60 protein-coding genes and 4 pseudogenes (1 of these 64 cut by a window edge) are annotated in these 53,524 nt (G+C 72.8%); 36 read left to right on the forward strand and 28 right to left on the reverse strand.

Annotated elements, in window-relative coordinates:
• The first annotated feature begins 216 nt into the window (after positions 1-216).
• The 3 genes from ACZ4V6_RS26445 (at position 217) to folE (ending at position 1,938) form a co-directional block, all read left to right on the forward strand.
• The gene (locus tag ACZ4V6_RS26445) at positions 217-765 is read left to right on the forward strand and encodes a DUF2231 domain-containing protein (RefSeq protein ID WP_467832030.1); all 549 of its coding nucleotides are present in this window, start codon (positions 217-219) and stop codon (positions 763-765) included.
• A 71-nt stretch (positions 766-836) separates the two neighbouring features.
• Positions 837-1,280: a hypothetical protein gene (locus tag ACZ4V6_RS26450; RefSeq protein ID WP_467832032.1), complete on the forward strand. Its 444-nt coding sequence runs from the start codon at positions 837-839 to the stop codon at positions 1,278-1,280.
• 1 nt (position 1,281) lies between these two features.
• The gene (folE, locus tag ACZ4V6_RS26455; protein ID WP_467832034.1) at positions 1,282-1,938 is read left to right on the forward strand and encodes a GTP cyclohydrolase I FolE; all 657 of its coding nucleotides are present in this window, start codon (positions 1,282-1,284) and stop codon (positions 1,936-1,938) included.
• Between the two features lie 148 nt (positions 1,939-2,086).
• On the opposite strand, the gene ACZ4V6_RS26460 is transcribed toward folE, so the two are convergent.
• The gene (locus ACZ4V6_RS26460) at positions 2,087-2,752 is read right to left on the reverse strand and encodes an MSMEG_1061 family FMN-dependent PPOX-type flavoprotein (protein ID WP_467832036.1); all 666 of its coding nucleotides are present in this window, start codon (positions 2,750-2,752) and stop codon (positions 2,087-2,089) included.
• Between the two features lie 378 nt (positions 2,753-3,130).
• On the opposite strand from ACZ4V6_RS26460, the gene ACZ4V6_RS26465 reads away from it, so the two are divergent.
• Positions 3,131-3,511 carry an antibiotic biosynthesis monooxygenase family protein gene (locus ACZ4V6_RS26465; protein WP_467832038.1) on the forward strand — a complete coding sequence of 127 codons (381 nt, stop codon included), beginning with the start codon at positions 3,131-3,133 and terminating at the stop codon, positions 3,509-3,511.
• A gap of 495 nt (positions 3,512-4,006) precedes the next feature.
• On the opposite strand, the gene ACZ4V6_RS26470 is transcribed toward ACZ4V6_RS26465, so the two are convergent.
• Together ACZ4V6_RS26470 and ACZ4V6_RS26475 are read right to left on the reverse strand one after the other, a co-directional pair.
• On the reverse strand, positions 4,007-4,192 hold the full coding sequence (locus ACZ4V6_RS26470; protein ID WP_467832040.1) for a hypothetical protein: 186 nt from the start codon (positions 4,190-4,192) through the stop codon (positions 4,007-4,009).
• Complete coding sequence (locus tag ACZ4V6_RS26475; protein ID WP_467832043.1) at positions 4,189-4,488, reverse strand: hypothetical protein; 300 nt, start codon at positions 4,486-4,488, stop codon at positions 4,189-4,191. Before ACZ4V6_RS26475 ends, ACZ4V6_RS26470 begins: the two co-directional genes overlap by 4 nt.
• A gap of 86 nt (positions 4,489-4,574) precedes the next feature.
• Here ACZ4V6_RS26475 and ACZ4V6_RS26480 point away from each other — a divergent pair, with 86 nt between their 5' ends.
• Both ACZ4V6_RS26480 and ACZ4V6_RS26485 read left to right on the forward strand, forming a co-directional pair.
• Positions 4,575-4,979: an alpha/beta hydrolase family protein gene (locus tag ACZ4V6_RS26480; RefSeq protein ID WP_467832044.1), complete on the forward strand. Its 405-nt coding sequence runs from the start codon at positions 4,575-4,577 to the stop codon at positions 4,977-4,979.
• 199 nt (positions 4,980-5,178) lie between these two features.
• Entirely contained in the window at positions 5,179-5,634 is a 456-nt protein-coding gene (locus ACZ4V6_RS26485) for a tellurite resistance TerB family protein (protein ID WP_467832046.1), read from the forward strand.
• Positions 5,635-5,690: 56 nt separating this feature from the next.
• On the opposite strand, the gene ACZ4V6_RS26490 is transcribed toward ACZ4V6_RS26485, so the two are convergent.
• The 3 genes from ACZ4V6_RS26490 to ACZ4V6_RS26500 form a co-directional block, all read right to left on the reverse strand.
• Positions 5,691-6,623 carry a M56 family metallopeptidase gene (locus ACZ4V6_RS26490; RefSeq protein ID WP_467832048.1) on the reverse strand — a complete coding sequence of 311 codons (933 nt, stop codon included), beginning with the start codon at positions 6,621-6,623 and terminating at the stop codon, positions 5,691-5,693.
• Positions 6,624-6,629: 6 nt separating this feature from the next.
• The gene (locus ACZ4V6_RS26495) at positions 6,630-7,019 is read right to left on the reverse strand and encodes a BlaI/MecI/CopY family transcriptional regulator (protein ID WP_467832051.1); all 390 of its coding nucleotides are present in this window, start codon (positions 7,017-7,019) and stop codon (positions 6,630-6,632) included.
• 392 nt (positions 7,020-7,411) lie between these two features.
• Positions 7,412-7,633, reverse strand: coding sequence for a twin-arginine translocase TatA/TatE family subunit (locus ACZ4V6_RS26500; protein WP_467832054.1), 222 nt, complete (start codon positions 7,631-7,633; stop codon positions 7,412-7,414).
• A 163-nt stretch (positions 7,634-7,796) separates the two neighbouring features.
• Between ACZ4V6_RS26500 and ACZ4V6_RS26505 the strand changes: the two are divergent.
• Together ACZ4V6_RS26505 and ACZ4V6_RS26510 are read left to right on the forward strand one after the other, a co-directional pair.
• A pseudogene (locus ACZ4V6_RS26505) lies at positions 7,797-8,684 on the forward strand (ion transporter); the annotation flags it as partial.
• Positions 8,685-8,920: 236 nt separating this feature from the next.
• Positions 8,921-9,844: a ketopantoate reductase family protein gene (locus tag ACZ4V6_RS26510; protein WP_467832057.1), complete on the forward strand. Its 924-nt coding sequence runs from the start codon at positions 8,921-8,923 to the stop codon at positions 9,842-9,844.
• Positions 9,845-10,295: 451 nt separating this feature from the next.
• Here ACZ4V6_RS26510 and ACZ4V6_RS26515 read toward each other — a convergent pair whose 3' ends face one another.
• The 5 genes from ACZ4V6_RS26515 to ACZ4V6_RS26535 all read right to left on the reverse strand — a co-directional run bounded on the left by ACZ4V6_RS26515 (position 10,296) and on the right by ACZ4V6_RS26535 (position 13,813).
• The gene (locus ACZ4V6_RS26515; RefSeq protein WP_467832060.1) at positions 10,296-10,457 is read right to left on the reverse strand and encodes a hypothetical protein; all 162 of its coding nucleotides are present in this window, start codon (positions 10,455-10,457) and stop codon (positions 10,296-10,298) included.
• Positions 10,458-10,869: 412 nt separating this feature from the next.
• Entirely contained in the window at positions 10,870-12,000 is a 1,131-nt protein-coding gene (locus ACZ4V6_RS26520; RefSeq protein ID WP_467832062.1) for a winged helix DNA-binding domain-containing protein, read from the reverse strand.
• Positions 12,001-12,058: 58 nt separating this feature from the next.
• Entirely contained in the window at positions 12,059-12,553 is a 495-nt protein-coding gene (locus ACZ4V6_RS26525; protein ID WP_467832064.1) for a nucleoside deaminase, read from the reverse strand.
• 81 nt (positions 12,554-12,634) lie between these two features.
• Positions 12,635-13,105 (reverse strand): cyanase, encoded by a 471-nt coding sequence (gene cynS, locus ACZ4V6_RS26530; protein WP_467832066.1) that lies wholly within the window; start codon positions 13,103-13,105, stop codon positions 12,635-12,637.
• A 114-nt stretch (positions 13,106-13,219) separates the two neighbouring features.
• Positions 13,220-13,813, reverse strand: a complete 594-nt coding sequence (locus ACZ4V6_RS26535) for a carbonic anhydrase (RefSeq protein ID WP_467832069.1) — start codon at positions 13,811-13,813, stop codon at positions 13,220-13,222.
• Between the two features lie 128 nt (positions 13,814-13,941).
• Between ACZ4V6_RS26535 and cynR the strand changes: the two genes are divergently transcribed.
• From cynR to ACZ4V6_RS26550, 3 genes and pseudogenes are all read left to right on the forward strand, one after another.
• Entirely contained in the window at positions 13,942-14,847 is a 906-nt protein-coding gene (cynR, locus tag ACZ4V6_RS26540; RefSeq protein WP_467832070.1) for a transcriptional regulator CynR, read from the forward strand.
• Positions 14,848-14,987: 140 nt separating this feature from the next.
• Positions 14,988-15,161, forward strand: a pseudogene (locus ACZ4V6_RS26545) (DUF4232 domain-containing protein); the annotation flags it as partial.
• Positions 15,162-15,494: 333 nt separating this feature from the next.
• The gene (locus ACZ4V6_RS26550) at positions 15,495-16,001 is read left to right on the forward strand and encodes a GNAT family N-acetyltransferase (protein ID WP_467832463.1); all 507 of its coding nucleotides are present in this window, start codon (positions 15,495-15,497) and stop codon (positions 15,999-16,001) included.
• Positions 16,002-16,232: 231 nt separating this feature from the next.
• Here the strand turns inward: ACZ4V6_RS26550 and ACZ4V6_RS26555 are convergent, their stop codons facing one another.
• Both ACZ4V6_RS26555 and ACZ4V6_RS26560 read right to left on the reverse strand, forming a co-directional pair.
• Complete coding sequence (locus ACZ4V6_RS26555; RefSeq protein WP_467832073.1) at positions 16,233-16,862, reverse strand: hypothetical protein; 630 nt, start codon at positions 16,860-16,862, stop codon at positions 16,233-16,235.
• 563 nt (positions 16,863-17,425) lie between these two features.
• Positions 17,426-17,809, reverse strand: a complete 384-nt coding sequence (locus ACZ4V6_RS26560; RefSeq protein WP_467832075.1) for an STAS domain-containing protein — start codon at positions 17,807-17,809, stop codon at positions 17,426-17,428.
• Between the two features lie 105 nt (positions 17,810-17,914).
• Here ACZ4V6_RS26560 and ACZ4V6_RS26565 point away from each other — a divergent pair, with 105 nt between their 5' ends.
• Positions 17,915-18,277: a helix-turn-helix transcriptional regulator gene (locus ACZ4V6_RS26565; protein WP_467832077.1), complete on the forward strand. Its 363-nt coding sequence runs from the start codon at positions 17,915-17,917 to the stop codon at positions 18,275-18,277.
• Between the two features lie 137 nt (positions 18,278-18,414).
• Here ACZ4V6_RS26565 and ACZ4V6_RS26570 read toward each other — a convergent pair whose 3' ends face one another.
• Complete coding sequence (locus ACZ4V6_RS26570) at positions 18,415-19,662, reverse strand: PP2C family protein-serine/threonine phosphatase (protein ID WP_467832079.1); 1,248 nt, start codon at positions 19,660-19,662, stop codon at positions 18,415-18,417.
• 644 nt (positions 19,663-20,306) lie between these two features.
• On the reverse strand, positions 20,307-20,474 hold the full coding sequence (locus ACZ4V6_RS26575) for a DUF5670 family protein (protein ID WP_467832467.1): 168 nt from the start codon (positions 20,472-20,474) through the stop codon (positions 20,307-20,309).
• A gap of 210 nt (positions 20,475-20,684) precedes the next feature.
• Here ACZ4V6_RS26575 and ACZ4V6_RS26580 point away from each other — a divergent pair, with 210 nt between their 5' ends.
• The gene (locus ACZ4V6_RS26580) at positions 20,685-21,716 is read left to right on the forward strand and encodes a hypothetical protein (protein ID WP_467832080.1); all 1,032 of its coding nucleotides are present in this window, start codon (positions 20,685-20,687) and stop codon (positions 21,714-21,716) included.
• A 2-nt stretch (positions 21,717-21,718) separates the two neighbouring features.
• On the opposite strand, the gene ACZ4V6_RS26585 is transcribed toward ACZ4V6_RS26580, so the two are convergent.
• Entirely contained in the window at positions 21,719-22,699 is a 981-nt protein-coding gene (locus tag ACZ4V6_RS26585) for a helix-turn-helix domain-containing protein (protein ID WP_467832082.1), read from the reverse strand.
• Between the two features lie 90 nt (positions 22,700-22,789).
• Between ACZ4V6_RS26585 and ACZ4V6_RS26590 the strand changes: the two genes are divergently transcribed.
• The 4 genes from ACZ4V6_RS26590 (at position 22,790) to ACZ4V6_RS26605 (ending at position 25,956) form a co-directional block, all read left to right on the forward strand.
• Positions 22,790-23,824: a saccharopine dehydrogenase family protein gene (locus tag ACZ4V6_RS26590; RefSeq protein ID WP_467832084.1), complete on the forward strand. Its 1,035-nt coding sequence runs from the start codon at positions 22,790-22,792 to the stop codon at positions 23,822-23,824.
• 89 nt (positions 23,825-23,913) lie between these two features.
• The gene (locus tag ACZ4V6_RS26595; protein ID WP_467832086.1) at positions 23,914-24,585 is read left to right on the forward strand and encodes a HEAT repeat domain-containing protein; all 672 of its coding nucleotides are present in this window, start codon (positions 23,914-23,916) and stop codon (positions 24,583-24,585) included.
• Positions 24,586-24,588: 3 nt separating this feature from the next.
• Complete coding sequence (locus ACZ4V6_RS26600) at positions 24,589-25,587, forward strand: MerR family transcriptional regulator (RefSeq protein WP_467832087.1); 999 nt, start codon at positions 24,589-24,591, stop codon at positions 25,585-25,587.
• Between the two features lie 108 nt (positions 25,588-25,695).
• Positions 25,696-25,956, forward strand: a complete 261-nt coding sequence (locus ACZ4V6_RS26605; RefSeq protein WP_077800826.1) for a GlsB/YeaQ/YmgE family stress response membrane protein — start codon at positions 25,696-25,698, stop codon at positions 25,954-25,956.
• A gap of 83 nt (positions 25,957-26,039) precedes the next feature.
• Here the strand turns inward: ACZ4V6_RS26605 and ACZ4V6_RS26610 are convergent.
• Both ACZ4V6_RS26610 and ACZ4V6_RS26615 read right to left on the reverse strand, forming a co-directional pair.
• Positions 26,040-26,810, reverse strand: a pseudogene (locus ACZ4V6_RS26610) (class I SAM-dependent methyltransferase); the annotation flags it as partial.
• Between the two features lie 106 nt (positions 26,811-26,916).
• The gene (locus tag ACZ4V6_RS26615) at positions 26,917-28,014 is read right to left on the reverse strand and encodes a LacI family DNA-binding transcriptional regulator (protein ID WP_467832090.1); all 1,098 of its coding nucleotides are present in this window, start codon (positions 28,012-28,014) and stop codon (positions 26,917-26,919) included.
• A 232-nt stretch (positions 28,015-28,246) separates the two neighbouring features.
• Between ACZ4V6_RS26615 and ACZ4V6_RS26620 the strand changes: the two genes are divergently transcribed.
• From ACZ4V6_RS26620 to ACZ4V6_RS26650, 7 genes are all read left to right on the forward strand, one after another.
• Positions 28,247-29,419 (forward strand): ABC transporter ATP-binding protein, encoded by a 1,173-nt coding sequence (locus ACZ4V6_RS26620; RefSeq protein WP_467832093.1) that lies wholly within the window; start codon positions 28,247-28,249, stop codon positions 29,417-29,419.
• 16 nt (positions 29,420-29,435) lie between these two features.
• Entirely contained in the window at positions 29,436-30,692 is a 1,257-nt protein-coding gene (locus ACZ4V6_RS26625) for a polyamine ABC transporter substrate-binding protein (RefSeq protein ID WP_467832096.1), read from the forward strand.
• Positions 30,689-31,570 (forward strand): ABC transporter permease, encoded by an 882-nt coding sequence (locus ACZ4V6_RS26630; protein ID WP_467832098.1) that lies wholly within the window; start codon positions 30,689-30,691, stop codon positions 31,568-31,570. Before ACZ4V6_RS26625 ends, ACZ4V6_RS26630 begins: the two co-directional genes overlap by 4 nt.
• On the forward strand, positions 31,567-32,412 hold the full coding sequence (locus tag ACZ4V6_RS26635; RefSeq protein WP_467832101.1) for an ABC transporter permease: 846 nt from the start codon (positions 31,567-31,569) through the stop codon (positions 32,410-32,412). The genes ACZ4V6_RS26630 and ACZ4V6_RS26635 overlap by 4 nt, the downstream gene beginning before the upstream one ends.
• Positions 32,413-32,499: 87 nt before the next feature.
• A complete protein-coding gene (locus ACZ4V6_RS26640; RefSeq protein WP_467832103.1) occupies positions 32,500-33,501 on the forward strand; it encodes an SIS domain-containing protein in 1,002 nt (333 codons plus the stop codon).
• A gap of 114 nt (positions 33,502-33,615) precedes the next feature.
• Positions 33,616-34,503, forward strand: a complete 888-nt coding sequence (locus ACZ4V6_RS26645) for a PfkB family carbohydrate kinase (protein ID WP_467832104.1) — start codon at positions 33,616-33,618, stop codon at positions 34,501-34,503.
• Positions 34,504-34,641: 138 nt separating this feature from the next.
• The gene (locus tag ACZ4V6_RS26650; RefSeq protein ID WP_467832106.1) at positions 34,642-34,812 is read left to right on the forward strand and encodes a hypothetical protein; all 171 of its coding nucleotides are present in this window, start codon (positions 34,642-34,644) and stop codon (positions 34,810-34,812) included.
• 11 nt (positions 34,813-34,823) lie between these two features.
• On the opposite strand, the gene ACZ4V6_RS26655 is transcribed toward ACZ4V6_RS26650, so the two are convergent.
• Positions 34,824-36,227 carry an MFS transporter gene (locus tag ACZ4V6_RS26655; protein WP_467832469.1) on the reverse strand — a complete coding sequence of 468 codons (1,404 nt, stop codon included), beginning with the start codon at positions 36,225-36,227 and terminating at the stop codon, positions 34,824-34,826.
• A 322-nt stretch (positions 36,228-36,549) separates the two neighbouring features.
• Between ACZ4V6_RS26655 and ACZ4V6_RS26660 the strand changes: the two genes are divergently transcribed.
• Complete coding sequence (locus ACZ4V6_RS26660; protein WP_467832107.1) at positions 36,550-37,545, forward strand: helix-turn-helix domain-containing protein; 996 nt, start codon at positions 36,550-36,552, stop codon at positions 37,543-37,545.
• On the opposite strand, the gene ACZ4V6_RS26665 is transcribed toward ACZ4V6_RS26660, so the two are convergent.
• Together ACZ4V6_RS26665 and ACZ4V6_RS26670 are read right to left on the reverse strand one after the other, a co-directional pair.
• Positions 37,469-38,383: a bifunctional helix-turn-helix transcriptional regulator/GNAT family N-acetyltransferase gene (locus ACZ4V6_RS26665; RefSeq protein WP_467832109.1), complete on the reverse strand. Its 915-nt coding sequence runs from the start codon at positions 38,381-38,383 to the stop codon at positions 37,469-37,471. The genes ACZ4V6_RS26660 and ACZ4V6_RS26665 overlap by 77 nt on opposite strands.
• A 48-nt stretch (positions 38,384-38,431) precedes the next feature.
• Positions 38,432-38,701 (reverse strand): hypothetical protein, encoded by a 270-nt coding sequence (locus ACZ4V6_RS26670; RefSeq protein WP_467832483.1) that lies wholly within the window; start codon positions 38,699-38,701, stop codon positions 38,432-38,434.
• Here ACZ4V6_RS26670 and ACZ4V6_RS26675 point away from each other — a divergent pair.
• Positions 38,683-38,973: pseudogene (locus tag ACZ4V6_RS26675) on the forward strand (ABC transporter ATP-binding protein); the annotation flags it as partial. The gene ACZ4V6_RS26670 and the pseudogene ACZ4V6_RS26675 overlap by 19 nt on opposite strands.
• A gap of 212 nt (positions 38,974-39,185) precedes the next feature.
• Here the strand turns inward: ACZ4V6_RS26675 and ACZ4V6_RS26680 are convergent.
• Positions 39,186-40,715: a ricin-type beta-trefoil lectin domain protein gene (locus tag ACZ4V6_RS26680; protein WP_467832112.1), complete on the reverse strand. Its 1,530-nt coding sequence runs from the start codon at positions 40,713-40,715 to the stop codon at positions 39,186-39,188.
• Positions 40,716-40,819: 104 nt separating this feature from the next.
• The gene (locus ACZ4V6_RS26685) at positions 40,820-42,226 is read right to left on the reverse strand and encodes a cellulase family glycosylhydrolase (RefSeq protein ID WP_467832114.1); all 1,407 of its coding nucleotides are present in this window, start codon (positions 42,224-42,226) and stop codon (positions 40,820-40,822) included.
• A 173-nt stretch (positions 42,227-42,399) separates the two neighbouring features.
• Here ACZ4V6_RS26685 and ACZ4V6_RS26690 point away from each other — a divergent pair, with 173 nt between their 5' ends.
• The 3 genes from ACZ4V6_RS26690 (at position 42,400) to ACZ4V6_RS26700 (ending at position 44,762) form a co-directional block, all read left to right on the forward strand.
• Positions 42,400-43,371 carry a hypothetical protein gene (locus ACZ4V6_RS26690; RefSeq protein ID WP_467832117.1) on the forward strand — a complete coding sequence of 324 codons (972 nt, stop codon included), beginning with the start codon at positions 42,400-42,402 and terminating at the stop codon, positions 43,369-43,371.
• 57 nt (positions 43,372-43,428) lie between these two features.
• A complete protein-coding gene (locus tag ACZ4V6_RS26695) occupies positions 43,429-43,938 on the forward strand; it encodes a DinB family protein (RefSeq protein ID WP_467832119.1) in 510 nt (169 codons plus the stop codon).
• Positions 43,939-44,108: 170 nt separating this feature from the next.
• Positions 44,109-44,762, forward strand: a complete 654-nt coding sequence (locus tag ACZ4V6_RS26700; RefSeq protein WP_467832122.1) for a YceI family protein — start codon at positions 44,109-44,111, stop codon at positions 44,760-44,762.
• Positions 44,763-44,846: 84 nt separating this feature from the next.
• Here the strand turns inward: ACZ4V6_RS26700 and ACZ4V6_RS26705 are convergent, their stop codons facing one another.
• Entirely contained in the window at positions 44,847-45,431 is a 585-nt protein-coding gene (locus tag ACZ4V6_RS26705) for a helix-turn-helix domain-containing protein (RefSeq protein WP_467832125.1), read from the reverse strand.
• A 121-nt stretch (positions 45,432-45,552) separates the two neighbouring features.
• Here ACZ4V6_RS26705 and ACZ4V6_RS26710 point away from each other — a divergent pair, with 121 nt between their 5' ends.
• The 4 genes from ACZ4V6_RS26710 (at position 45,553) to ACZ4V6_RS26725 (ending at position 48,602) form a co-directional block, all read left to right on the forward strand.
• Complete coding sequence (locus ACZ4V6_RS26710) at positions 45,553-46,389, forward strand: EamA family transporter (protein WP_467832127.1); 837 nt, start codon at positions 45,553-45,555, stop codon at positions 46,387-46,389.
• A 35-nt stretch (positions 46,390-46,424) separates the two neighbouring features.
• Positions 46,425-47,072 carry an FMN-binding negative transcriptional regulator gene (locus ACZ4V6_RS26715; protein WP_467832129.1) on the forward strand — a complete coding sequence of 216 codons (648 nt, stop codon included), beginning with the start codon at positions 46,425-46,427 and terminating at the stop codon, positions 47,070-47,072.
• A gap of 39 nt (positions 47,073-47,111) precedes the next feature.
• Entirely contained in the window at positions 47,112-47,819 is a 708-nt protein-coding gene (locus ACZ4V6_RS26720; RefSeq protein WP_467832131.1) for a B3/B4 domain-containing protein, read from the forward strand.
• Positions 47,820-47,915: 96 nt separating this feature from the next.
• Positions 47,916-48,602, forward strand: a complete 687-nt coding sequence (locus tag ACZ4V6_RS26725; protein WP_467832132.1) for a 2-phosphosulfolactate phosphatase — start codon at positions 47,916-47,918, stop codon at positions 48,600-48,602.
• On the opposite strand, the gene ACZ4V6_RS26730 is transcribed toward ACZ4V6_RS26725, so the two are convergent.
• Entirely contained in the window at positions 48,599-49,156 is a 558-nt protein-coding gene (locus tag ACZ4V6_RS26730; RefSeq protein ID WP_467832133.1) for a TetR/AcrR family transcriptional regulator, read from the reverse strand. The two genes, ACZ4V6_RS26725 and ACZ4V6_RS26730, sit on opposite strands and share 4 nt — an antisense overlap.
• Before the next feature lie 73 nt (positions 49,157-49,229).
• On the opposite strand from ACZ4V6_RS26730, the gene ACZ4V6_RS26735 reads away from it, so the two are divergent.
• Positions 49,230-50,387 (forward strand): FAD-dependent monooxygenase, encoded by a 1,158-nt coding sequence (locus ACZ4V6_RS26735; RefSeq protein ID WP_467832136.1) that lies wholly within the window; start codon positions 49,230-49,232, stop codon positions 50,385-50,387.
• Positions 50,388-50,556: 169 nt separating this feature from the next.
• Positions 50,557-51,753 (forward strand): cytochrome P450 family protein, encoded by a 1,197-nt coding sequence (locus ACZ4V6_RS26740; RefSeq protein WP_467832137.1) that lies wholly within the window; start codon positions 50,557-50,559, stop codon positions 51,751-51,753.
• A 21-nt stretch (positions 51,754-51,774) separates the two neighbouring features.
• Here the strand turns inward: ACZ4V6_RS26740 and ACZ4V6_RS26745 are convergent, their stop codons facing one another.
• A complete protein-coding gene (locus tag ACZ4V6_RS26745) occupies positions 51,775-52,593 on the reverse strand; it encodes an SAM-dependent methyltransferase (RefSeq protein WP_467832140.1) in 819 nt (272 codons plus the stop codon).
• Between the two features lie 159 nt (positions 52,594-52,752).
• Here ACZ4V6_RS26745 and ACZ4V6_RS26750 point away from each other — a divergent pair, with 159 nt between their 5' ends.
• A complete protein-coding gene (locus ACZ4V6_RS26750; protein ID WP_467832143.1) occupies positions 52,753-53,055 on the forward strand; it encodes a hypothetical protein in 303 nt (100 codons plus the stop codon).
• A gap of 58 nt (positions 53,056-53,113) precedes the next feature.
• On the opposite strand, the gene ACZ4V6_RS26755 is transcribed toward ACZ4V6_RS26750, so the two are convergent.
• Positions 53,114-53,509: an SRPBCC family protein gene (locus tag ACZ4V6_RS26755; RefSeq protein ID WP_467832145.1), complete on the reverse strand. Its 396-nt coding sequence runs from the start codon at positions 53,507-53,509 to the stop codon at positions 53,114-53,116.
• A 5-nt stretch (positions 53,510-53,514) separates the two neighbouring features.
• A protein-coding gene (locus tag ACZ4V6_RS26760) for a CGNR zinc finger domain-containing protein (protein WP_467832148.1) crosses the window boundary here: on the reverse strand, positions 53,515-53,524 show its 3' end. The gene runs 593 nt beyond the window's last position; only the last 10 of its 603 coding nucleotides appear in the window; the start codon falls outside the window, past its right edge; it ends in the stop codon at positions 53,515-53,517.

Genomic DNA, 53,524 nt, shown 5'->3' on the forward strand with positions numbered 1-53,524 from the left:
CGAACATGCGCCGCCGCGAGTCCTCGCTCAGGACGCTGACGGAATCGATGGCGCTGCCGGCCCTGTCGGCCCGCACGGTCTGATCGGAAGCCACAGAACCACGATAACCCCCATCGACGTAGGCACAAACGTTCCTTTCACTCGCCACCCTGCGCATCTTGACGCCATCCTCGATAAGTCCAAGAATTATTGGCGAAACCAGAGGAGGAGATGGCGATGCCCGATGAGCCACAGCTTCAGGCGAAGCGACCGGTCAGCGCCGCACTCGCCGGCCCGTACGGCCACCCGTTCCATCCGATCCTGGTCACGGTGCCGATCGGCGCCTGGGTGACCAGCCTGGTGTTCGACGTCGCTTCCCAGGTGGTCAGCCGGCCGGGCTTCCTGACCCAGGGCTCGGAGTGGTTGATCGCGGTCGGGGTGATCGGCGCCCTGCCGGCGGCCACGGTCGGTTTCCTCGACCTGCTCGCGATCCCGGCCCGGACCCCCGCCTTCCGCACCGCCCTGGTGCACATGTCGTTGAACCTGCTGGTGACCGCCGCCTACGCCGTCAATTTCCTGTGGCGCCAAGGCACCTACGCCGACGGCGGGAGCGTCGGCCCGGGCAGGCTCGTCCTGTCCGCGGTCAGCCTCGCCCTCCTGGGCGTCTCGGGATTCCTCGGCGGCAAGCTCGCCTACCGCTACGGCGTCCGCGTCGTGGACGAAGGCACCCAGGCCGAGGGATACACGCCCCGCACCAGCGGGCGGGACGCCCGCCCCACCGCCTGAAACCGCCCGACCCGCACCACGGCCGAGGTGCTGCGGCCGCGTTCGACATCACACCGTTTCGGGAGCTCCCCATGGACATCGCCGCATTGATCACCTGGGTGGTCACCGCCCTCGGCGGCTTCTACATGCTCGGCACGTGGATCCGGCGCGGCGGGATCCACCAGCAGCAGTCCGGCACCAGCCGCCTGCCCGCACCCGCCGTCTTCGGCCACTTCGCCCTGGCCGCGATCGGACTCGTGGTGTGGATCATCTACGTCGTCGCCGAGAAGAGCGCCCTGGCCTGGACCTCCTTCGGTCTGCTGCTGCCGGTCGCCCTGCTGGGATTCGTGATGCTGGCCCGCTGGATCCCCGTCCACCGCGACCGCGCCGCCGCCGGAGCGCCGGCCCCGGGGACCGACGGGACCGTCCCCGCCGAACGCCACTTCCCCCTGGCGGTCGTCCTGGCCCACGGCCTGTTCGCCGTGGTCACCCTCCTCCTCGTCCTGCTCACCGCCCTCGGTATCGGAGGCAGCTGAGATGACCGAGCGTCCGCACCACGCCACCGCCCGAACAGACCTGCACGGCGAGGAGGGCACGGCACCGGCACGGCCCGCGCTACGGGTCGTCCACGAGGCCGGCGGCATCGACCTGGCCGCCGCCGAAGAAGCCGCCGGCCGGTTCCTCGACGCCCTCGGCATCTCCACCGCCTCCGAGAGCCTGCGCGCGACACCCGGCCGCATGGCCCGCGCCTATGCCGAACTGTTCACCCCCCGCCCCTTCGACCTGACCACCTTCCCCAACGACGAGGGCTACGACGAACTCGTCCTGGCCCGCCGCATACCCGTCCGGTCGGTCTGCGAGCACCATCTGCTGCCGTTCGTCGGCACCGCCCACGTCGGCTACCTGCCCGGCGCGCGCATCCTGGGCCTGTCCAAGCTGGCCCGTGTCGTCGAGCACTTCGCCTGCCGCCCACAAGTCCAGGAACGACTGACCAAGCAGGTCGCCGACTGGCTGCAGACCCACCTGGAGCCCAAAGGGGTCGGCGTGGTCATCGAGGCCGAGCACGCCTGCATGACCCTGCGCGGCGTCCAGGCCGCCGGCTCCACCACCATGACCTCCACCCTGCTCGGCCTGCTGCGCTCCGACGCCCGCTCCCGCGGTGAGTTCCTCGCCCTGGCAGGCACCACCTCATGACCGGCCGCGTCACGACCGCCGGGCGGACGCGCCCCTGAGCGGGGCGGCACCGGCTTCGGAGCCCCGCTGCCGAAGCCGCTGAGAATGACGGAGCCCTCTCCCCCAGCCCGGGGAGAGGCCGGTCGTCGAGCAGGGACCCGGTCCGGATTCACTCGTAGCGCAGGCGCAGCGACTCCCGTTCGGCCTCCTCGATCTGGTCGACGGTCAGGCCCGGCAGGTTCAGCTGGGCCAGCGTCACCTCGGCGCTGGTCGGCTGGGCGTCGGCGGGCACCCACCGCTCCGGTCGCCAGGCGTCGGCGCGCATCAGCGACTTCGGGCAGTGCGGATAGGCCTGCTCGACCCGCACCACGATCGCCGCGACCGGCGGTTTCCCGACGGGAGTGAGCTGGGCGAGCAGCTCCGGGCGCGCCGAGACGCAGGCGCGGCCGTTGACGCGCAGCGTGGTCGGGCGGCCGGGGACGAGGAAGAGCAGTCCGACGCGTCCGGTCTGCAGCACATTGTGCATGGTGTCGAGCCGCTTGTTGCCGGTCGCGTCGGGGATCGCCAAGGTCCGCTCGTCCAGCACCGAGACGAACCCGGCCGGGCCGCCGCGCGGCGTCACGTCCGCCCGGCCCTCGGCGTCCGCACTGCCGATGAACACCAGCGAGGAACAGCCGATCAGCGCCCGGGTCTCCTCGGTCAGGCGGTCGGTCTCCTTGCGCAGCGAGTTCGGGTTCGGCTGCGGGTAGAGCTCGCGCAGCTGGTCCGGGCTGGTGAGGGCGTCCGCCCGGAGGGATTCGAAGAGGAGGCCGGCGGCCTCGGTCTCGATCATCATACGGACGACCCTAGGAGACGACCGGGGCAGCGCGCGGGTCAGCGCGAGATCCCGGTCCTCCTCCGACGTCCTCCGGTTTCGACAGCGCCCACCGCTGGAACCGGGCGAGGATGCCCGGCAGATCCGGTCCGTCCCGCTCCGTGCCCACGGGCTGTCCGCGGGGCTGCCGTGCGCGATGGCCGTGGCTGGTGGTGCGTCGGGCAACGTTCCTCCTGGAGTTTCCCGTCCGTTGCACCGCTCTGCCGGCCGACGGGCTCGTCGCCGTTCCCCGGAGCCGGCGGAGAGCCCGGACGGTTTTGGCCAAGAACCCGATCCCTCATGCACCCCTTCCGGGAAAGACCCTGGATCGCTGGACGTGTCCCGCCTTACGGTGACGCCATGAGCGATCACCCGGAAGCTCCCGTCGCGCCCGTCGAGGCGTACGAACCCCCTTACTACGTGGTTGTCTTCACTTCGGTGCGCACCCCGGACCAGAGCGGTTACAGCGAGACCGCCGCACGCATGGAGGACCTGGTGAAAGACGTCCCCGGATTCCTGGGGATGGACCACGCGCAGACTCCCGGCGGGCTGGGCATCACTGTCGGGTACTTCCGTGACGCCGCGGCCCTCGCGGAGTGGCGGAGCAACGCCGAGCACCGCGCGGCGCAGAAGCGTGGGCGAGCCGAGTGGTACCAGAGCTACACGCTGCATGTGGCGAAAGTGGAGCGGAGCCACGGATTCACGCGAGCACGGGTCCCGCGGAGTCCGACAGCGGGCTGACCCACCGAAGTCACCTCCTGGCCCGGCGGGCACCGTCCCGCCAGGCTGCCCGGGTGGCAGAACGGGTACGCGTCCGCGCGATCGACGGCGACGGGGGAAGGCGCCTGCTGCGGATCACCCGCGGGGCCGCCGGCCCGGTGGGGACCTGGCGGCGAGCGCAGACGGTGCTGCCGCCCTCCCGCGCCCTCATGGGGTACGGGCGTCAGCTGTCGACAGGCTGTTCTCGCGGAGACGGTGCCGGGTGGTCCTGCCGTGCCCGACGGTGAGGCGCAGCGCGAGCGGACCCCGAAGGACTTTTCCTCGTGCGTACGTTCCCCGACACGTGCCCCGTCAGGACGGCGCCGGTGCCGTCGCCGAGGAAGGCGTCGACGCGGACCCGTGCGGCCTCGGGCACGGTGTGCTCCGTCGACTCCTCGAACCGAGCGGCGCGTTCGGTGACGGTGGACCGCGGGCGGGTCCACGGGACGGCGGGGCGGGCGGTCGCTCAGTGGTTCTTCAACGGCCGCCGCACGGGTCGGCGCCCGCAGGCACCGGCTCGGTGTCGGCCGCCAGGCAGGAGGAGTACACCCGCGGGGGCGTGGGCCGCGGCTCCGGTTCCCGCGCGGCGTCCACGGCGACGACCGCCGCGACACCGGCGCAGATCAGCCCCGCCGCCGCGGCGAGCCCCCTGGCGCGGCTCACCGGTCGCCACGGAAGTGGTCGCGGATCTCGTCGCCGCAGTCGTCCGCGCCGACCCGGGTTCGTGAGAAGGCCAGTACGCCGTCGTCGTCGCCTTCCCGCCTGGCCTCGGCCAGTTGCGCCTCGATGTCCGCGATGTACTCGGCGCATTCGGCGCTGACGGGCTTCTCGTGCTTCTCGGTCCGTGGTTCCGGTGCCGAGGAGGCGTTCAGCGCGGCGGTGGCGGCGACACCGGTCGTGCACAGCACCGCCCACGCGGCAACCCACATGCGGCGGCTCATCCGTATCGGCTGGGGCATCCGGACATCCTACGAGCGCGGTAGCGGGTCGTCGCCGCACCACCTGTCCCAGCGGTGACGACGACCGAAGACAGACCCTCTCCGCGATGACGACGGACATGCTGCACCGGACGGCGGAGTTCCTCCCGGCGGACCCGGACCGGCTCACCGCCATGGCCGGGTACTTCGAGCTCTTCGCCGGCTGGAAGCCTTCGCGACCCCTCTCCCCCACCCTCTTCGTCCGGGTCCGGGACCTGCTGCCCGCTACGGAACCCGCTCCGGTCTGGGACCTGCCGCACGTCGAAGTCACCGTGCCCGGTGACCACTTCACCGTACTGGAGGAGCATGCCCGCACCACCGCGCCCGCGGTCCACCACTGGCCGGCCGGTCCGGACCGGCGGACCCCCGGCGCCGCGCACCGGTCAGAGGTTCCCGACGGCCCGCCGACGCCGGAGGAGGCCGGCTCCGCACGGCGTGGGACGGCGCCACGGGGCGGGGATGGTCACCGGTGAGCACCCGCGCCCCTCACGCCGACGGCCCCGGGCAGGAGGCTCCGGCCACGTCCGTACGAGGGGCCCATCGCCCGGGCGGGGCCGAGCGGCCGGTGGCTGAACGGGGCATGACTCACTCCTGCTAACTTCTACATATCTGTAGAAGTTAGCTCCGGGCCGCCGACGCGGCCCGGAGCCCCGTTCGAGACCTGGAGTGTTCATGGCCCTGTGGGACCGCATCAAGGAATCCGCCGCCACCATGCAGACCCAGCTGGTGGCGAAGAAGAACGACCTCAAGAGCGGTGCCTTCCGCGACGCCTCCATGGCGATGTGCGCGCTCGTGGCGGCCGCGGACGGCACCGTCGACCCCTCCGAGCGACAGCGCGTCGCCCAGCTCATCGCCACCAACGAGGTGCTGCAGAACTTCCCCGCCGACGACCTGCGCCGCCGTTTCGAGGCCAACCTGGACAAGCTGACCGCCGACTTCGACTTCGGCAGGGTGAGCGTGCTGCAGGAGATCGCCAAGGCGAAGAAGAAGCCCGCCGAGGCGCGGGCCGTCGTCCAGATCGGCATCGTCATCGGTGGCGCCGACGGCGACTTCGACAGGGACGAGCAGGCCGTGGTCCGCGAGGCCTGCTACGCCCTGGACCTGCCGCCGCACGAGTTCCACCTGTAACCGCGGCGGCCCCCGGCGTGGGCGGTGCCGCCGGCCGGCGGCACCGCCCACGCGTGCTACAGCGGGGTGGCCGCCTTCAGCACCAGGAACAGCGTGACGGCCGCGTTCGCCGACGACAGCGCGGACATCATGGTGCCCGCAGCGGCGGTCCACGCCGCCAGGCCCACCGCGGTGAAGACCGGAGGCCACACGCGTACGGCGGGGGCGGGGCCGAGCAGCGCGGCCACCCGGCGCGGCACCGGCCCGGCCGAAGCGAAGCCGGCCAGTGTCGCCGCCGGGGTCCCCCGGGAGACCAGCGCCGCCTTGCCGACCGCCAGAGCCATCACACGGCGGCTTCCGATCACCTGTGCCGCTTCCTCGTCCGCCCACCGCTCGACGGTGTAGGACACCGCCGTCCGCAGGGGCCGCAGGAACGGGTTCGCCTGCGCCGCCAGCTGTCCCACGAGCAGGAACCTGTGGTGCCGGCCGGCCAGGTGCGCCCGCTCGTGCGCGAACAGCGCCCGCCGTTCCCGCCCGTTCAGGCAGGAGAGCATGGCGGTGGACACCACCACCCGGCCCCGTCGGCCCGAGGGCAGCGCATAGGCGTAAGGCGCCTCGTCAGGCAGCACCGCCACCGATTTCCTGGGCAGCCCCGCCAGCGCCTTCCCGGCGCGCCACCGGATGCGGCGGTGTCGCCACAGCACCCGCGAGCAGGCCATCGCCACGGCGAGCAGGGCCGGAATCGCGGCCTTGCCCGCGACCTCGTCGTACGGGACGGCCTCGCGCACCTCCGCGTCCGACCAGCCGTCCGGCAGCGGGTTGCCCGGCAGTTGGGCGGTGCCCACCACCATCAGCAGTGCCAGGCACACCGTGCTGCACACCGCCAGAACCCCGGCCGTCAGCGACAACAGCCACGTCGCCGTCCGCGGGTGCAGATGCTGCTCGGCCAGCCGCGCCACCGGCCACGCCGTCAACGGCAGCACCAGCGGCAGGAAGACGAACATCCCCATCAGGCTTCAGTCTTTCCCTTCCGGGCCGAGTCGGCCCAGCAGCTGCCGCAGCAGACGTTCGTCACCCGGGTCCAGTGAGGTGACGAAGCGGGCCAGTACCGCCTCCCGGTCGTTCTCGCCGTCGAGCAGCTTGCGCATCTTGCGTGCGGCGAGCCCGGCCTGGTCCGACACCGACGTCCACACGAAGGAGCGGCCCGCGCGCTCGCGGGTCACCGCCCCCTTGCCCAGCAACCGGGTCAGGATGGTGACCACGGTCGTATAGGCGAGGTCCCCGCCCAGGCGCTCTTGCACCCAGCCCGCCGACGCGGGCGCGCGCGCCTCGCGCAGGGCCGACAGGACCAGCCCCTCCAGCTCACCCTGTCCCCGTCGCCGGGGACGCCGCCGCTGGTCGCTCACGCCCGCTCCCTTCCGCCGGTCACCACACCACGAGCCGTAGATCGTCGAGGTGTCCCGCACCGACCCCCTTCGGTGCGCGCGGCAGGACCCGGCCACCGCACACCATCTACAGAATTGTAGAAGCCGCGTCGCCCCGCGGCACACTTCCGTCCCCCGCCAAGGGACCGGCGAGGAGAAGGACATGGGTGTCGTCGCATCGCCGGCCCCGGCTCCTCTCGCCGGGGCGACCGTCAAGTCCGTCCCGGTCGGCGGGAGTTCTCCGGCCTCGCCGCCCGGGGCCCGGCCGTCGGCGGTGCGCTCGTCCTGCCGACCGGCTGCCGTCTGCCGCCTGCCGTTCGGCGCCTCCATGCCTGACGCCCCGCGCCCGGCCCCACCGGTCCGGCAGCGCGGCGTCAGGCCCGCGGGACCCCGTCGTCGCGCCGCAGGACGCCGCCTTCCACGACCGCTCCGGAAGGCGGCGGCCCGGCGGGCTCCTGCCCCTTCAGCGCCCTGGTCTCGCTCTTGAAGATCCGCGCCGCCCTGCCCGCGGACCGCGTCAGCCCGGGCAGCTTCTTGACACCGAGGACGACGACCACCACGAGGAGGATCAGCGCCAGCTCACTCAGGCCGAACATCAGGTCTGCTCCCTCTCCACGGACGGCGGCCGGACCGAGCGACCGGCACCCCACCGACGTCTACATTGCTGTAGAAGTCTGGCGTAGAGCATGATCGCTCAACAAGCCCGCCTTCCAGCCCGGATGGCCGGGAACAGTGTGCTGCGCGAAGGAACACAGCAGGATGACGGACGGCGTTCCCACGGTCCGGCCCGCCTCGGCGCGGGCTTCGACGGCGCGATGGTGCCGGACCATCACCGAGGCCCGGTGGTTCGCGGTCACCGTCTTCTGCCTGATCCTCGCCAACGCCGCGCTGCTGGGAGCCGAGACCTACTCCGGCGTGGTCAGCCGGTGGCACGGCTGGTCAGGGGTGGCCGAGCACGCGTGCGTGGCCGCCTTCACCGTGGAGATCCTGCTGCGCCTGGGCGCCCACGCCGACCGCCCCAAGGGATTCTTCCGCGACCCGTGGAACCTCTTCGACCTCGCCGTCGTGCTGAGCACCTTCCTCCCGCTGGTCCGGGAGAACACCACCGTCCTGCGGCTGCTGCGACTGGCGCGCGTCCTGCGCACCGCCCGGTTCCTGCCGCAACTGCGCATCGTCCTCGTCGCCGTCGCCCGCAGCCTGCCCGGCACCCTCAGCTTCCTCCTCGTCGGCGCCCTGCTGCTGTACGTGTACGCCATGGTCGGCTGGGTCTTCTTCGCCCACCACGACCCGCAGCACTACGGCTCCGTCGGCCGCGCCGCCCTCACCCTGTTCCTGCTCATGACCCTCGACGGCATCGGCGACGCCGTCCACGCCGGTCTCGAGGTCTCCCGCTGGAGCCTGCTCTACTACGCCTCCTACGTCCTGTTCGCCTCCTTCGTCCTCGTCAACGTCCTCATCGGCGTCGTGCTGACCTCGCTCGACGAAGCCCGCGACCTGGAACGGGACACATCGACGCCAGAGGGCCGCCCGGCATCCGGCCCGGCCGATCAGCAGGTGCTCCTCGACCGCATCGCCACAGCCCGCCGCGCCCTGGACGACCTCGAACGCGAGCTCACCCACGTGTCGGCGCAGCCCGGCGCCGAAGCGGGACGGACCGCTCCCGCCCCGAACGGGCGCACGCGCCCGCGGCATGCCGGTGACCGCCCGGTCGCCGACGTCCCGGCGGACCGTGACGGCGTCGACGTCGCGGAGGCCGGCCAGGACCCGCCACACGTCCGCCCGTTCCGGTCCGTCCCCGGCCATACGTGTGAGGGGCGTCTCTGCGAAGATGCTCTTCGAGGCGGCCACCGATCACCGGGGCCGACCCAGGAGAGGACGACTTCATGACGTTCGCGACGAGCAGGTCCACGGTGGCCGTTCTGGGTCCGGGCGGCGTCGGCGGTCTGCTGGCCGCCCTGCTGTCCCGCTCCGGTCACCGCGTCATCTGCCTGGCCCGAGAAGCCACGGCACACACCTTGCGCACCGGGGGGATCGAGGTCCGTAGCCGTCGGTTCGGCGACTTCACGGCGGCCGTGGAAGCGGACACCGAGCTGCGCGAGCCGGTCGACGCGTGCCTGATCACCGTCAAGCAGACCGCGCTGGTCGCCGCACTCACCCGCGTGCCGCCCGCGACCCTCGGCGACGCCCTCGTCGTACCCCTGCTGAATGGCGTCGAACACCCCGCGGTCCTCCGCGCCCGCCACCGGCCTGACCGGGTGGCCCCCGGAGTGATCCGCGTGGAGTCCACCCGCCTCGCCCCTGAGGGCGCCGGGCCCGTCGTCATCGAGCACGGCAGCCCGTTCGCCGAGATCGACCTGACCGCCGACACGGCATCCCGCCTCCACGTCGAAACCCTGGCGGCCACGCTGTCCACCGCCGGGGTGACGGCCCGCGTGACCGGGGACGAGACCACAGCCCTGTGGGCGAAGATGGCCTTCCTCGCCCCCCTCGCCCTCCTCACCACCCGGTACGGCGCTCCCCTCGGCGAGATCCGCACCCGCCACCACGAGGAACTGCAGAGCCTGGTCGCCGAAACCGCCGCGGTCAGCCGCGCCTGCGGCGCCCCGGTGGACCCCGCCCAGGCCTCGGCGCGCTACGAGGCCTTCCCGGCGGACACCAAGTCCTCCATGCAGCGCGACGCGGAAGCGAACCGACCGCTGGAACTCGACGCCATCGGCGGAGCGCTGCTGCGCGCGGCCGGCCGGCACGGGGTGCCCGTGCCGGTGACGGCCCGCCTGGTACGGGAACTGCGGGCCGCAGGCCATTAGGGCGCAAGGGGATCGAACGACACCGCGGACCCGGCCGCCGCGGGCCGCCACGGCCGTCCCGATCGCGTCGGTGACAGCGGGGCGCGCCTGGGGTCGGCCGCGGGCCGGCCCAGCGCCTTCCTCCGGCAGGTGCCGATCACCGTGGCGACCGCGCGGTGATGCCGAGATCCGCGGCCACCGCCGCGTACGTCGGCCACCGCCGCGTACGTCCGCTTCCCGGCCGCACCGCGACGGAGCGTGGCCGCGTCCTTCCCGGAACTCCTTCGGCCACGGGGACTCGCGCCCCACATGGGCACCCCTCTCCGGACCATCAGGATCCGTTGCCAGGACGTCCGCTCCGGCCGCGGACCGCCGTCGTCGGACCGCGCGAGGACGGGGTACTCGCCCGGCCGCTCGGCATCGATCAGCCAGAAGTACCCGTCGGCCCACTCGGTGGACCCCCCCAGGGCACCTACCCCTTGCCGCCCGGCGCGTAGATCGCGTGGGGTTCGACGGCGGAGACGCTTCCGAACCTGCTGTCCTGGTCGACCGACAGCCAGGCCCGCCACTGTGTCGGGAAGCCGAACGCGACGCCCTCGTCCCGCCCCGGAAAGCAGACGGAACCACTGAACACGCCGACGCCGAACGCCTCGCGGAGCTCCTTGTGGTCCGCCGGCAGCGGGCCCCCGGCTCTCCTTCGATCGCCGCCCGGTCGACGGGGATCCCGAGCGGCTCCCACCCGGTCAGTTCGATCACTCGCCGAACCCGCATGCGACGATCTTTCCAGCACGGGCCTTCGTTCCGGCCTCCCTCGGCCCCCGGCCGCCCTGAGCCGAAGCCCAGGGGGCGATGCCGCTGGTGCTGGAGACTCTCACGCCGGAAGGCCGGTCGAGGGGTGCAGACCGGCGGTGGCCCGGGGCTGCTCGTCCGAGTCGGCGTGGAGGGCGGCGGCGGGGCGGGGCGGGAACGGTCGCGTCACCACGTGACGGGCCTGCGACGCCCGCGGCCCCCTCCTGCGAGGCCGTCCGTCGTCGGAGGCAGGGCCGTCACAGCAGGCGTGCCTCAGCCGTGGGGAGCTTGGCCCACCAGTGGTGGTAGCGGCTGTAGGCCTCCGCCTCGCGGGCGTCGAGCAGCGCTCTCAGGGACCGCGCCTCCGTGGCGAGCCCGTCCCAGGCGGCGGGAGGCAGGGAGTGGAAGGCCGTGGCCTCGATGCCGCCGTCCACCGGACGCCAGACGCCGGCGACGTAGCCATCCACCAGCAACGTGGGCAGTACGTCTCCGTTCCTGCGGATCACCAGGGAGCGGTAGGCCGGGGGTATCACCCGGCTGCGGTCGGCGTACGCCAGCAGAATGCTGTCCCACATCGCCATCAGCCGGGGCGGCGCGGGAGTGTCCGCGGGCGGCCGGGGGGCGGCCGGGAGGTCGAACAGCGTGCTGCCGTCCGGCCCCCGGACCTCCTCGACGGCGTCGTCCAGAGCCCGCAGCGCGTCGCGGACGGGTGCCCGCTGCACCATGGCGAACTGCGCCACGTCCGCCACCGACGCGGGCCCGAAGCCCGCCAGATAACGCAGGACCAGGGTCTGCAGCGCCTCGGGGTCCACCGCCCGCCCCGCGGGGAGGGCCCCGGTCCCCGCCGCGACGAAGGACGGCCGGAGGCCGAACGACCAGGGCCCGCCTGTCGGGGCATGGTGCAGCGGTGCGTAAGCCTTCAGCCCCCACCACGCCCCGTCCTTCTTCTCGGCACCGAGCCGCTCCTCGACCCACGCCTGCATCTCTGCCGAAGTCCGCGGCCGGCGGGCGAAGGCCAGCAGCTCCGGCACCAGCTCGCCGGCGTCCGCCGGGGTCAGCCCCGCGTCGGCGAAGCGGAAGCCGAGCCGGGAGGCATACAGGGTGGGCTGCATCGCCGCTCGCATGACCGGGTAGTCCTCGGCATGCACGGCGTGCAGGGTGATCCGCATCAGGGTCGCCTTGACCACCGCACGCCCGGCGAAGGCGGCGTCGAGCTCGGCCGGAGCGAAACCGCTGACCCGGTTCCACAGGGCGAGGTAGGGCGATGCCGGATGCTGCGCCTGGAGCGCGACCACGCGCCGCACCGCGTCGGGGACGGCCAGCGGTTCGCGCTCCAGCAGCAGTTGACGGCTGAGGGTCGCCCGGTTGAGTTCGCGCGCGGAGATCACAGCCGCGCAGGCTACCGTTCCGTTCCCGCCCCGCGACACCTCGGGTGCCGGGCGCGGTTCAGGCGGGGACGCCGGCGACGCGGCGTTCGCCGCCGTTGCGTTCCTGCCAGAACCGGTAGACCGCGGTGGCGTCGTCGCGGGGCTCGTGGCGCATGGGCAGGCGGCGCTCGTCCCAGTTCTTGGCGAACTCGTCGTAGAAGGTGCTCAGCTCGAAGTACTTGCGGTCGTCGACGTAGTGGGGCTCGTAGGCCTCGCGGGTGGTGAGGAAGACGACCTCGTCGGGAGAGCAGTAGTACAGCGAGCCCAGGCACATGGGGCAGGGGTGGGCCAGCACGTAGATGGTGGTGCCGGTCAGGTGCTCGGTGCCGAGCTTCGTGCACGCCTCTCGGATGGCGAGGACCTCGGCGTGGGCGGTGGGGTCGGACGTCTGGGCGACCTTGTTGCCGCTCTCGGCGAGGACCTCGCCGTCCTTGACGACGACCGTGGCGAAGGGGCGGCCCCCCTCTTCGACGTTCTTGCGGGCGAGGTCGATGGTGCGCTGGACGAAGTCCACGGGGATTCCTCCGGATGACGGGGTCGGGCAGGGGGCGCGGGGCGGGCCGGCGGGGAAGTCGGCCCGCCCCGCGGAAGGACCTCAGAAGGGCTTGGTCGGCAGGTACTTGCCGTCCAGGGTGATGACAGCGCGCTCGCCGCCCTCGGGGTCGGCGACCTTCTTCACGTCGAGCTTGAAGTTGATCGCGGAGATGATGCCGTCGCCGAACTGTTCGTGGACCAGGGCCTTGAGGGTGGTGCCGTAGACCTGGAGCATCTCGTAGAAGCGGTAGATCGTCGGGTCGGTGGGGATGCCGCCCGGGATCGAACCGCGGGTCGGGATCGTCTGGAGCAGCATCACCGCGTCCTCGTCCAGGTCCAGCAGCTCGGCGACCGCCTTGGCGGCCTGCTCCGGCAGGGCGTGCTGGCCGAGCACCGCGGCGGTGGTGAAGGGCACCGACAGGCCGGAAGCGTCGGCGATCTGTTCCCAGGTCAGGTCCTTGAGCGTCTTGGCCCGGACCGCCTCGACGGCGAGGTCCTGGCGGGCGGCGGGGTCGAACTGTGCGTGCACCATGAGAAGGGTGTTCCTTTCGGGAGGGGTGTGACGCCTCGTACGCGCTCGTGCGACGGCAACGGCGGTCAGAGGCGGTCTCGCGCCGCGGGGAAGCGGCACGGGGGAACGGGGAGGTCAGGCCACGAGGGCGGCGGGGCGGCCGGCGGGGTCGAGCCTGTCGACGCGGCCGGTGGGGATGTCGTAGACCCAGCCGTGCAGGCTGAGCGTCCGCTCCGCCAGGGCACGGGCGATCGCGGGGTGGGTGGCCAGGTTCGCCAGCTGCGCGAGCACGTTCTGCCGCACCAGCGCGTCGACGTCCCCGGCGGGGGTGGTGCGGGCCCGGGAGGCGTCCGCGTGCCGCAGCCAGTCGGCGATCGCCGGCGCGCCGGACAGGTCGTGGCCCCGGGCCAGGGCCGTCATCGCGCCGCAGGCCGAGTGTCCGCACACCACGATGTCCTTCACGCCCAGGACGGCGACGGCGTACTCGACGCTCGCCACCACCCCGTCCGGGGCGGGGCTGTGGGCGGGAACGAGATTGCCGGCGGTACGGATGACGAACAGCTCGCCCGGCTCGCTGCCGGTGATCAGTTCCGGGACGACGCGGGCGTCCGAGCAGCTGATGAACAGCGTCCGCGGAGCGTGGTGTCCGGCCAGGCGGGCGAACAGGGCCTCCTTGGCCGGGAAGACGTCCTGCTGGAACCGCGCGACGCCTTCGGCAAGGTCATGCATGGGATCACTCCCCTTCGGTGGGATCGCCGCCCTCACCAGGCCGGCGAAATCCACCATGCACGACCTGCGCCTATAGCGTCCAAGACGCATTGCCCATGAGAGTTATAGGTGCCATCTATACTCACGTCATGGCCCTGGAACTGCGCCACCTGCGCTATCTGCTCGCCGTGGCGGAGCACGGCACCTTCACCCGTGCCGCCGAAGAACTGCACATCTCCCAGCCCACCCTCTCCCAGCAGATCAGGCAACTGGAGCGGATCCTCGGCGTCCAGCTACTGGACCGCACCGGCCGCACCGTACGCCTCACCGACACCGGCGAGGCGTACGTCCACCACGCCCGCCGCGCCCTGCGCGACCTCGCCGCCGCCGAACGCGCCGTCCACGACGTGCGCGACCTCACCCGCGGTCACCTGCGGCTGGCCGTCACCCCCACCTTCACCGCCTACTTCACCGGCCCGCTCGCCGCCGAACTCCACAGCCGCCACCCCGGCATCACCCTGACCCTGCGGGAGATGACCCAGGACCGCATCGAAACGGGACTGCTCGCCGACGAGATCGACCTCGGCATCGCCTTCACCGGCACCCACCAGCCCGGCATCACCGCCACCGAACTGTTCACGGAGTCCCTCACCCTCGTGAGCAGCGCCCGCCACCGCGCCGACCACCCGCTCCCCCTGCCCGTGACCGACCTCACCGAGCGCCATCTGGCCCTGCTGAGCGGCGACTTCGCCACCCGCGGCCACATCGACGACTACTTCACCCGGCACGGCGTCACCCCCCGCATCGCGGTGGAGGCCAACTCGATCCAGGCCCTCACCGAGATCGTCCGGCGCACCGCACTGGCCACGGTGCTCCCCGACGCCCTCACCCACGACCACCCGCACCTCGTCCCCGTCCCCCTGGACCCGCCCCTGCCCACCCGCACCGTCGCCCTCCTCACCCGCACCGACGCCTACCGGAGCGCCGCCGCCGACGCCTTCACCCGCCTCATCCATGACCTCGTCCGCACCCGCCCCTACACACCTGCTCCGTGACCCACCGGGCCCGGCCGGGGAGACCCGCTGCGCCAGGCCGTCCGTGCGACAGGGCTGTACCAGCGGGTGGTCGGTCGGAACGGTTTGCCGGGAGGGGCGAGGCCGGCGAGTGCCGCACCGTCGGGCTGGAGATCACGGCGATGGACGCCACCGTCGACGGCGACCCCGGTCGCACCGTCGCGGTGGAGCCGAGGAACGGTGGCGGCCGGGACCGCGCGATGTCGGGGTACGCGGGTGTCGGCCTGCGGACCGATTCGGGCTCGCTGTCCGCGAAGCGCACGGGCGAGCGGACCGCCCAGGTCGTCCTCGAGGACGGGGAGACGGTGGCCTTCGGCATCCACCACCCGGTCGACGACTCGGGCGGCTCTGCCGTCCGCTGCGACCGTTCTCCGCGGTCGCCCCCGCACGGGGGCGGAGGGGCGTGCGTGTACGACATCCGCGACGTCGGCGTCTCCCGCCCCGCCGTCTCCCACCATCCGGAGAAGTGGGAGGAGGCCGGTCCGCTCACCTCCGAGCGGCGCGGCACCCGGGTCTACCATCGGGTCGAGCCGTCGGTCCTTCCCCCACGGGCAAGCTGCTGGTTCCGCCCACCGAGGCCAGACCGATCGAACGACACGGAGATCGAACGACACGGAGGGAGAGCCGCGGTGAGCGGAGCGTCGGGCGCGGTGATCGTGCCGCTGACGGCGGAGCACGCCGAGCAGGTGCTGGCGATCTACCAGAGCGGCATCGACGAGGGGAACTCCACCTTCGAGACCGTCGCGCCGTCCTGGGAGGCGTTCGACGAGGCGAAGCCGGCCGAGTACCGCTTCGCCGCCGTCGACAAGGACGGCACGGTGCTCGGCTGGGTGGCCGCGAGCCGGGTCTCCGACCGGTGCGCGTACGCGGGTGTGGTCGAGCACTCCGTCTACGTCCACCCCGCCGCCCGCGGCCGCGGCATCGCCTCCGCCCTGCTCGAGGCGCTGATCGACTCCACCGAGCGGGCGGGGGTCTGGACCATCCAGTCGGGGATCTTCCCCGAGAACTCCGCCAGCCTCGCCGTCCACCAGCGCGCCGGCTTCCGCGTCATCGGCACCCGGGAGCGGATCGGTCGACACCACGGCATCTGGCGCGACGTCGTCCTCGTCGAGCGCCGCAGCCCGGTCGTCACGTAGGCCGGAGCACTCCGGCCCTCCTCCTGACGTCCGATTTGTCGTGTCAGGCCCCGGCCACGCCCAGGAGGTCCGGGGTCTCAGGGACGCCGAGGTCATCGGTGCCCCCGGCGTCCGGGAGCCGGGGGAGAACAAGACGCGGGGCCGCCCACCGCAAGCGCGCCCCGTTCCACTCCTGGAGACGCCCCGGGCGCATCCCCGGTCGGTCCGAAGGCGCCGGGAACAAGCCGGCGGTCATCGGTCTCCGTACGGGAACGGACCGGTCGCGGGGGCCACGCACTTGTCGACGACGGTCTTCTCGCCCGCCGCCGAGCCGTCCAGGCAGAGCCGTCCGCCCTGGTCGCGCAGGTCGAGGAAGAACCGCGTGGCCGTACCGGACCGCTCGAGGCCGTGGATGTGCCGGTCGATGTAGCCGAGGTCGTTCAGGATCGTCCTGACCTCGGCGGGGGTGGGATCCGCCAGATCCCGGAGCGCCTGGGTGACGCGCTCCTCATGGAGGTTGCCCGCGCACCAGTCGCGGGCGTTCAGCTCCACCTCCGGCCCCGCCGTGGGGGCGATCGGCTCGATCGCGTCGCTCGGCGGTGTCCGGCCGGGCGGCGACGTCGCTGCCGGACCGGTCGGCGGCGCCTCCGGCGGAGCGCTCGGGGGACACGACTGCGCGACCTCGTCCAGCATCTCCGCGAAGCCCGCGCCGGGCCGGGCGCCCGCGGTGTCAGCCGGCTTGCCCGGCCGTCCGTCGGTGCCTGTCCTCTCGGTGCCGCAGGCGGTGAGCGCCAGAACGGCGAGAGCCGCTGTCGCGAGCGAGATCCGCAAGTGGTGCGAGGAGCAGGCGATCGTGCTGGTCCGGGCGGGGGTTCGTCTCATGTGCCAAGTCTCCGGCCGGGCCGTCGCCTCCACGTGAGTACGCGTACTCAGGTGAGCGGGGAGTACTCACTCGGACTTCGACGGGACGTGACCAGGTGCAGCGGGGCCGGGCACCGCTGTCGCCGGTTCGCGGGAAGGCGTCCCGCAGCGCGGTTCCAGGGACACAGGATGTTCTCCGGGGCTCCCGGCGCCGCGCCCGTCCCGGGCTGCGCGCCGAGACCGTGGGGGCGGAGCGCGGCAGCCTGGGCGCCCGTGCCCGGTCCCCTGCCAAGCCGCCGTCGGCGCCGCGGGGGCCGCGAACGATCACGTCGCGCCGCGGTTGCGCGGCGGACACCGGCTCGGCTCCCGACCGGCCGACGACGCCCTCACCCGTATCGGCGCTCTCATCGGGGCCCACCGCACCGATCTCCGGGCCGGCGCCACCTCGTAGCAGCCCTCCGGGCCGAGCGTTCCAGCGCGCGGAGTCGTCGACCGGGGCGCGGGTCACCGTGCGACGGGGCGCCGAGCGGTCCGCCCAGCCGGTTCCCCGGCGAGGCGGGGTCGTCGGCCCGCTGACGGACGCCTCAGCGGGCAGCGGCCTCTTCCACCGTCGCACGCACCTTCAGGACGGTGTCCACTCCGGTGAGCTGCAGGAGCCGGCGCAGCTGCTGCGTCGGGGAGACCAGCCGGAAGTCGACCGCTTGGTGGGTGAGGATCAGCAGGTTCAGCAGTGTCGAGTCCGCGAAGGTGATGCCGGAGGCGTCCAGGACCACCTTCGGACACTCCTTGGCCGCGGAGCGCAGCGCGTCCGCCAGCGGCGTGATCGACTGCATGTCGTACGCGCCTCGCGCGTCGACGACCCGGGCCCCGCACAGCTCGTACTGCGCCACCGCGGTCTGCTCCAGGATCTGGAGCCCGCATCCGTCGGCGTCGCTCGAACGCTCTGCGACCGCCTCATCCTTGGACACCCTCGGGACCCTCCTGTGTCTCCCCCGCGGAATACTGCCAACCATTGCGCGAAAAGTATGTCATGTATTAGGCGTCAGGCAAAGACAGTCCCTAAAATGCTGTGCATGGTTGAAGTGCCTGGATCCCACACCGGATGGACGTTCGTCACCAATCACGCGCGCGTGCTGGCGGCCATCGCCGACAACCCGAACATCCGGATCCGTGACATCGCCGCCCACTGCCGGCTCACCGAGCGCGCCGTCCAGCGGATCATCTCCGATCTCGAGCAGGACGGTTACCTCTCCCACACCCGCGACGGGCGCACGAACACCTACCGCATCGAGCCGGACAGGGTCCTGCGCCACCCGGCGGAAGCGGGCCTGACCGTGGCCGCGCTGCTCTCCCTGCTCGTCCAGGACGAGACCGACCGCGGACGGAAGCCCGAGGTCCGGCCGTCCCGCCTGGTCGATACCAGTGGTGCGCGGTAGGAGCGGAGCGGACACGGACGGCGCGCACGCTTCCCACCGGCGCGACGTCCGGGCCGGGCCGGCCGCGGCACCGGGAAAAGGGGGAAGGGCCGCTTCGACCTCCCCAGGCATCGCGGCCCCTCCCCGCCTGCGCGTGACTACCCGCCCGCGCCGGCCTCACTCCCCCGTTCTTCCCCGAGACGGTGCGCCCAGCCGGACGCGGGTCCCGCCGTCGGCGGGTCGGCGGAACGGGCTCCGTGCCAGTCCAGGACCATGACCGTCGCGTCGTCCTCGAGGTCGCCGCGGCAGGCGTCCCGTACGGCGGCCGTGAGGGTGCGGACGGTCTCCCGGGGGTGCAGGGCGCGGGTGTCACGGACGAGCGCGGGCAGGTCGGCCGCAGCGGCACAGCGGTCCTGCATGCCGTCGGTGAGCAGGACCAGCCGGTCTCCGGGACGCAGGCGCAGTTCCTGCAGGGCGTAGGGGACCGGGGAGGCCACTCCGAACGGAAGGTTCACGGCGAGCCTGACCTCCTCCACGGTCGTGCCGCGCACCCGCAGGGGCCAGGGGTGGCCGGCGTTGACCAGTTCCGCGACGCCTGTCCCCAGGTCGACGCAGAACAGTTGTCCGGTGGCCAGACCACGGCCGTAGGCCAGCAGCGCCTCGTGGGCGTGGTGGGCCTGCCGGAGAGCGTCGCAGCCGTCGCGGCGGGCCCGGCGCAGTGCTCCGACCAACAAGGTGGCCAGCAGGGCCGAGTCGGTGTCGTGGCCCATGGCGTCCGTGATGGAGAGGTGCAGGGTGTCGCGGTCGAGGCTGTAGTCGTAGGTGTCGCCCCCGATGTCGTCGGCCGGGACGAGCCCCGCGGCCAGGGTGAACTGGTCGGCCTCGCAGCACGACGCCGAGGGCAGCAACCGGTGCTGAATCTCGGCGGCCATGCTGGTCCTGGTGGTGCGCTGGCCCACGTGGTACAGGTCGGTGAAACGGCGGTCGGTGACGATGATGTAGGCCAGCGCGTGCGCCGCCTCGTCGATCTGCCCCAGGACGGTGTCGTCGGCGTGCTGCAGGGTCACCTCCAGCACGCCGATGCAGTCGCCGCGGTTGGTGACGGGCGTGATGACGCGCCGCCCGCCGTGGCCGTCCGGTTCCACACACCGGCGCTGGCTCCGCAGGACACCGTCGTAGACACTGTCCCGCAGGTCGATCAGCTCGGACCGGGCCGGCAGGCCGCCGTCCACGGCCGCGGGCAACCGCACCAGTCGTTGGCCGACGAGATCGACGAACAGGAAGGACACCCGCTCCGCCCCGAACCGCTTCTGCAGGTTCCGCGCGACCACGTCGACGGACTCTCCGGGCGGCGCCGCCTCGGCAGCGGCCAGGAGCTCTCCCAGTTCCAGATCTCGACCTTCCACGGCACCCTCCTGTCCGGTGTCGTGACGTCTTCCCCGCAATCTTTCGCAGTCACCCGGACGACCGGCCCACCCGTGCGCTCGGGGCGGCAGAGGAGAGCGGCGACCGGGCCCGTGCGCCGTCCGCCCCGACCAGCGGACCGGTGACGACGGTGCCGCCGTCGGCCTCGTCGAACAGGACGGTCCCCTCGAGTCCGGGGATCCGCAGCGCTCGGCGGCCCCTCAGGACGAGGACACGGGAATCGTCCGCCGAGCCGGCTGCCCCGAGGGCGCGTTGCCCGTCGCAGTCGCGGGTGCCGAGCCTCCCGCCCTGCGAGCGCGCGGCCGGGAGGGCTCCGCCTCGCCGACCTTGGCCCGTACGCCCTGGACGCGCAGGACGCGGACGGGCGGCCGCCGGTGATCGCCCGGCACCGGCCCCGCGGGCGAGGAGGTGCAGGGTTCCCACTGCTGCGCCCGCGGGGCCGACGGGAGGTCCAGTACCCCTCGTTGCGCCCGGTACGCCGGATACCGGCCGTCACGTCCGATTCGATCCCCCGGCGCCTCTCCCTCGACGGCCGAACAGCACAAAAGGGCGGGCCCGGCCCTGTCGGACCGAACCCGCCCCTCACACACCGCCTTTCGCGGTGCCGCTCAGGCCGCGGCAGGCATCACCATCGGTACCAGCGGCCCTTGCGGCCGCCGGCCGCCGGGCGGACGACGAAGCCCAGCAGCCACACCACCAGGACGATCACCGCGACCCACCAAAGGGCCTTGAGCGCGAAACCCGCGCCGAAAAGGATCAGGGCCAGAAGAAGAACCAGAAGCAGGGGAACCATTGTCATCAACCTCCTGGCCGACGTGTGCTCCCAACTCGCCCCCGCAAACACGGAACCGGCACGTTCCTTTCACGGAACGGGGGGCATACGCACACGCCGTGCCGGCCCTCCGGATGCCGGGCGAGGCCGGCCGTCCGGCGCAACCGAACGGCTGCCGGAGCCGTCCTACACCGATGTCCAACCGGACCCCAGGCATCGGACAGGAGCACCGTGGCAGCGAGGAGACGCACGTGGATCGGGAGCGCCGTCGGCGTGGTCGTGCTGACGGCCGCCGGCGGCGCGGTGGCCATCGGGACCGACGACGGTCGCCGGCTGCTCCCCCGCGCCTCGTACGACCCGTTCCGCGGATCGGCCGCCGCGCAGGAATGGGTCGCCCACGGTGACCACGCCGCCGTCGTCCGGGTCACGCGGGAGTCGGCGGCCGAGGCCGGTCCGAAGGACGGCGACTACGTTCCCCGGACGGTCACCGCGACCGTCACCCAGGTCGTCTGGTCGAGGCCCGGGGCACCGCGCCTGCCCGGGGAGATCACCCTGCGGGCCCACGGCTGGTACACCACCCTCTGGGGCGGCAGGGAGGAGGCCGCACGTGAGGGAGCCCCCCGGCTGGAGCCCGGCCACACCTACGTCGTGGGTGTCGTCGGCACCGAGGGCGGGGCGGAACTGATCGGTGACGACGCCGCCCTGCCCTACGACGACGAGACGCTCGGCCGGGGAGAACTCGAGGGTCGTGCCGTCGCCCCCGACGCGTACCGCGAGGCCGTCCGAACACTGCCCGCCGACGCGGTCGCCGGGTTCGCCGCCGGCGAGACGCACAGTCCCAGGTCCCTGCGCGACGTCCAGCGGCTGCTGGAGGGCACCTCACCACTGAACGTCTACCGGCGCACGGCGTTGAGCAGCCTGAGCACGGACCTGAACCTGGACCGGAAGGCGGACCGGCCCGTCGACGAGGGCGCCGGTGACCTCCCCGGCCGCATCCGCCGCCGTGCCCCCGCACTGGATCCCGGCACCGGCTACTTCCTGGCCGTCGCCTGCTCCGGCCGCGGCAGGGCCGTCACCGTCGGCCTCACCGTCGACGGGACGACCACCACGCGCCGAGTGCCCTGCGACACGGGCAACGAGTTGGTGGCCGCCGAGCGGCCGCGGGGCGAGGTGACGTACGAGATCGCCTCCGTGGGACCCGGCGTCGGAGCGGTCGCCTGGAATCTGTCGGAAGCCCCCGGGACCGCCGACAGGGAACGGTGAGCTCAGGGGCGGCGGTGATGCTCGCCGGCCCTGGAACGGAAGGTGCGGCGGTAGGTGTCCGGCGGAACGCCGACCGTGCGGTTGAAGTGGCGGCGCAGTGTCGTGGCGGTGCCCATGCCGGTGGCCGCCGCGATGGTGTCGACGCTGTCGTCCGTGGTCTCCAGCAATGCCTGCGCGTGGCGGATCCGCTGGGCCAGCAGCCACTGCAGCGGGGTGGTGCCGGTGGCGGCCCTGAAGTGGCGGCCCAGGTGGCGCGAGCTCATCCGCGCCTGGCGGGCGAGGTCCTCCACGGTCAGCGGCTGGTCGAGCCGTTCGAGGACCCAGGGGAACAATCCCGCGAGGGGGTGGTTGTCCGGGGCGGGCATCGGGGTCGTGACGAACTGGGCCTGTCCGCCGTCCCGCTGGGGCGGTACGACCAGGCGGCGGGCGGCGGTGTTGGCGAGGGACGACCCGTGGTCGAGCCGGACGAGGTGCAGGCACAGGTCCATCGCGGCGGCCTTGCCGGCGGACGTGAGCACGCTGCCGTTGTCCACGTAGAGGACGTCCGGGTCCACCGTCACCTCGGGGTGGCGGGCGGCCAGAACGTCGGTGTGCGCCCAGTGGGTGGTCGCGCGGAGCCCGTCCAGCAGGCCGGCGGCGGCCAGCACGAACGCGCCCGTGCACAGGGAGGCCACGCGCGCGCCCGCCTCGTGGGCCGCGCGCACCGCGTCGACCAGTTCGGCGGGAGGGTCCTCGTCGACGTCGGCCCAGCCGGGGACGATCACGGTGTCGGCGTGCGGGAGCCGGTCGAGACCGTGGTCGGGCTCCAGCACGAACCGGCCGGCTCGCACGGCGCCCGGTCCGCAGACGACGACGTCGTACCAGGGACCCGGCACACCGGCCGGGGCGGAGCCGAAGACCTCGTAGGCCAGGGCCAGTTCGAAGTGCAGCATCCCGTCGGTGACGGCCAGCGCGACTGTGTTCACGTCCGGAATTGTACGCATCACGTCGTTCCGGACACTCGTGCGGGAGGCCGCTCCCCCGACAGGATGATCCCCACGGAAGTGCACGGATCATTCGAGCGGAGAAGATTCATGGCAGCGGGGCGCACGGTCACGGTGTACGGCGCGTACGGGCACACCGGGCGTTTTGTGGTGGCGCAGTTGCGGGACCGCGGGTTCGTCCCGGTCCTCTCGGGCCGCGACGCCGACCGGCTGGAGGCACTGGCGGCGGAGTGCGGCGGCGCGGGGGACGTCCGTCCCGCATCGGTCGACGATCCGTCCTCGCTCGACCGTGCGCTGGCCGGTGCGGCAGCCGTGCTCAACTGCGCCGGCCCCTTCGCCGCGACCGCCGCCCCCGTGATCGAGGTGGCCCTGCGCGCCGGCATCCCGTACGTGGACGTGGCGGCCGAGATCGAGGCCAACCTCGACACGTTCACCGGTTTCACGGACCGCGCCCGCGCCGCGGGGACGACCGTCGTTCCCGCGATGGCCTTCTACGGCGGTCTCGGTGACCTGCTCGTCACCGCGGCGATGGGCGACTGGACGACGGCCGACGAGGCGCACATCGCCTACGGGCTGAGCGGTTGGCACCCCACCGCGGGGACGCGTGCCGCGGGCGTGGTCTCCCGGCAGCGGCGGGACGGCCGGGGAGTCCGCTACACCGACGGGCGTCTGGAGTACCACCGGGACGCGCTGCCGGTCATGGACTGGTCCTTTCCCGAACCGATGGGCACCCGGGCCGTCCTCGGGGAGTTCACGATGGCCGACGTCGTCACGGTCCCCAGCCACCTGCGCATTCCCGAGGTGCGCACCTACATGACGGTCGAGGCCGCAAAGGACCTGTCGGACCCCGGCACTCCGGCGCCGGTCGCGGCCGACGAGCGCGGGCGGTCCGCGCAGACCTTCCTGGTGGACGCCGTCGTGCGCTCGGGCGGCCGTGAACGGCGTGCGATCGCCAGAGGGCAGGACATCTACGCCGTCACGGCGCCGCTCGCCGTGGAAGCGGTCGACCGCATCCTCACCGGACGGACCAGGGCGACCGGGGTCGGCTCCGCCGGCGAGGTCTTCGACGCCCTCGACTTCCTCCGCGCGCTGACCGGGCACCTCGGTCTGGAACTGCGCCTGTAGGCGCCTGCCCGCCGGCGCTCGCGCGGCGGGTCCTGTTTGACCTTGACACGGTGACAGGGTCTTCACTGCCTGCCGAGGAGGTGGTCTCCATGACGGCCACGGCACAGGACACGGATACGGCACGGGTGCTCCAGGGATTGCGGGACGACCGTTCGTCCGTGCGGCTGCGAGCCGCTCTGACGCTCGGTACGACGCCCGATCCGCGGTTCGTCGACGCGCTGGTCGAGCGATGCGCGATCGAGCCCGAGTTCCTGGTCCGCGACATGCTGACCTGGGCGCTCGTCCGCCACCCCGTGTCCATGACGCTCCCCCGGCTGCTCCGCGAAGTGTGCGAGGAACGCGCGCAGGCACGGAGCCAGGCGCTGCACACGCTGTCCAAGATCGGGGACCGGCGGGCGTGGTCGGCGGTCACACCCACGCTGCTGTGCGACGCCGACGACGAGGTGGCGCGCAGCGCCTGGCGGGCCGCGGTCGTCCTCGTTCCGGAGGGCGAGGAACCGGCGTTGGCCACGGTGCTGGTGACGCAGCTCGGGCGCGGCGGCCGGGAGACGCAGTTGAGTCTCAGCCGGGCGCTGGTCGCGCTGGGTGAGGTGGTGGTGCCGGTTCTGCTCGCCGCGGAGTCGGCCACCGATCCGCAGGTGCGCGCGCACGCGCTCGCCACACGACGGCTGCTGCGCGCCCCGGACGCCGGATTCGAGTTCGCGATCGAGGAGGCGAAGCGCGTCGTGGCCCTCGGCGGGTCCGGCCATGGAGGAGGATAGGACGTGTTGATCGGTGAGGTGGCGCGGCGTTCCGGGGTCAGCGCCCGCATGCTCAGGCATTACGAGTCGCTGGGTCTGGTGCGTCCTTCGGGCCGGACCGGCTCCGGCTACCGGGAGTACTCCGGGGAGGACATCCAGCGGATCTTCCAGATCGAGAGCCTGCGGTCGCTGGGACTGTCGCTGCGCGACGTCGGACGCGCGCTCGACGATCCCGGTTCCATGCCCTCGGCGCTCGTCGGCGACCTCATCCGCCGGACGCGTGAACGCATCGCGGCGGAGACCGAGTTGCTCACGCGGTTGTGCCGGATCCGTGCGGCGGACCCCGCCGGCTGGGAGGACGTCCTCCAGGTCGTCGCGCTCCTCCAGGCCCTGGGATCGAAGAGCGCCGGCGCGCGCCAGCGCGCGGCCCTCTCCTCGGCCGCCGAGGTACCAGCGGAGGCCCTGGTCGAGGCGGCCCTGCGCGAGACGGATCCGAATGTCGCCGGGGCCCTGCGCTGGGCCCTGGCGCGATCCGGCGACGGCGGGCCGGCACTGCTGGCCCGGGCTCTGGGCTCACCGGCGGCCGCGGTGCGGGAGCGTGCCGTTCGGACCCTCGCCGGGATACCCGGTGACGAGGCCACGGAACAGCTGCGGCAGGCGCTCGCGCACCCCGACATCGTGGTCCGCGGCCATGCGGCGCTGGCGCTCGGGACACGCGGTGGGGCCGACGCGGTCCCGACGCTCATCGACATGATCGTGGAGGGGAGGAACGACACCGACGCGGCCGATGCGCTGAGTGCGCTGGCGGGCGACACCGCGACGGCGGACGAGATCGCGACCGGACTCGTCGGCCGCCTCGCCCACGGCTCCACCCGGGCGTCCGCGCGCGGACGGCTGACCCAGGCGCTGGCGGACATCCCGGGAACGAAGGCGTCACGCGCCCTCGTGGAGCTGTCGCACGACGCGGACCGTGCCGTGGCACTGACCGCGACCTACCTCCTCCGGCTCCGCGACGCACGGTGACGCCCGCTCCCGGAAATCCGCCGTGCGGTGCCGGGCAGGCATACGACCGCGCCCCGGGGGCACGCGGAGAGCAGCCCGAACTCAAGCAGCATCGCAAGGAGGAGAGTCGTGTCGTTTCTCTGGGCCATCATCGCGGGACTCATCATCGGCCTGCTGGCCAAGCTGGTCGTCCCCGGGCGCCAGCCCATCCCGCTGTGGCTGACGACCATCCTCGGCATCATCGGGGCCGTCGCCGGCAACGCGCTCGCCACCGCCTTCGGCGTGCGCGACACCGGCGGCATCGACTGGATCCGTCACGTCCTGCAGATCGGCGTCGCAGCCCTGCTCATCGCTCTCGTCACCCCGTTCTGGGCCCGACGACACGCCTGAGGCGGGCACGTGCGAAAGGGGTGTGTCCGCCGGCTACTTGCCGGCGGACACACCCCTTTCGCACGACTGTCCTGGGCCCTGTCGTCGGCGCGGGCGACGAGCAGCGGCTGGAAGAAGCCGGTCTCCTGCGGCATCCGCCATCGGGGCTCGGCGAACCCGGCCTCGGCCGCGAGGCGGGCGAGCCGGTCCCGTCCCAGAGCCCAGTAGGTGGTCCGGCGGACCCGGACGCGCCATTCCCCGCCCGCCGGGAGGAGCTGGAAGTGCTCCAGGTCGTAGTGTTCCCCGTCCTCGTGCCAGTGCCAGAGCTGGAAGGTGACGGTCTTCTCCCCGCCGTCGGCGCGGTCGGCGATCCGGTGGACCTGGGGAGGCGTCGACACCGGGCGCTCGCCCAGCAGTTCGTCGTAGGGGCGCGTGCTGACCAGCAGCAGTCCGGCCGGGCGCAGCACGCGGCGCATCTCGGACAGGGCGGCGCGCACGTCGTGCTCGGTCAGCAGGTGGGGCAGTGAGTTGTCGGCGCAGACGACGGTGTCGAAGCGGCCGTCGGGAAACGGGAGGCGCCGCATGTCCGCCGCGGCCGTGGACAGACCGATCCCCCCGCGAGCGGCCTCCCGGGCGGCCCGGGCGGCGGCGCGCGGGCTGAGGTCGGTCCCGGTGACGCGGTGCCCACGCTGTGCCAGGCCGATGGCCTGGGTGCCGATGCCGCAGGAGCAGTCGAGCACCGCGGCGCGGTCCCGGCCGATCAGGGCGTCCAGGGCGCCCGCCTGCCGACGGACGCTCGCCTCCCAGTCCGGGTGGATCAGGTGGTAGTCGTCGGCCAGTTCGTCGTAGAAGCGCCCCACCGGTGTCTCGGACATGAGCGGAGACTACCGGGACCGGCACGCCGACGGCATCACCGTCGAGTCCCCGTGCACCGGAGACCGGTCGGCGGCACCTGTGCCCGGACGCGTCCCTCCGGGGCCGTCACTCCCCCGGCACTCGCAGCCGCCGTACGCGCGCGGGGGCGGGACCGGTCGACTCGCGCGCGATGTACGTGGTGCGCAGGGTGTGGCGGCGGGGCCGGGCGGTGGAGCCGTTGATGCGGCGGACCAGGATGTCCGCCGCCAGCCCGCCCAGCTCCTGCACCGGCTGGCCGACCACGCTCAGCCGCGGCCGGACGAGCGTGGCCCACTCCGCGTCGTCGAAGCCGATGACCGAGACGTCGTCGGGGATGCGGGCGCCGAGGTCGAGCAGGGCGTCCAGCGTTCCGAGCGTGGCCACGTTGTCGGTGGTGAAGAGCGCCGTGGGCCGGTCGTCGGAGCTCATCAGGTCCAGTACGGCGGAGCGCGCCCACGTCCGGTCGTATCCGGTGTGGCGGATCGACTCGGCCTCGCGGGGTATGCCGGCGGCGCGCAGGGCCTGGCGGTAGCCGGTGAGGCGCTCGGTCGTGGTCCAGATGTCCGCGCCCGGCGCCAGCCGCGCGGCGTCCTCGTCGCCGGACGCCGAGGTGACGACCGCGATGCGCCGGTGCCCCGCGGCGGTGAACCTGGCCACCGCGGCCTTGGCGGCACCGCGGTTGTCGACCACGACCGTGTCCAGTCCGGCGCCGGTGAGCACCCGGTCCAGGAGGACCACGGGGATGCCGGAGGCGACGGCCTTGTCGAGGTGTCCGTGCTCGGCGGCGGCGGGCGCCACGACCAGGCCGTCCACGCGCCGCTCGATGAACATCTGCACCGCGGCCTTCTCCGTCTCGCCGTTCTCGTCGCTGTTGGCGAGGACGACCTGGAGGCCGGTCTTGGCCGCGACGTCGGTGACGCCGCGCACCGCGCGGGCGAAGTAGGGGTTCTCCACGTCGGCGACCACCACGCCCAGTGTGTGGGTACGTCCGCTGATCATGCTGCGGGCCACCGCGTTGGTGCTGTAGCCCAGTTCGGCGGCGGCGGCCAGGACGCGTTCCCGGGTGGCCGCGCTCGCCGACCCGTACCCGCCCAGGACCCGCGCGGCGGTGGCCTGTCCCACCCCGGCGTGCCGGGCGACGTCGGGAATGGTGACGCGGCGCGGCGGTCGGGGGGTGCTCGGCATGGGCGGTCTCTTCGTCGGTGACGGCTCGGCGGACGCCGAGGGACGGGTCGATGAAATCCAGCGCCATTCAACCATTGACGGACGGCGCCTGCCGGTGGGTAAGGTACGAGCCCGTTGGTAACGTTATCAAAATCCACCGGCAACCGCCCGCCCGCCTCTCCCCGGGCGACCACGGCATGCCCGCGTGCACGGTCGCCCCGATCCCACGCCCCGAACACCGGAGGTTTCACGGATGGCACCCGACACCCTCTCGCCGCCACCGGCCGCAGGCCCGGCCATCGACCTCGTCGACGTGGTCAAGGACTTCGGCGGCGCCCGGGACGCGGCGGCCGTCCGCGGCGTCGACCTCTCGATCGGCGAGGGCGAGTTCTTCTCGCTGCTGGGTCCCTCCGGCTGCGGCAAGACCACCACCCTGCGGATGATCGCCGGCTTCGAGGAGCCGACCGGCGGACAGATCCTCCTGCACGGCCGCGACATGGTCGGCGTACCGGCCAACAAGCGCGACATCAACATGGTCTTCCAGTCCTACGCCCTCTTCCCGCACCTGAGCGTCGCCGACAACGTGGCGTTCGGACTGCGCCGCCGGCGCGTGCCCAAGGACGAGATCCGCGACCGGGTCGACAAGATCCTGCACACCGTCGAACTGGCCGACAAGGCCGACCGCCGCCCCCGCCAGCTCTCCGGCGGCCAGCAGCAACGCGTCGCACTCGCCCGCGCCCTGGTCAACCGTCCCCGCGCGCTGCTGCTCGACGAACCCCTCGGCGCCCTCGACCTGAAGCTCCGGCAGTCCATGCAGCTGGAACTCAAGCGGATCCAGCGCGAGGTCGGCATCACCTTCGTCTACGTCACGCACGACCAGGCCGAGGCCCTGACCATGTCCGACCGGATCGCGGTGATGAACCACGGCCTGGTCGAACAGGTCGGCTCACCGCAGGAGGTCTACGAACGGCCCGCCACCGCGTTCGTCGCCGGGTTCATCGGCACCTCCAATCTGATCGGCGGGCGTCTGACGTCCACGGACGCGGGGACCGGGGTGGTCGACCTCGGCGACGGCGACCGCATCACGGTCACGTTGCGCGGCTCCCGGAGTCCCGGATCGGCCGTCGAGATCACCGTGCGGCCCGAGAAGATCAGGCTGACCACCGGGCCGGCGGACAGCGCCAGCCGTGTCCGCGGCACCGTCCGGGAGGTGGTCTACCTCGGTACGTCCACCAGCTACACGGTGGAGACCCGCACCGGCGCGGAGATGACGGTCTTCCAGCCCAACGACGGCACCGCGCCCGTGAACCCGGCCCGCGGCGACACCGTCTGGCTCTCCTGGGCCACCGCCCACTCCTACCTGCTCACCACCGCACCCGGCCCCGCGGCGACCACCGCCGGCCCGGTTTCCCTCACCTCGCGCTGACGACAGGCAGACCACCATGCCCGAGCACTCCACACCCTTCGCGCCCCGGCCGCGCGGCCTGACCCGGCGCGGGCTGCTGCGCGCCGCGTTCGGCGCCGCCGCGCTGGCCCCGCTCGCCGCGTGCAGCGTTCCCGGCGCCCGCGTGCACGTCCCCACCGGCAAGGCCGAGATCGCCGCGGCCGTCAGCGACTTCTGGACCGGCAGGAAGCGGTCCGGGAAGCTGGAATTCGTCAACTACACGCAGTACATCGACGTCGACCCCGCCGACCAGAGCAGGCATCCCACCCTGGACGCCTTCACCCGCGAGAGCGGCATCGACGTCGGCTACGACGAGCTGATCGACGACAGCGCCTCCTGGTTCGGCAAGATCCAGCCCGAGTTCGCCTCCGGCCAGGGCATCGGCTACGACCTCATGGTCGTCGGCGGCGACAGCTACCTCACCAAGTACATCCAACTGGGGTACCTCGCCCCGCTCGACCACACGCGGCTGCCCCACTTCGCCGAACACGGCGGAGCCGCGTTCAAGAACACCTCCTTCGACCCCGGCAACGTCTACACCGTCCCCTGGCAGTCCGGCATGACCGGCATCGGCTACGACCCGGCCCGGGTCGGCCGGAAGATCACCAGCTGGCAGGACCTGCGCGACCCGAAGCTCAAGGGCCGGATCGGCATGTGGAACGACGCGGTCCAGATGGGCAACATCGCCCTGCTGGCCATCGGCGTCGACCCCGAGACCTCCACCCACGCCGACTGGCGCAAGGCGGCGGCCTGGCTGCGGGAGCAGCGCGAGGCCGGCATGGTCCGCTCCTATTCCACGGCGACCTACCAGTCCTCGCTCCAGCGCGGCGACCTGGCGGCCTCGCTGGTGTACTCGGGCGATGTCTTCCAGGCCAACCAGAGCGGCTCGGCACTGGAGTTCGTCATCCCCGAAGAGGGCGGTCTGCTGTGGACCGACAACCTCTGCATCCCGTCGACGGCCGCCCATCCCGTCGACGCGCTGACCTACATGGACTACGTCTACCGGCCCGAGGTCGCCGCGAAGATCAGCGAGACCGTCCAGTTCGTCTGCCCGGTCCCCGCCGCGCAGCAGATCGTCGCCCGTGACGCGGCCGCCGCCACCGGCGAGCGGCGCGCCGTGCTCGACGCCCTGAGCACCAGCCCTCTGGTCTTCCCGACCGAGGCCGACAAAGCAAGGCTGCGCCACCTGCGGGTGCTCGACCAAGAGGAGGAGAAGCAGTGGAACGCGCTGTTCGAACCGATCTACCAGGCGTGACCCGCAAGCGCCGGTCCCAGCGTCCCGGGGCCGCGCTGGCGCCCTACTGGCTGATCCTGCCGGGCTGGCTGTGGCTGGCCGCCTTCTTCGTCACCCCCATGATCGTGATGGTGTCCCTGTCGCTGCAGACCGGCGACTTCATCGACGGCTTCCGCCAGACCTGGCACTTCAGCACCTACGCCGACGCGGTCGGCACCTACCACGTGCAACTGGTCCGGTCCCTGGTCTACGGCGCCGCTGCCACCGTCTGCTGCGCCCTCATCGGCTACCCGGTGGCGTACTGGATCGCCTTCCGGGCCGGCCGGCACAAGTCGGTGTTCCTCTTCCTGCTCCTGCTGCCGTTCTTCGTCTCCTTCGTCATCCGCACCCAGTCCTGGAACGTGGTGCTCGCCGACCACGGCGTCCTGCTCGGGCCGCTGAAGGACACGGGCCTGCTCTCCGACGACTTCCACCTGCTGGCCACTCCGTACGCGGTGATCGGCGGACTGACCTACAACTTCCTGCCGTTCATGGTGCTGCCGATCTACGTCGCCCTGGAACGCGTGGACCCCAAGGTGATCGAGGCCTCCACCGACCTGTACGCCTCCAAGGCGGGGACGTTCCTGCGCGTGGTGCTGCCGCTGTCGCTGCCCGGTGTCTTCGCCGGCGTGCTGCTGACCTTCGTGCCCGCATCCGCCGACTACGTCAACGCCGGCATCCTCGGCGGCCCCTCCACCACGATGATCGGCAACATCATCCAGACCGAGTACTTCACCAACCTCGACTACCCCGGCGCCGCCGCCCTGTCCTTCGTGCTCATGGGCGCGCTGCTGCTGGCCGTGTTCACCTACGCCCGCGCCCTGGGCACCGACGAGGTCCTGGAGGTGGCCGCGCGATGACCGCACCGACCCTCGCCCCCGCGACCGACGCGCCCACCGCCGCGCGACCGCGCCCCGCCCGGCGCGTGCGACGCCGCCCCGCCCTCACCCTGTACACCGGGCTGGTGCTGGTCTGGTTGCTGCTGCCGATCGCCGTCATGATCCTGTTCGGTTTCAACGACACCGGCAGCAGGGTGAACTTCACCTGGCAGGGCTTCACCCTCGACTGGTACCGGCACCTGTTCGCCATCCCCAACCTGACCGCCGCCCTGGTCAACAGCCTCACCATCGCCCTGGTCGTCGCCGTGGTCGCCACGCTGCTGGGCACCCCGATCGGACTGGCGCTCGGCCGCTACCGCTTCCATGGCCGGGGCTCCGTGGACCTGCTGATGTTCGCCGCCATCGCGGCGCCCGAGATCGCCCTCGGCGCCGCCCTGCTGTCGCTGTTCATCGTCCTGGGCGTACCCCGCGGCTACTGGACGGTCGTCATCGCCCACGTGGCCTTCTGCATCCCCTACGTCGCCATCACCGTCAGGGCTCGCATGGCGGGGTACGACCCCACGCTGGAGGAGGCCGCCCGTGACCTGGGGGCGGGTCCCTGGACGGCGTTCCGGCTGGTCACCCTGCCGATGCTGCTGCCCGGCGTGGCCTCCGGCGCGCTGCTGTGCTTCGCGCTGTCCGTCGACGACTACGTCATCACCAGCTTCAACGCCGGCCGTACGGTCACCTTCCCGCTGTGGGTCTACAGCGCCAGCCGTACCGGCGTTCCCCCACAGGTCAACGTCATGGGAACGCTGATCTTCGTCGGCGGTCTCGTCATCGCCGGGGCGAACGTGCTGTTCTCCCGGCGCCGCGCGGCCTGACCCGTCCGGTCCCCGCGCCCCTTCGGTCACCGGCCCCCCGGCACCCGCCGGCCGGTGCGGAACAACCCACAGAAGGAAATCATCACCGTGCTCTCTTTCAACGAAGCCGAGTTCGTCGCCCAGACGGAAAGCCTCGTGGCGCTGCGCCCCCAGATCGAGAAGGTCGCCGACCGGCTGATCGACGACGGGTACGACAACGTGCTCCTCGTGGGCGCGGGCGGGACGTACGCGCAGATGTGGCCCTACGAGCACCTCGCCCGGCGCACCTCGCTGCTGCCGGTCCGGGCCGCCGTCGCCGCCGAGCTCGTCGTCTCCGGCGACGCCCGTCTCGGCGAGCGCACCGCCGCCGTGTTCACCTCCGTCTCCGGCACCACCGAGGACAGCCTCCGCGCCATCGACCACTGCAGGTCCCGCGGCGCCCTCACGATCGGTTTCACCGGCCACCCCGACTCGCCCGTCGCGCAGAACGTGGACACCGCGCTGATCTCCGCGCCCAAGGCCTGGCCGTTCGACGTCCAGTTGCTGCTGCTCATGGGCCGGCTGCTGTCGCGGCGGGGCGAGTTCGAGGGCTACGAGCGGCTGGCCGACGAGCTGGCGGGCCTGCCCCGCGTCCTGGTGGACGTGGCCCGGCAGGCCGAGCCGGTGGCGGCGGCCTTCGCGGAGGCCCACAAGGACGACGACTACCACTTCCTCATCGGCGGCGGGAACCTGTGGGGATTCACCTACCTCTACTCCATGTGCATCCTCGAGGAGATGCAGTGGCTGCGCACCACCCGGGTGCACAGCGCGGAGTTCTTCCACGGCTCGCTGGAGCTCCTGGAGGAGGACACCAGCGTGATCGTCTTCCAGGGCGAGGACGAGACGCGGGCACTCACCGACCGGGCTGAGGCCTTCGCCAAGCGCGTCTCCAAGGACGTCACCGTCTTCGACACCCGCGACTACCCCCTGGAGGGCATCAGCCCGGAGTTCCGCGGACTGCTCGCCCCGCTGGTGCTGGACACGGTGATGGACCGGGTCAGCAAGCACCTGGAGCGGGTGCGGGACCACTCGCTCGACCTGCGCCGCTACTACCGCGTCATGGACTACTGACCGCCGGGCCGGTTCCCCCTCGCCCATCCACCCGCGCGCCGGTGCCCGGCACCGGCGCGCCCACGGCGGGCGCCGCGTTCCCCGCACGCCGTGTCCGCGCCTCGGGAGACCTTGATGAACGTGCTCGGCTTCGGCGACAACACCGTCGACCGCTTCGTGGACCGCGGCACCGACTACCCCGGCGGCAACTGCGTCAACGTCGCCGTCTACGCCCGCCGGCTCGGTCTGGACGCCGCCTACCTGGGGGTGTTCGGCGACGACGACCTCGGCGTCCACCTCCGTGCGGCCGTGACGGCGCAGGGCGTCGCCGTGGACCACTGCCCGGTGCGCCGGGGCGGGACCTCGGTCTCCACCCTGCACGTGCGGGACGGCGACCGGGTGTTCCTCGCCTACGACGAGGGCGGCGAGGCCGTGCGCGAGCCGCTCGTGCTGGACCCGGTCCTGATGGCCTACGCGGCGTCGTTCTCGCTGGTGCACTCCAGCGTCTACTCCCGTACCGAGGCCGAACTGCCCGGGCTCGCCGCGGCCGGTCCGCTGATCAGCTTCGACTTCTCCGACGAGGAGGAGTTCCGCACCCCCGCCTACCTCGACCGGGTCTGTCCCCACGTGGACCTGGCGCTGCTGTCGTGCTCGCACCTGGACGAGCCCGCGACGCGCGGGCTGCTCGCGGAGGTGGTGGGCCGGGGTGCCGGGATGGCGCTCGCCACCCGTGGCCTCGACGGAGCGGTCGCGTACGACGGACGTGTCACGGCCACCGCGCCGGCCCGCTTCGCGGACCCCGGGACGATGTCCGACACGATGGGCTGCGGAGACGCCTTCCTCGCCGGGTTCGTCGTGAGCCTGCTTCGCCGCGGATGGTCGCGGCGGGTCCCGCCGGCGCCGAGAACGCTGGAACACGCGCTGCGCCAGGGTGCGCAGGCCGCGTACCACCAGTGCTTCGTGGAGGCGGCCTTCGGCTGCGGCCGTCCGACCCCGGCGGCGAGGGCCGGGAACACGACGTGACGGCCGGGCGCTCCCGCAGGCCCCGGCCCCGTCCGTACCACCCGCCACGATGCTCGGCGTGTCCGGTCGCGCACGGAGCTCCGACGGTCGCAGGGGTTCACCGACGTGCGGCAGACGGTGCTCGCACGGCGTCCGACGATGAGCGCCCGCGATCACGTCGGCCATCTCTCGACCGTCTCGGCCCGTCCGGTCCTGCCGGCGTCGGAACGGGGGCGGGTCCTCAGCCGGATCGTGCGGGTGCTGCCGGACCGGGTCGGGACGACCGCCGGCCTCACCGTCCACCTCGCGCGCCGGCGCGTCGCGGGCTGACGCCCGGGGCGTCAGCCGCGCGGGAGCAGGAGGCGGGTGAGACCGGCGGTGACCAGGAGGAAGGCGGCGACGACCAGGAGGCCCAGACGCATGCCCGGCAGGGAGAAGCCCCCGCCGGAACCGGCGAGCACGCTGCCGAACAGGGCCACGGAGAGCGCGCCGCCGGTCTGGCGGGACGCGTTGAGCAGCCCCGACGCGATCCCCGCGCGCCGGCCCGGTACGGCGTCCATCAGCAGCGCGGTCAGCGCCGGCACCGCGAGCGCGCCGCCCACGCTCAGCGGCACCAGCAGGACCACCACCAGCCACAGGGGGGTGTGCGCGGCCAGCGGCAGCATGGTGACCATCGCCGCGCTGAACAGCACCTGCCCGATGACGATCACCGCCCGTCGGCCGATCCGCTCCGCCAGCCGCGGTGACACCAGGTTGGTCGCCGTCACCAGCACCGACATCGGGACGAACATCAGCCCGGCCGCGATCCCCGACATGCCGCGCAACTGCTGGTAGTACAGCCCCAGGACGAAGATCCCGCCGTAGAAGGCGGCGTTGAGGGCGAAGCCGACCGCCAGTGCGGGTGCCACCCGGCGATCGCGCAGCATGCCGAGCGGGACCATGGGCCGGTCGTGCCGGGCCTCCACCCGGTGGAAGGCGTACCCGCAGACGGCGGCGAGCACGACGGCGGCCAGTACCGGCACGCTGGTCCAGCCCAGGTGGCCGCCCTCGATGGCGGCGAAGACCAGGGCGGCCAGCGCCAGTACGGCGGTGAGCTGGCCGGCGCCGTCCAGCGCGGCGGGCCGCCGGGGGGAGCGTTCCACCCGCACCAGCAGGCCGAGGATCACCGCGCCCACCGGCAGGTTGAGCAGGAACACCGACCGCCAGCCGGCCCCGTCGGTGAGCAGCCCGCCGAGCACCGGGCCCGCGGCCATCGCCACCGACCCGCCGACCGTCCACAGCGCGATGGCCCGGGCGCGCTCCCGGGCGTCCTCGTAGGCGTGGCGGATCAGCGCCAGCGAGGCCGGCATCACCACCGCGGCGGCGGCGCCCTGGGTCACGCGCGCACCGATCAGCACGCCGATGCCGGGCGCGAGGGCGCAGCCGAGGGAGGCGAGGGTGAAGAGGGCGGTGCCCCAGGCGTAGGCGCGGCGGGCGCCGACCCGGTCGGCGAAGGCGCCGGCGGAGAGCATCAGGGCCGCGAACATCAGGGTGTACGCGTCGACCACCCACTGCAGTCCGGCCATGCCTCCGTCGAGGGAGTCCCGGATCGCGGGCAGCGCGATGTTGACGGCCGAGACGTCGACGGTGATCACCGTGAAGCCGAGCAGCGCCGCGACGAGTGCCGTCGCGTTCCGCCCCGGCGCGCCGGAGTCGTCCGCGGGCGCCCCGGCCGGCCGGCTCCGGGCGGGCTGTCGTCGCCGCAGTGCGCGCAGCCGCGGTTCGCGTGCGCTCCTGGGCGCGGTGTCCTCGGACGAGGCGGCGGACGGTGACGAGGTCGTGGGCACGGCGAACTCCTGGCGCTGGCGACGGACCCGCTCCCCGGGAGCGGGTGGGCGGGCGGCCCCGTACGCCGGGCCGCGGTCCGGTGTCACGCACCCCCTGGGCCCCGGCGGCCGGGCCGCCCGCTCCGGTACCGACTCTGCCCGGGTACGGCCCGGTCCGGCAGACCGCGCCGTACCCGGGGTGCCGCGTTCCAGGCCCTGACACGGCCCCTCACGTTCCCCGCCCGCCTGCCACAATGGCCGGATGGCTGCAACAGGGGACGCGCGCGGCACCGAACTCGGCCGGTACCTGAAGGCGCGCAGGGCACAGGTGCGTCCGGAGGACGTCGGGCTGCCGCCCGGTGCGGGACTTCGCCGTACCCCCGGGCTGCGCCGCGAGGAGCTGGCCGCGCTGGCGGGGGTGAGCGTCGACTACTACATCCGGCTGGAGCGCGGCCGGGAGACCAACCCCTCCCCCGCGGTCGTGGACGCCCTCGGCCGCGCGCTGAGGCTGCGCGGGGACGGCTACGAGCGGCTGCACGAGCTGGCGGAGCTGGCCTCCGGCCGGCCCTCCGAGCTGCCCGCCTCCTCCGACCACGGTGTCCGTGACTCGGTCCTGCGCATGCTGGAGGCGGTTCGCCCGCTGCCCGCCTACGTGGTGAGCCGCTTCAACCGCGTGCTCGCGGCGAACCCGCCCGGGCGGCGGCTGTTGCCGGGGCTCTGGGACTGGCCCAAGGAGCAGCGCAATCTGACCCGCTACCTCTTCCTCCACCCGGTCGGCCGGACCCTGTACGAGCCCTGGGAGGACACCGTCGCCCGCTCGGTCGCCCATCTGCGGGCGGTGGCCGGAGCCGCCCCGGACGACCCCGAGCTGACCGCACTGGTCGGCGAACTGGTGCTGAAGTCGCCCGAGTTCGCGCGGCTGTGGGAACGGTACGACGTCTGTGAACGGGGCGGCGGGCAGAAGTCGTTCCGGCATCCGCTGGCGGGTGAGATGACCCTGACCTACGAGGTCATGCGGCTGGCCCGGACGGGCGGCCAGCGGATGGTGGTCTACCAGGCGGCCCCCGGGACTCCGGACGAGGCGAACATGCTCCGCCTGGATCCGGCGCGGCACGGGAAGGAGCCGGGGCCCGCGGAACGCTCCGGGGCGGCCGAACCCGGCTCCCCCGCCGCTCCCGTCCTCACCGGCGCGGCCCCTCCCGGTCTTCCGGGGCCAGACGTTTCTCGAACCAGTGGTGGGCGTAGGGCTCGTCGTTGAAAGCGGGGACTTCGGTGTAACCGCTGCTGCGGTAGAGGCGGGTGGCCGCTTCCAGGGCCTTGTTGGTGTCGAGCCGCACCAGTTCGCTGCCGTGTCGGGCGGCGCGTTCCTCCAGTTCGGCCAAGAGGCGCCGGGCCAGGCCGAGTCCTCGGACGCGCGGGGAGACCCAGAGCCGTTTGATCTCCGCGGGGGCTCCGGCCGGCAGCTTGACCCCGCCGCAGCCCACCGGCTCGCCGTGCAGCCGGGCGACGAGGAACAGGCCGCGCGGTGGGCGCAGTTGGCCCGGGTCGGGCAGGAGGCTGTGCGCGGGGTCGAAGCCGGTCTCGAAGAGTTCCTGCAGTTCGGCGGCGTAGGACCGCAGGCAGTGCGCGGCGTCGGGGTGGTCGGGGTCGAGCGCCGCCAGGGAGACCACCGAGGCGGTCAGCAGTCGCTCGACCTCGGCCATGGCCGAGGTCAGCCGGTCACGCTGCCGGGCGTCGAGCGGGGCGAGGAGCGAGGTGGCGAGCGCGTCGCTGCGGTCGTCGAGGAGGGCGCGTTCCTGCCGGCCCGCCCCGGTCAGGCGGACGGTGCGCACCCGCCGGTCGCGGGGGTGGGGCTCGACCGTGACGAGGCCGGCGCGTTCGAGCGCCCGCAGCAGTCGGCTCACGTAGCCGGAGTCGAGGTCGAGGCGGTCCCGTACGCGGCGGACGTCGTGCGTGTCCCCGTCGCCGATCTCCCAGAGCAGCCGCGCCTGTCCGTAGGGGCGTGCGCCGCCCAGGTAGTGGTCGTGCAGCACCCCCACGCGTTCGGCGACCGTCCGGTTGAAGCGTCGGACCTGTTCCACCTGCTCCCTCTCCATTCTCTGACCTTAGTCAGAGAATGGAGAGGAGGGCAACCGGGGACGCGGTCAGCGCCGGGCGATCTCGGTGGAGGCCGGGTAGCGGAGGCCGCGGTCGCGCCACAGTCGGCCGTGGCGGGCGAGGCGGTCGCGGTGGGCGTCCCGGTCCGGCGCCCGGCCGGTCCACGCGGTGTGCGCGACGGAGGCCGGGCGCGGCAGCAGCAGGGTGGTCAGGCCGTCGACCCCCTCGACCGGCTCCCCGAACACGGTCGCCGCGATCCCGGCGATCCGCTCCTCGGGGATCTTGTGGGCGGCCGGGCGACGAGCCGGTCTGCGCACTCGGTCCGACGACGCAGCGGGCCGTGCTCGACCTGCTGCTGGACATCCAGGAGGAGACCGGGACGGCGTACCTCTTCGTGACGCACGACCTGCCCGTGGTGCGGTTCATGAGCCACCGGGTGGCGGTGGTCCACCGCGGGGAGATCGTGGAGACGGGCGATGCCGCCGACGTCACCCGGTCCCCCCGGCACGCCTACACCCGAGCGCTGATGCTCTCCGCGCCCGTGGCGAACGTCGCCGCGCAGCGCCGGAAGAGGGGAGTCTCCGGCTGAACTGCCCGGCCGGTCCCACGAGAACGCCCTCGTTCAGGTCCGGGCACGGCTGCCGGCCTTCGGCGTCCCGCGATCGTGCCGCCCGCCTGTCGCACCGGCGCCCCCGCCGGAGCCGCGCGAGCCCGCCGTGCGGCGGGCGGGCGCGGCGTGCGGCGGGCGGGCGCGGCGTGCGGCGGGCGGGCGCGGCGTGCGGCGGGCGGGCGCGGCGCCCTCTACGCGAAGTGCTGGTTCGCCGAACCGTCGCACTTCTGGATCCGCAGCGGCTCGCCCGGACCGGCCAGGGTGAGGCAGAGTCCCCGCGCCGCCGACGGCCGGATCGTGGCCCCGTCACGGACGAACTTCTGGTTGGTTCCGCCGTGGCAGTTCCACAGGATCAGGCCCGTGCCGGCCGGGTATCCGGTGCCGGGGACGTCCAGACAGCGGTCCTGGGTCAGCTCGGTGTGGAAGGTGCCCCGTTCCGGGTCGTGCCACCAGCCCTGGTTGCGGCCGCCGTGGCACTCCCAGCCGAGGACACGGGTGCCGTTGGCGCTCCCGGCGGCGGCGGCGTCCAGGCAGGCGCCGGTGGCCCGGCCGGTCAGCGGCCGGTAGACCGCGTCCCAGGCGTGGGGGAAGAGCACCGGCTTCCCGGAGGAGTCGACGTCCGCGCAGCTCGCCTCGCGGGCACCTGAGTCGTACAGCTGCGTGAGGCACGAGGCGAAGGCGGCGTGGCCGCGCTTGTTGGGGTGGAAGGACTGGCGCAGGGAGTTCTCGTCCGGCGTGCCGGGCTTGGAGAGGTCGATGTAGGCGCCCCGGGCCCAGGTGTCCTCCATGCAGACCTCGTGGCCGTGGAAGAGCCGGGAGTTGTCGAGGTAGACGGCACCGGTGTCGGCCGCGGCCCTGCGCATGCCGCGTTCGAAGGCGGGGACGGCGCTGTCGCGGCCCCAGGCGGTGTCGGAGTCGTATCCCAGGCCGCCGCAGGCCAGCTTGCCGGAGAAGTTCGGGTTGTCGCGGAAGTCGGGGCCGATGGGGCTGGGGTAGCCCATGACGACGAGCTTGTAGTCGCCGTCGGCGTATCCCGCGTCCCTCATCACGCTCTTCAGGTCGCGCACGGTCTGCTCGACCTTGGGCACGAGGGCGTCGACGCGGGCCTGCCATCCGGGGGCGTACTTGGGTTCGCAGGCGCCCTGGAGGAGCAGGTAGCGCGTGACGCAGTCGGTCATGACGGGGCCGAACTGGAGGTCGTCGTTGGCTCCGGCGACCAGCACCACCATCTTGACGCGGGTGTTGCGCGCCTTGATCGCGAGGTTGTCGCTCTGCACGAGTTCGTCGGCGTACTGCTTCGAGCCGCCGATGCGGATGTTCCCGGTGTACGCGCCGGAGCACGACACGTCGAACGTGAGGTCGGCGGGGATGCCGGTGCGGTGGATGGCGGCGTCCGGCGAGCGGTGGCACCAGTTGTCGGGGCCGTTGGTGCCGGGTTCGTAGGTGCCGACGCCCTCGCCCGAGATCTCGCTGTCGCCGAGTGAGACGAGGCTGGTCCTGCGGTCGCCGAGCGGCCGTTCCGCCGGGTCTCCGTAGATCTCGGTGGCCTCGGCCGCGCGGACGGCCTCCAGTTCGGGGGAGAGCGGTACGGAGGAGACGGACTCGGCGGAGCCGGGCCCGGCGGCCTCCGCGGGGGCGGCGGCGGTGATGGTTCCGCATGCCACCGCCACCGCCGCGGCGGCCGCCGTCAGCCAGTGGTGTCTGTGCCGTGTGCCCTTCACTGCACCTCCTGGTGGTGGGGTTACCAGGGGTTGTACCGGCCGGTAGGCACCGTGGGAACGGCTGAAACAAGACAACTGTTCATCTTTTGCGGTCCGTCCGCAGGTCACCGTGGTCCGCGCGGAGCGACGAGGACGGTGACCTGCGCGCCGGGCCGCGCCGCCACGTGCGCGATCGCCGCGCGGTCCCCCGGGAACACGGACGCGGAGGTCCGGGCGGCCCCGGTCACCTCGAGGCGCCAGCCGCCCGCCCGGGGCGGCACGGAGATCTCCGTGACACCGTTCCCGGCCCGGTACGCCAGCCGGAAGGTGCCGCCGCCCGGCTCGTACGTCTCGGCGGTGACCCGGCCGGCGACCGCCGGGGCGTACGGCGCCGCGGTCTGCTCCTTGTTGGTCCGGAAGCGTCCCTCGGCGTCGACGGCGCAGTACCCGCCGCCGTAGCACCAGACGTAGCCCGCCCAGCCGGAGCCGTAGCGGTTCAGGGACGACAGGGCGTCACGGTAGAAACGCCCCATGTTCGGCAGGGAGTTGTTGAGCGGGCCCCACTCCCCCACCACGACGGGGACGCGGTACCGGCGCGGGTAGACGGTCACCGCGGCCTCGTACGCCTCGATCCAGCCGGCCGAGGGGTCGTAGTCGGCGCCCGCCTCCATCGCCGTGTTGTAGAAGTGGGGCGCGTAGACGGCCTTGGGGTCGTCGACGCGGCCCAGACCGGTGGGGACGCCCTCCCCCACGATGGGGGTCGGTTCGAAGAAGATCCAGGAGTCGTCGTCGACGGAGCGGACGGCGTCGGCGAGGCGGTTGTAGAGGGGGGTGAGCTGATCGCGCTCGATGCGCCGGGCGGCCGTCGGCAGGTCCTCGCCCTGCGCGATCTCGCCCATGGGCTCGTTGACGAGGTCGTAGCCGAGGACGGCCGGGTGGCCCCCGAGGCGTCCGGCCAGCACCCGCCACATGTCCGCCTGGGCGCGCCGTAGGTCCGGGTCCTCGTAGAGGTGGGTGAACGCACGCTGCACGGCCGGTTCGAAGTACTCGGCGAACCAGTCGTCGGGGTGCGGGGAGAACGCCAGCCCGTCGGTCCTGGTCGCCCACTCGGGGATGCCGCGGTGCCCGAACGCGGGCCCGAAGACGTCCTGGTGCGCGTCGATCAGGACCTGGATGCGGTACTTGTGCGCCCAGTCCAGGACGCGTTCGATCCTGCGCAGGTAGCGCTCGCTGTAACGGCCCCGCTCGGGTTCGAGGTCGTCCCAGAAGACCAGCAGCCGCGCGAAGCCGAAGCCCCGGGCCCGCAGGTCCCGGAAGTGGCGCTCGCCGATCGCGGACAGGGCGGCCTCGCCGCGGTGGGCCTTGTCCTCGACGTTCCAGCCGCGCAGGGTCAGCACGCGGCCCCGGTCGTCCGTGAGTTCGGGGATGGCGGGGAGCGGATCGCGGTGGTCCTCGACGGCGGCCCCCGCGTGGGCGGTTCCGGTGGACAGCAGGACGGTACAGACGAGCGCGGCGAACAGACGGCGGTACACGGGACCTCCGGCACGGTCGGTCGGCAGTGCCGCAGATCACATCAGGAAAGCTGAGGATTGTTCAAGAGTGCGGGCCGGTCACGCGTCCGCGTCCCTTGCCCAAGGGGCGGCGGGACCGTTACGTTCCCGGCGAGCCTGTTCATCTACGCGCGTCACTCCTCAGGGGGAGCTCCATGCACCTACGCAAGGCCGTCCTGTCCACGATCGCTCTGCTCGGCGCGGGGGCCGCCGTCGCCGCCTCCACGGGCGTGACCGCGGCCCGGACCGGTGGCACGACGGCGCCCGCCGCCGCTGCCGCCGGATGGCAGCAGGTCGGGTTCGACATCAGGAGCGGCATCAGCGGGCTCGCCGTCGCCTCCCGGTCGGGCCACTCCTACCGTGCCCTGGTCGCCCTCGACAACAAGCGCCCCGGCGAGAATCGCATCGCCCGGCTCACCTACGGGCCCGGTGAGTCCGGACACGCGACGGGCGTGCGACCGCTCGAATGGAAGGGCGGTGCCGAGCCGATCGACCTCGAGGCGCTCGAAGCCGTGCCGGGCACCTTTGACGAGTACCTCGCCGTGGCGAGCCGGGGCCTCGTCTACCACCTCAAGAGCACCGACGACGGGAACGCGGTCGAGGTCCGCGACCTCTCGCCGCTCCCGGCGATCGGCCAGGGCGACAACTTCGAGAGTTTCGCGCTCGTTTCGCAGCACGGCAAGCTGGCGGCGGTCTGGGCCGACCGGGGCGAGGGCCGCGACCGGCCGGCGACGCTCTACGCGGCCCCCCTGTCGTTCAACGAGTACGGGGAGACGACGTTCGGCGCCGTGACCAAGGCCGTCCACCGTGCGCCGTATCCCACGGGCGACGTCCGGCACGCCTCCGACCTCTCCGTCACCGACTCGGGCCGCCTGCTGATCGCTTCGGCGTCGGACGAGGGGGACGACGGGCCGTTCGACTCGGCGGTGAGCGACGCGGGTTCGGTCCGGCTCGACCGCTCGGGTCAGGTGCGGCTGAGGGTGGCCGGTCACCCCGAGGTGCTGCGGACGTTCAAGGACCACAAGGTCGAAGCCGTGGACTGCGTGCCCGGCTCCGGCATCGCGGTCCTCGGCACGGACGACGAGAACGCCGGCGGCGCGGTCACGACCGCCCGCATCTGCGACTGACCGTCCGTTCGGCCTCTTCGGCCCCTTCGGTGTGAGGACCCGCCTATCGTTACGGGCATGGCCTTTCACCTGACGACGGAACCCACCGTCTTCCGCGCAGCGCTCCGGGATCAGTTCGAGACGTTCCTCGACGAACACCGGAGCGCACTGCACGACAGCCTGGACGGACTGACGGAGGAGCAGGCGCGCCGGTCGCTGGTCACCTCCAAGACCACCCTGCTGGGCCTCGTCAAGCACGCCACGTTCGTCGAGAAGGTCTGGTTCGACGAGGCGGTCACGTGCCGGTCCCGTGACGAGATCGGGATTCCGGGCACGCCCGACGCGTCGTTCGACCTCCACGACGACGACACGATCGCCTCGGTCCGGCACGCCTACCGGCAGGCCTGTGCGGCGTCCCGTCGTGCCACGGCGGAGCTGACGCCGGACGACGTCGTCCGGGGCAACCGCCGAGGGCCCCTGCCGCTGCGCTGGGTCTACCTGCACGTGCTGCGTGAACTGGCCCAGCACTGCGGCCACGCGGACATCCTGCGCGAACAGATCCTCGGCGGCACGGCACACGCCGGGTGACGGCCGGCCCCGGGGCTCCGCCGGCGCACCTGTGACGCGATCATGTTGATCTTGTGCACCTTTGCGGTCGACGCCATGGAACCCGGACAAGGCCTCCCATCTCTCCCCGTGATCTCCAGCGACCCCGTGATAACACGAAGTGATCACTTCCGAGAGGGGCCTACGATCTCATGGGTATCTTCAGCCGTCGCCCGTCCACCATGGTCGAGCCCACGTCGACTGTCCGCTCCCATGCGCACGTCGCGGAGGCCGACGTCAACGGCGCCGCGCTCGACCCGGAGCTGCGGTCCCTGACCGGGCACTGGACCATCGACCGCCCGCACAGCCGCATCGGGTTCTCCGTGCGGCACGCCATGGTCACGACGGTGCGCGGGGCTTTCACCGACTTCGACAGCACCCTGTACTTCGACGGGGAACGGCCCTCCGGGTCACGGGCCGACCTCGTCATCCGGGTCGCCAGCGTGGACACGGGCGTGGAACAACGGGACGCGCACCTCGTCGGCGCCGACTTCTTCGACGTGCGCCGCTTCCCGGAGATGGTGTTCCGCAGCACCTCCACGACGCACGACGGCGAAGGGAGCTTCCGCATGACGGGGGACCTGACCATCCGTGACGTCACCCGGCCCGTCGACCTCCAACTCGACTACCTGGGCTCCGTCATGGACCCGTTCGGCTTCGAACGGGCCGGCTTCGACGGCACCACCACCATCGACCGCACCGAGTGGGGCCTGGTCTACAACCAGCGCCTGAAGGCCGGCGGCGCGATGGTGAGCGAGAAGGTCCGGCTGCAGTTCGACATCTCCGCGATCCGGGCCGCGTCATAGCGTGCCGCGGAAGGAGGCGCGCAGGACGTCTCCTCCCGCGGACAGGGGATGACACCCGGCCGCCCCCGGCCCCTCCCGTGCGGGTCAGCCCGCGGCGGCGGGGCCGGGCGGCAGGTGGACGGTCATGATCAGGTGGCAGGGTTCGTCACCCGCGCCGCGGTAGGTGTGGGGGGCGTCACCGTCGAAGGCGGCGGTCTGTCCGGCGTGGACGGGGTGCTCGGCGCCGTCGACGACGAGGGTCATGCGACCCGAGGTCACGCTGACGGTTTCGACGACTCCGGCCTGGTGGGGGTGGCTGGGGTACTCCTCGCCCGGCTGGAGCCGCCAGCGCCAGACCTCGACGGGGGCGGGACCCGTCGTCGTCAGCATCAGCCGGGCCTCGCTCCCGCGTTCCCCGGCCCACAGCGGCACCACGGCATCGGCGGACACCACGCGGACGCGGCCTTCGGCCGGCCCCTCCATCAGGGCGGACACCGAGACGCCGAGGGTGTCGGCCAGCCGGACCAGAGTGGCGAAGTTCGGATTCCCCTGGGCCTTCTCCAAGCCGACCAGGGCCCCTTTGCTGACCTTCGCGCGCCGGCCGAGCTCGTCCAGGGACAGGCCCGCACGGGTACGGGCGGTCCTGACGTTGTGCGCGAGCGTGCGCAGGGCCGCCTCTGTCTCGGTCATCCGATCCCCATCCCGACGAGTGGACTACTTCAATGCACCGTCCGGTCGTTTGGTTGACAACAGACGGTCGTTCCATTGTACGGTCTAGTCGTTCCGCTGAAAGACCAAGGGATGGACGTCCGTGATCGCTCTCCTGCTGGCCCTGGGCAGCTCCCTCGCCTACGGCTGCGCCGACTTCCTCGGCGGTCTCGGCGCCCGCAAGGCCCATGTCCTGCGCACCGTCATGGTGGCGGCCCCCGCCTCCCTCGCGATCGAGCTGCTGCTCTGGCCCGTGCTCGGCGCCTCGTTCGGCGCCGGCGCGCTCGCCTGGGGCGCCGCGTCCGGCGTCGCCTCGGCCGCCGCCTTCGTCCTGCTCTACCGGACGCTGGCGATCGGCCCGATGAACGTCCTCTCGCCGGTCACCGCGCTCGTCTCCGCCATGCTCCCGGTCGGCGTCGGCCTCCTGCAGGGCGAGCGCCTCGGCCCCGCCGGCCTTCTGGGCCTGCCGCTCGCACTGGTCGCCGTGGTGCTGGTCAGCGCCGGACACGGCGCCGGGTCGGCCCGCCCGTCGCGCACCGCGCTGCTGTCGGCCTTCGGCGCGGGCGCCGCGATCGCGCTGCAACTGGTCTTCCTGCACCAGGCGCCGTCCGACAGCGGCGTCGCTCCGCTGATCGTCGGCCGCGCCGTCTCCTCGGCCGTCACCCTGGCCGCGGCCGCACTGATGTTCCGCCGGCTCGGGACGCAGAAGCCCGCGTACGCGGTGTCGGCCGCCGCCGGCGTACTGGACTCGGTGGCGAACCTGCTGTTCCTGCTCGCCGCCCGCAGCGGGGACCTCGCCGTCGTCGCCGTCGTCACCGCCCTCTACCCGGCCGGTACCGTCCTGCTCGCCCGCGGCGTCCTCGCCGAACGCGTCCACCGCGGCCAGCTCGTGGGCCTGGGCACCGCGGCCGTCGCCGTCAGCCTCCTCGCCCTCACCTGACCCACCCCTCACCACCGTCGCGCAAGGAGCACCGCATGTTCATCCAGCCCTGGGACGCCGGCCTGGACGAGGCGGAATGGCAGACCTGGATCGCCGAAGGACACGACTTCGGCGTCCTCTGCGTCAACGGCCTGCCCGGCGAGCCGCCCGTGGCCGTCCCCACGCACTTCACCGGCGGACAGGGCCGTCTCCTGATCCACCTCGCCCGGCCGAATCCCGTCTGGAAGGCGATCGAGAACGACCCGGACGTCCTGTTCACCGTCTTCGGCGACTACGCCTTCGTGCCCGGTCCCTGGCGTGCCAAGCCGGACACCCCGCCCGCCGACGGCGTCCCCACCAGCTACTACACCGCCGTCCAGTTCACCTGCCGCGCCACGGTCGTCGACGACCCCGAGGCCAAGGCCGAACTGCTGCGACACCAGATGGCCCACTTCCAGCCCGACGGCGACCACGCCCTCCTCGCCGTCGACCAGCCCCCGTACGGCCGGATGCTGTCCGGCATCCGCGGCCTGCGCCTGGACGTGACCGACGTGCGGGCGAAGTTCAAGTACGACGACCACAAGCCCGTCGGGCACCGCACCGCCGTCGCCGATCGCCTCGCCGAACGCGCCCGGGGTCTCGACCTGCCCGCCGCCGCCCAGCAGCGCCGCCGCCTGGACCGCATCGGTCCCTGGACGCCCTGACCGACCCCCCTCGCACGAAGGAACGGAACACCTCCTCCCATGACCGCCTTCCGCATCGCCCCCGCCGTCGCCGACGCCTTCCCCGACACCCTCGTCGCCCTGGTCACCGCCGAGGGCCTGCGCGGCCGCGCGTCCTGGCCCGGCACCGCCTCCGCCCTGGAGGCGCTGGAGCAGCGGCTCGCCGACGGCTCCTGGCGGCCCGCCGACGAGACCGACCCCCGCATCGAGGCCTGGCACACCGCCTACCGCTCCTTCGGGACCAACCCTCGCCGCGTCCGCCCCAGCGTCGACGCCCTCGGCCGCCGCATGGCCAAGAGGGGCACCCTGCCCCGCATCAACCCGGCGGTCGACTCGTACAACGCCGTCTCCGTCCGCCACGGCCTGCCCGCCGGCGCCTTCGACCTCGATCACGTCACCGGCGATGTCGAGATCCGGTACGCGGACGGCACCGAGGAGTTCACCCCGCTCGGCGAGCCCGGCACCGTCGAGCATCCCAAGCCCGGCGAGGTCGTCTACGCCGACGCCACCGGCGTCCTCACGCGCCACTGGAACCACCGCGACGCCCACCGCACCCGTGTCACCGAGGACTCCACCCACGTCATCTTCGTCCTCGAGACCCTCCACGCCACCCGTGACGGCCACCTCCTCGAGGCGGCCGCCGAGGAGCTGCGCGGCCTGCTCGTCCCGCACAGCGACCAGGCCCGGGTGCTCCACCTCGCCTCGGACCGGCCCCAGGCCACCGTCTGAATCCCCGCCGGTGGGGCGGCGCCCCCTCCGGGACCGGTGGTGTGACGCGCGCCACTGTCCGAGCGCTTCCGGTCGGGCATGCGCGATCATGAGCGGATGGACGCTCGTTTCCTCGGCATCGGTGAACTGGCCGACACCCCGGCCGTGGCGGTCGTGGTCGACGTCATGCGTGCGTTCACGGTGGCCGCCTGGGCCTTCGCCCGGGGGGCGGAGAAGATCGTTCTCGCCGAGTCGCTGGACGAGGCCCTGTCGCTCAAGGCCCGCCACCCGGACTGGGTGGCGCTCAAGGACGGCCCGCCCGCGCCCGGGTTCGACACCGTCAACTCGCCCGCGCTGCTGCGGTCCGTCGACCTCGGCGGGCGGACCGTCGTGCAGAAGACCACGGCGGGTACGGTCGGCGCCCTCGCGGTCAAGGAGGCGTCGCTGGTGCTGTGCGCCGGCTTCGTGGTGGCGGAGGCGACGGCCCGGCTCCTGCGGACACGCGGGTGTGAGAGCGTCACGTTCGTGGTCACGGGCGAGGACGGGCGGGCCGAGGAGGATCTGGCGTGCGCCCAGTACATAGCGCGCAGGACCACGGAGGCCGGGACGGACGCGGCCGAGTTCCTGCGCCGCGCCGGCGCGTCGCGTGCCGCCGCCGAACTGGCGCGGGGCGTGCGTCGAGGATCCCACCCCGATGACGTCGCGCTCTGTCTCGAGCTCGACCGCTTCCCCTTCGCCATGGTGGCGACCCCGGAGGGCCCGCTCATGGTCCTGCGCCCGTCCGCCGTCCCCTCGCCGCTCTAGCGCAGGGCGGCGGCCACGAGGCCTTCGAGGGCCTCGCGCGGCACGTCGCCCCCGCACACGAGCCGGTCGAAGACCAGCCCGTCGACACAGGACAGCAGCGTGCGCGAACGGTTCTCGACGTCCGTCACGCCGTGCCCGGCGAGGAACGACCGGACGGCCTCGCGGCCGGCGTTCTCGCGGGGCACGAGGATCTCCCGCAGTTCCGGGTCGCGCACGCTCTCCACGGCGCAGGCGTAGCGGGCGAGTGAACGGCGGCGGCCCTCGCCGGTGAGTCGCTGCCGGACGAGGAGTGTCATCCCGTTCACCAGGTCCTCGGCCGTACGGAGGGGGGCCATCCGCTCGGCCGTCATGTGCAGCTCCGCCTGGTCGAGCTGGACCAGGCGCGTGACGAGTCCGGTGAGCAGCGCGGCCCGGGTGCGGAAGTACGCCGACGTGGTGCCGGGCGGCATGCCCGCCCGGCGGTCCACCGCACGGTGGGTCAGGCCTCGGACCCCCTCGTCGGCGAGTACGTCGAGAGCCGCGTCCGCGAGGAGGGTGCGCCGGTCCGTAGCCATGGTTCTTTTCTACACCTGTAGCACTTCGGATAAGCTCCTTCTTCTACAGGTGTAGAAGAAGTGGGGACTCGTCATGGGGAACACGGCAGTGGTCGTCGGAGGAGGCATCGGCGGACTGGCCGCCGCGATCGGTCTGCACCGCGTCGGATGGGAGGTGACGGTCGTCGAGCGCGCGCCCGTGCTCGACGACGTGGGAGCGGGCATCTCGCTGGCCGCCAACGGCCTCCGGGCCCTGGACGAGCTCGGCGTGGGCGAGGCGGTGCGGGAGGCGTCGCGGGGGCAGTACAGCGGCGGCACCCGCACGCCGCGGGGCGGCCGGCTGGCCCGGATGGACGGCGCGGCGCTGGAGAAGGCGGTCGGCACGCCCATCATGGGCATCCCCCGCGCCACCTTGCACCGGCTGCTGCGCGAGGCCCTGCCCTCCGGATCGCTGCTGATCGGGTCCGAGGCCGGCTCGGTCGAGCAGACCGGCCCCGGGACGGTGCGAGTCGGTCGCGGCGACACGGTCCTGGACGCCGACCTGGTGGTCGCGGCCGACGGCATCGGCAGCAAGGTCCGCGCCCGGCTCTTTCCCACCCACCCCGGACCGGTGTACAGCGGCTCGACGGTGCTGCGCGCCATCACCGAGCACCCCGTGGAACTGCGCACCGACTTCGAGCTGACCTGGGGGCACGGCGCCGAATTCGGGCACATCGCCTTCCCCGACGGGCGCGCCGAGTGGCACGCGGTCCTCAGCCTTCCCGCCGGGACGCGGTTCGCCGACCCCCTCGCCGAACTGCACCGGCGATTCCACGACTGGCACGACCCGATACCCGCCCTGCTCGGCGCGACCCGGGCCGACGCCGTGCTGCACCACGACGTCAACGAACTGCGCACGCCTCTCCCCTCGTTCACGGCCGGCCGGATCGCGTTGCTCGGTGACGCGGCGCACGCGATGACCCCGAACCTGGGGCAGGGCGCCTGCCAGGCGCTGGAGGACGCGGTCACGCTGGCCGCCGCGCTGGCCGCCGAGCCCACCGCGGAAGCCGCGCTCGCCCGGTACGACGCCGAGCGCCGGCCCCGCAGCCAGGCCGTCGCACGCGCCGCCCGGCAGGCCGGACGGATGGGCCAGCAGCTCTCCCGCCCCCTGGCCGTCGCCCTGCGCAACACGGCGATGCGGCTGACGCCCTCCCGTGCGGCCATGCGCATGATCCTCCGGCACCACGACTGGGTCCCCCCGCGACTGAACTGACGGTGCCGGGGCTTTCTTTCACCGGAAACCGGGGCTGACCGGGGACGGCAAGGGTTACAGTCGGCGGGCGGTGGTTGCCCGCCGACGGGGCGACGGACCCTTCGGGAACCGTGGGCCGTATCCGTCGGTCACCGTCGTGAACCGTGAACCGTCCTGGAGGTGGTGGCCCATGAGCATCGTCGACCTGGCCGCGCTCGGTGACTCCTTCACCCGCGACCCGTACCCCGTGTACGCCCGCTTACGGGCCCAGGGTCCCGTGCACCGCATACGGATGCCGGAGGGGAACGCCGAGGCCTGGCTCGTCGTCGGCTACGAAGCCGGGCGTGCCGCGCTCGCGGACCCGAGTCTGTCGAAGGACTGGAGCAAGGCGTCCCCCTCCTTCCCGCTCGGTGCCATCTCCTCCGGCCCTCACATGCTCCGGGCCGACCCGCCCGACCACACGCGGCTGCGCAAGCTGGTCGCCCGGGAGTTCACGGCCCGCCGGGTGGAGGAACTCGCCCCGCGCATCCAGAAGACCACCGACGCCCTGCTGGACCGGATGCTCGCGGCGCCCGACGGGCGCGCCGACCTCGTCGAGGCCCTGTCCTTCCCGTTGCCCATCTCCGTCATCTGCGAGCTCCTCGGCGTACCGGATCTCGACCGCGACTCCTTCCGCACGTGGTCGAACGACGCACTCGGCGCCACCGACCCCGAAGCCCGCACGGCGGCCGCGGCGTCCATGGCGCGGTACCTGGAGGAACTGCTCGCGAGCAAGAGGCAGCAGCCGGGCGACGATCTCATGAGCGCGCTGATCCACGGCCCGGACGGTGACGGCGACCGGCTGTCTCCCGACGAACTCCGCGGCATGGCCTGGCTGTTGCTGGTGGCGGGCCACGAGACCACCGTGAACCTCATCTCCAACGGCGTCCTCGCACTGCTCACCCATCCCGAGCAACTGGCCGCGCTGCGCGCCGACCTCACGCTCATCGACTCCGCCGTCGAGGAGATGCTCCGCTACGACGGGCCCGTGGAGACCCCGACGTACCGGTTCACCACCGAGCCGCTGACCATCGGCGACACGGTCGTTCCCGGGGGCGGCGAGCTCGTCCTCGTGGCCCTGGCCGACGCCGGCCGCGACCCGGCGCGTTTCCCCGGACCCGAACGCTTCGACATCACGCGCGACGCCCGCGGCCACGTGGCCTTCGGGCACGGCATCCACTACTGCCTCGGCGCACCTCTGGCCCGTCTGGAAGCGCGCATCGCCGTACGGACGCTTCTGGAGCGCTGCGCGACCTTGGAGCTGGACATCCACCCGGCGGCCGTCACCTGGCGTCCGGGGCTGATGATCCGTGGCCCGCAACGTCTGCCGGTGCGGTTCACCTCGTAGTCACGCCTCCCCGGTGCCGCCTCACGGCTTGCGGGCCAGTCCCGCGGCGATGAGACGCTCCCAAACGGTGAGTTCCCGCTCGCCGTCGCCGCTCCACAGGTCGTCTCCCGCGTCAGGACGCCAGGCGGAGGCCGGGACGATTCCCGGAGCGAGGATCTCCAGGCCGTCCAGCAGGGACTCGATCTCCTCGTCGGTCCGCCACCGGCCTCGGCCGAAAGTTCCCTGGAGCACCTTCTCGGCCTCCGCGGTCTCCGGGTTGTGCCCGGAACGGAAGTGGCTGACGAAGAAGTGGCTCCCGGACGGCACGTGGTCGCGCCAGTAGCGGACGATGCCGCCGGGGCCCTCCTCGTCGTTGACGTGGTGGAGGATGGCGCTGAACACGACGGCGACGGGACGGTCGAAGTCGATCAGCGCCCGGGTGTCGGGGTGGGTACGCACCGCTTCGGGGTCGCGCACATCGACCGGTACGACCCGCGTCCGGTCGTTCTCCTCCAACAGGGCCCGCCCGTGCACCAGCACCTGGGGATCGGTGTCGACGTACACCACACGGGACTCGGGGGCATGCCGTTGCGCGACCTGGTGCACGTTGTCGGCGGTCGGAAGGCCGCTGCCGAGGTCGATGAACTGCCGTATCCCGGTGGTCGTCACGATCTCTCGCACCGCTCGCGTCAGGGCCGCGCGGTTGGCGAAGGCGATCGCCACCGAACCGGGCAGATCGCGCTTGAACACGTCTCCGATCCTCCGGTCCACGGCGTAGTTGTCCTTGCCGCCGAGCAGGTAGTCGTACACGCGGGCGATGCTGGGTTCGGTGCTGTCGATGGAGGAGGACTCTCCCTTCATGGCGCCCATCCTCTCCTGCGACGGCGTCCGCCTACCACCACTTCGGCGACATCCCGGCCCGGACCGGGCGTGTACCGGGCGTCGGGCCGGGTAGGCGCCTCAACCGGATCATCTGATTCCGCTTTGAGTCTGCCGTCGTGTGAAGCAGGAGGAGTCATCATGAACAAGCCGATGCGGCACGTCGTGACCACGGGGATCGCAGCCCTGGGCGTCGGGGGCGCGCTCCTGGCCGGCGCGGGCTCGGCGACGGCGGCGCCGCAGCAGCACAGGGGACACTCCGCCCGCCCTGCCGCGACGACGGCCGGACACCACCACACCCGGAGGTCCGCCTCCCACCAGCGCGTCGACCCATGGGTCATGGACCAGATCCGCCGGTTCGATCCCGCGGCCGCCCGGCGGATCGCGGTGTACGACCCCTGGGTGAAGGACCAGCTGGCGCAGTTCGCCGGGCAGACCGGCTGAGCCTCCGCCCGACGGGCCGGCCGCGGCCCCGCCTCCCGTCCGGTGCCTCGCGCCGCCGTCAGGCCCCGTCGAGGGTGGCGGCGACCTGGTCCATGACGCGCCCCCAGTGCGCCCGTCGCCGTTCGCGCTCCTCCGGGCCCGCCAGGTGCTCCTGATGGAACCGGAGCATGGTGCGGGCCCCCTCGGCGGCGGGCGTCAGGGCGACCTGGACCGTGGTGGTGCCGTGGGTGACGCGGATCTTCCTCCCCGGGTGGTAGCCGCGCACCTCGCCCGACACTCCCCCGGCCGTCCCGTAGGGGGCGCCGCGTTCGGGGGTGAGGACCGCGCCCGGTCCGAGCCAGAGGGCGAGCCCCTCCGTGCCGCTGATGAAGTCCCATACGACGGACGGGGGGTGGGCCAGGGTGCGGGAGACCCCGATCTGCCAGCCCGCGTCCTGGGTGAGTCCTGTGGGCATGACGGTCATCCTTCC

It is taken from the genome of Streptomyces sp. NPDC029152 (genome assembly GCF_055564355.1).

Coding starts and splice junctions, on each gene's coding strand:
- ACZ4V6_RS26445 (WP_467832030.1), top strand. CDS start 217: ATGCCCGATGAGCCACAGCTTCAGGCGAAGCGACCGGTCAGCGCCGCA.
- ACZ4V6_RS26450 (WP_467832032.1), top strand. CDS start 837: ATGGACATCGCCGCATTGATCACCTGGGTGGTCACCGCCCTCGGCGGC.
- folE (WP_467832034.1), top strand. CDS start 1,282: ATGACCGAGCGTCCGCACCACGCCACCGCCCGAACAGACCTGCACGGC.
- ACZ4V6_RS26460 (WP_467832036.1), bottom strand. CDS start 2,752: ATGATGATCGAGACCGAGGCCGCCGGCCTCCTCTTCGAATCCCTCCGG.
- ACZ4V6_RS26465 (WP_467832038.1), top strand. CDS start 3,131: ATGAGCGATCACCCGGAAGCTCCCGTCGCGCCCGTCGAGGCGTACGAA.
- ACZ4V6_RS26475 (WP_467832043.1), bottom strand. CDS start 4,488: ATGCCCCAGCCGATACGGATGAGCCGCCGCATGTGGGTTGCCGCGTGG.
- ACZ4V6_RS26480 (WP_467832044.1), top strand. CDS start 4,575: ATGACGACGGACATGCTGCACCGGACGGCGGAGTTCCTCCCGGCGGAC.
- ACZ4V6_RS26485 (WP_467832046.1), top strand. CDS start 5,179: ATGGCCCTGTGGGACCGCATCAAGGAATCCGCCGCCACCATGCAGACC.
- ACZ4V6_RS26490 (WP_467832048.1), bottom strand. CDS start 6,623: ATGGGGATGTTCGTCTTCCTGCCGCTGGTGCTGCCGTTGACGGCGTGG.
- ACZ4V6_RS26500 (WP_467832054.1), bottom strand. CDS start 7,633: ATGTTCGGCCTGAGTGAGCTGGCGCTGATCCTCCTCGTGGTGGTCGTC.
- ACZ4V6_RS26510 (WP_467832057.1), top strand. CDS start 8,921: ATGACGTTCGCGACGAGCAGGTCCACGGTGGCCGTTCTGGGTCCGGGC.
- cynS (WP_467832066.1), bottom strand. CDS start 13,105: ATGGTGCACGCACAGTTCGACCCCGCCGCCCGCCAGGACCTCGCCGTC.
- ACZ4V6_RS26535 (WP_467832069.1), bottom strand. CDS start 13,813: ATGCATGACCTTGCCGAAGGCGTCGCGCGGTTCCAGCAGGACGTCTTC.
- cynR (WP_467832070.1), top strand. CDS start 13,942: ATGGCCCTGGAACTGCGCCACCTGCGCTATCTGCTCGCCGTGGCGGAG.
- ACZ4V6_RS26555 (WP_467832073.1), bottom strand. CDS start 16,862: ATGAGACGAACCCCCGCCCGGACCAGCACGATCGCCTGCTCCTCGCAC.
- ACZ4V6_RS26565 (WP_467832077.1), top strand. CDS start 17,915: ATGGTTGAAGTGCCTGGATCCCACACCGGATGGACGTTCGTCACCAAT.
- ACZ4V6_RS26575 (WP_467832467.1), bottom strand. CDS start 20,474: ATGGTTCCCCTGCTTCTGGTTCTTCTTCTGGCCCTGATCCTTTTCGGC.
- ACZ4V6_RS26585 (WP_467832082.1), bottom strand. CDS start 22,699: ATGCGTACAATTCCGGACGTGAACACAGTCGCGCTGGCCGTCACCGAC.
- ACZ4V6_RS26590 (WP_467832084.1), top strand. CDS start 22,790: ATGGCAGCGGGGCGCACGGTCACGGTGTACGGCGCGTACGGGCACACC.
- ACZ4V6_RS26595 (WP_467832086.1), top strand. CDS start 23,914: ATGACGGCCACGGCACAGGACACGGATACGGCACGGGTGCTCCAGGGA.
- ACZ4V6_RS26615 (WP_467832090.1), bottom strand. CDS start 28,014: ATGCCGAGCACCCCCCGACCGCCGCGCCGCGTCACCATTCCCGACGTC.
- ACZ4V6_RS26620 (WP_467832093.1), top strand. CDS start 28,247: ATGGCACCCGACACCCTCTCGCCGCCACCGGCCGCAGGCCCGGCCATC.
- ACZ4V6_RS26625 (WP_467832096.1), top strand. CDS start 29,436: ATGCCCGAGCACTCCACACCCTTCGCGCCCCGGCCGCGCGGCCTGACC.
- ACZ4V6_RS26635 (WP_467832101.1), top strand. CDS start 31,567: ATGACCGCACCGACCCTCGCCCCCGCGACCGACGCGCCCACCGCCGCG.
- ACZ4V6_RS26645 (WP_467832104.1), top strand. CDS start 33,616: ATGAACGTGCTCGGCTTCGGCGACAACACCGTCGACCGCTTCGTGGAC.
- ACZ4V6_RS26650 (WP_467832106.1), top strand. CDS start 34,642: ATGAGCGCCCGCGATCACGTCGGCCATCTCTCGACCGTCTCGGCCCGT.
- ACZ4V6_RS26660 (WP_467832107.1), top strand. CDS start 36,550: ATGGCTGCAACAGGGGACGCGCGCGGCACCGAACTCGGCCGGTACCTG.
- ACZ4V6_RS26665 (WP_467832109.1), bottom strand. CDS start 38,383: ATGGAGAGGGAGCAGGTGGAACAGGTCCGACGCTTCAACCGGACGGTC.
- ACZ4V6_RS26690 (WP_467832117.1), top strand. CDS start 42,400: ATGCACCTACGCAAGGCCGTCCTGTCCACGATCGCTCTGCTCGGCGCG.
- ACZ4V6_RS26695 (WP_467832119.1), top strand. CDS start 43,429: ATGGCCTTTCACCTGACGACGGAACCCACCGTCTTCCGCGCAGCGCTC.
- ACZ4V6_RS26700 (WP_467832122.1), top strand. CDS start 44,109: ATGGGTATCTTCAGCCGTCGCCCGTCCACCATGGTCGAGCCCACGTCG.
- ACZ4V6_RS26705 (WP_467832125.1), bottom strand. CDS start 45,431: ATGACCGAGACAGAGGCGGCCCTGCGCACGCTCGCGCACAACGTCAGG.
- ACZ4V6_RS26715 (WP_467832129.1), top strand. CDS start 46,425: ATGTTCATCCAGCCCTGGGACGCCGGCCTGGACGAGGCGGAATGGCAG.
- ACZ4V6_RS26720 (WP_467832131.1), top strand. CDS start 47,112: ATGACCGCCTTCCGCATCGCCCCCGCCGTCGCCGACGCCTTCCCCGAC.
- ACZ4V6_RS26725 (WP_467832132.1), top strand. CDS start 47,916: ATGGACGCTCGTTTCCTCGGCATCGGTGAACTGGCCGACACCCCGGCC.
- ACZ4V6_RS26730 (WP_467832133.1), bottom strand. CDS start 49,156: ATGGCTACGGACCGGCGCACCCTCCTCGCGGACGCGGCTCTCGACGTA.
- ACZ4V6_RS26735 (WP_467832136.1), top strand. CDS start 49,230: ATGGGGAACACGGCAGTGGTCGTCGGAGGAGGCATCGGCGGACTGGCC.
- ACZ4V6_RS26740 (WP_467832137.1), top strand. CDS start 50,557: ATGAGCATCGTCGACCTGGCCGCGCTCGGTGACTCCTTCACCCGCGAC.
- ACZ4V6_RS26745 (WP_467832140.1), bottom strand. CDS start 52,593: ATGAAGGGAGAGTCCTCCTCCATCGACAGCACCGAACCCAGCATCGCC.
- ACZ4V6_RS26750 (WP_467832143.1), top strand. CDS start 52,753: ATGAACAAGCCGATGCGGCACGTCGTGACCACGGGGATCGCAGCCCTG.
- ACZ4V6_RS26755 (WP_467832145.1), bottom strand. CDS start 53,509: ATGCCCACAGGACTCACCCAGGACGCGGGCTGGCAGATCGGGGTCTCC.